The 57,671-nt window shown below is 70.2% G+C and carries 45 protein-coding genes and 4 pseudogenes (1 of these 49 running past the window's edge); 19 read left to right on the top strand and 30 right to left on the bottom strand.

Annotation, left to right across the window (positions count from 1 at the left end; genetic code table 11):
• Window positions 1-439, bottom strand: partial view of a hypothetical protein gene (locus E1165_RS02345; protein WP_132387195.1) — the 5' portion only. It extends 593 nt beyond the left edge of the window; 439 of the gene's 1,032 nt are visible here — the first part of the coding sequence; it begins with the start codon at window positions 437-439; the stop codon falls past the left edge of the window.
• A gap of 282 nt (window positions 440-721) precedes the next feature.
• Here E1165_RS02345 and E1165_RS02340 point away from each other — a divergent pair, with 282 nt between their 5' ends.
• The 6 genes from E1165_RS02340 to E1165_RS02315 all read left to right on the top strand — a co-directional run bounded on the left by E1165_RS02340 (window position 722) and on the right by E1165_RS02315 (window position 8,997).
• Window positions 722-1,942 (top strand): sensor histidine kinase, encoded by a 1,221-nt coding sequence (locus tag E1165_RS02340; protein ID WP_132387193.1) that lies wholly within the window; start codon window positions 722-724, stop codon window positions 1,940-1,942.
• The gene (locus tag E1165_RS02335; protein ID WP_132387191.1) at window positions 1,939-2,604 is read left to right on the top strand and encodes a response regulator transcription factor; all 666 of its coding nucleotides are present in this window, start codon (window positions 1,939-1,941) and stop codon (window positions 2,602-2,604) included. The genes E1165_RS02340 and E1165_RS02335 overlap by 4 nt, the downstream gene beginning before the upstream one ends.
• A 147-nt stretch (window positions 2,605-2,751) precedes the next feature.
• Window positions 2,752-3,540: an ABC transporter ATP-binding protein gene (locus E1165_RS02330; RefSeq protein ID WP_132387189.1), complete on the top strand. Its 789-nt coding sequence runs from the start codon at window positions 2,752-2,754 to the stop codon at window positions 3,538-3,540.
• Window positions 3,537-6,020 (top strand): ABC transporter permease, encoded by a 2,484-nt coding sequence (locus E1165_RS02325; RefSeq protein ID WP_132387187.1) that lies wholly within the window; start codon window positions 3,537-3,539, stop codon window positions 6,018-6,020. Before E1165_RS02330 ends, E1165_RS02325 begins: the two co-directional genes overlap by 4 nt.
• Before the next feature lie 520 nt (window positions 6,021-6,540).
• Window positions 6,541-6,930: a RidA family protein gene (locus tag E1165_RS02320; protein WP_132387185.1), complete on the top strand. Its 390-nt coding sequence runs from the start codon at window positions 6,541-6,543 to the stop codon at window positions 6,928-6,930.
• Between the two features lie 345 nt (window positions 6,931-7,275).
• Window positions 7,276-8,997 (top strand): hypothetical protein, encoded by a 1,722-nt coding sequence (locus tag E1165_RS02315; RefSeq protein WP_132387183.1) that lies wholly within the window; start codon window positions 7,276-7,278, stop codon window positions 8,995-8,997.
• 165 nt (window positions 8,998-9,162) lie between these two features.
• Here the strand turns inward: E1165_RS02315 and E1165_RS02310 are convergent, their stop codons facing one another.
• Window positions 9,163-9,981, bottom strand: coding sequence for a transglutaminase domain-containing protein (locus E1165_RS02310; protein ID WP_132387181.1), 819 nt, complete (start codon window positions 9,979-9,981; stop codon window positions 9,163-9,165).
• Window positions 9,982-10,580: 599 nt separating this feature from the next.
• A complete protein-coding gene (locus E1165_RS02305; protein WP_243704554.1) occupies window positions 10,581-11,786 on the bottom strand; it encodes a lipase in 1,206 nt (401 codons plus the stop codon).
• Window positions 11,787-11,992: 206 nt separating this feature from the next.
• Here E1165_RS02305 and E1165_RS02300 point away from each other — a divergent pair.
• Window positions 11,993-12,562, top strand: a pseudogene (locus E1165_RS02300) (DedA family protein); the annotation flags it as partial.
• Between the two features lie 21 nt (window positions 12,563-12,583).
• On the opposite strand, the gene E1165_RS02295 reads toward E1165_RS02300, so the two are convergent.
• The 3 genes from E1165_RS02295 to E1165_RS02285 all read right to left on the bottom strand — a co-directional run bounded on the left by E1165_RS02295 (window position 12,584) and on the right by E1165_RS02285 (window position 15,580).
• The gene (locus tag E1165_RS02295) at window positions 12,584-13,246 is read right to left on the bottom strand and encodes a response regulator transcription factor (RefSeq protein WP_132387177.1); all 663 of its coding nucleotides are present in this window, start codon (window positions 13,244-13,246) and stop codon (window positions 12,584-12,586) included.
• Window positions 13,243-14,757, bottom strand: coding sequence for a histidine kinase (locus E1165_RS02290; protein ID WP_132387175.1), 1,515 nt, complete (start codon window positions 14,755-14,757; stop codon window positions 13,243-13,245). The genes E1165_RS02295 and E1165_RS02290 overlap by 4 nt, the downstream gene beginning before the upstream one ends.
• Window positions 14,758-14,896: 139 nt before the next feature.
• Complete coding sequence (locus E1165_RS02285; protein WP_207916477.1) at window positions 14,897-15,580, bottom strand: GNAT family N-acetyltransferase; 684 nt, start codon at window positions 15,578-15,580, stop codon at window positions 14,897-14,899.
• Between the two features lie 237 nt (window positions 15,581-15,817).
• Between E1165_RS02285 and E1165_RS02280 the strand changes: the two genes are divergently transcribed.
• Window positions 15,818-17,431, top strand: a complete 1,614-nt coding sequence (locus E1165_RS02280) for a DUF885 domain-containing protein (protein ID WP_132387173.1) — start codon at window positions 15,818-15,820, stop codon at window positions 17,429-17,431.
• Between the two features lie 476 nt (window positions 17,432-17,907).
• On the opposite strand, the gene E1165_RS02275 is transcribed toward E1165_RS02280, so the two are convergent.
• The 3 genes and pseudogenes from E1165_RS02275 to E1165_RS30455 all read right to left on the bottom strand — a co-directional run.
• Window positions 17,908-19,128 (bottom strand): MFS transporter, encoded by a 1,221-nt coding sequence (locus tag E1165_RS02275; protein WP_243704552.1) that lies wholly within the window; start codon window positions 19,126-19,128, stop codon window positions 17,908-17,910.
• 53 nt (window positions 19,129-19,181) lie between these two features.
• Window positions 19,182-19,757 carry a helix-turn-helix transcriptional regulator gene (locus E1165_RS02270; RefSeq protein WP_132387169.1) on the bottom strand — a complete coding sequence of 192 codons (576 nt, stop codon included), beginning with the start codon at window positions 19,755-19,757 and terminating at the stop codon, window positions 19,182-19,184.
• Window positions 19,758-19,932: 175 nt separating this feature from the next.
• Window positions 19,933-20,151 (bottom strand): annotated as a pseudogene (locus E1165_RS30455) (transposase); the annotation flags it as partial.
• 583 nt (window positions 20,152-20,734) lie between these two features.
• Between E1165_RS30455 and E1165_RS02260 the strand changes: the two are divergent.
• Window positions 20,735-21,081: pseudogene (locus E1165_RS02260) on the top strand (cyclic-phosphate processing receiver domain-containing protein).
• 110 nt (window positions 21,082-21,191) lie between these two features.
• Here the strand turns inward: E1165_RS02260 and E1165_RS02255 are convergent.
• Window positions 21,192-21,461, bottom strand: a complete 270-nt coding sequence (locus tag E1165_RS02255) for a hypothetical protein (RefSeq protein ID WP_243704551.1) — start codon at window positions 21,459-21,461, stop codon at window positions 21,192-21,194.
• Window positions 21,462-22,055: 594 nt separating this feature from the next.
• Here E1165_RS02255 and E1165_RS02250 point away from each other — a divergent pair.
• Complete coding sequence (locus E1165_RS02250; protein ID WP_132387167.1) at window positions 22,056-23,537, top strand: non-reducing end alpha-L-arabinofuranosidase family hydrolase; 1,482 nt, start codon at window positions 22,056-22,058, stop codon at window positions 23,535-23,537.
• Window positions 23,538-23,565: 28 nt separating this feature from the next.
• A complete protein-coding gene (locus E1165_RS28780; protein ID WP_165945120.1) occupies window positions 23,566-23,739 on the top strand; it encodes a hypothetical protein in 174 nt (57 codons plus the stop codon).
• A 680-nt stretch (window positions 23,740-24,419) separates the two neighbouring features.
• Here the strand turns inward: E1165_RS28780 and E1165_RS02240 are convergent.
• Window positions 24,420-26,159 carry an RICIN domain-containing protein gene (locus E1165_RS02240; protein ID WP_243704550.1) on the bottom strand — a complete coding sequence of 580 codons (1,740 nt, stop codon included), beginning with the start codon at window positions 26,157-26,159 and terminating at the stop codon, window positions 24,420-24,422.
• A 911-nt stretch (window positions 26,160-27,070) separates the two neighbouring features.
• Here E1165_RS02240 and E1165_RS30300 point away from each other — a divergent pair.
• Window positions 27,071-27,196 carry a hypothetical protein gene (locus E1165_RS30300; protein WP_256370630.1) on the top strand — a complete coding sequence of 42 codons (126 nt, stop codon included), beginning with the start codon at window positions 27,071-27,073 and terminating at the stop codon, window positions 27,194-27,196.
• A gap of 172 nt (window positions 27,197-27,368) precedes the next feature.
• Window positions 27,369-28,025, top strand: a complete 657-nt coding sequence (locus tag E1165_RS02230; RefSeq protein ID WP_132387161.1) for a flavodoxin family protein — start codon at window positions 27,369-27,371, stop codon at window positions 28,023-28,025.
• On the opposite strand, the gene E1165_RS02225 is transcribed toward E1165_RS02230, so the two are convergent.
• The 8 genes from E1165_RS02225 to E1165_RS02195 all read right to left on the bottom strand — a co-directional run bounded on the left by E1165_RS02225 (window position 27,968) and on the right by E1165_RS02195 (window position 34,346).
• On the bottom strand, window positions 27,968-28,504 hold the full coding sequence (locus E1165_RS02225; protein WP_132387159.1) for a hypothetical protein: 537 nt from the start codon (window positions 28,502-28,504) through the stop codon (window positions 27,968-27,970). The genes E1165_RS02230 and E1165_RS02225 overlap by 58 nt on opposite strands.
• On the bottom strand, window positions 28,494-28,886 hold the full coding sequence (locus E1165_RS02220) for a carboxymuconolactone decarboxylase family protein (protein ID WP_132387157.1): 393 nt from the start codon (window positions 28,884-28,886) through the stop codon (window positions 28,494-28,496). Before E1165_RS02220 ends, E1165_RS02225 begins: the two co-directional genes overlap by 11 nt.
• A 3-nt stretch (window positions 28,887-28,889) precedes the next feature.
• Entirely contained in the window at window positions 28,890-29,921 is a 1,032-nt protein-coding gene (locus E1165_RS02215; protein ID WP_132387155.1) for an MFS transporter, read from the bottom strand.
• Window positions 29,922-30,027: 106 nt separating this feature from the next.
• Window positions 30,028-30,540, bottom strand: coding sequence for an aromatic-ring-hydroxylating dioxygenase subunit beta (locus E1165_RS02210; protein WP_132387153.1), 513 nt, complete (start codon window positions 30,538-30,540; stop codon window positions 30,028-30,030).
• Window positions 30,537-31,856 (bottom strand): aromatic ring-hydroxylating dioxygenase subunit alpha, encoded by a 1,320-nt coding sequence (locus E1165_RS02205; protein ID WP_243704549.1) that lies wholly within the window; start codon window positions 31,854-31,856, stop codon window positions 30,537-30,539. The genes E1165_RS02210 and E1165_RS02205 overlap by 4 nt, the downstream gene beginning before the upstream one ends.
• Window positions 31,853-33,019 (bottom strand): glycosyltransferase, encoded by a 1,167-nt coding sequence (locus tag E1165_RS02200; RefSeq protein WP_132387149.1) that lies wholly within the window; start codon window positions 33,017-33,019, stop codon window positions 31,853-31,855. Before E1165_RS02200 ends, E1165_RS02205 begins: the two co-directional genes overlap by 4 nt.
• A gap of 961 nt (window positions 33,020-33,980) precedes the next feature.
• Entirely contained in the window at window positions 33,981-34,118 is a 138-nt protein-coding gene (locus E1165_RS28775; RefSeq protein ID WP_165945119.1) for a hypothetical protein, read from the bottom strand.
• Window positions 34,119-34,124: 6 nt separating this feature from the next.
• Window positions 34,125-34,346 carry a hypothetical protein gene (locus tag E1165_RS02195; RefSeq protein WP_132387147.1) on the bottom strand — a complete coding sequence of 74 codons (222 nt, stop codon included), beginning with the start codon at window positions 34,344-34,346 and terminating at the stop codon, window positions 34,125-34,127.
• A gap of 418 nt (window positions 34,347-34,764) precedes the next feature.
• Between E1165_RS02195 and E1165_RS02190 the strand changes: the two genes are divergently transcribed.
• Together E1165_RS02190 and E1165_RS02185 are read left to right on the top strand one after the other, a co-directional pair.
• Window positions 34,765-36,783 carry a beta-galactosidase gene (locus tag E1165_RS02190; protein WP_132387145.1) on the top strand — a complete coding sequence of 673 codons (2,019 nt, stop codon included), beginning with the start codon at window positions 34,765-34,767 and terminating at the stop codon, window positions 36,781-36,783.
• 123 nt (window positions 36,784-36,906) lie between these two features.
• Entirely contained in the window at window positions 36,907-37,461 is a 555-nt protein-coding gene (locus tag E1165_RS02185) for a hypothetical protein (RefSeq protein WP_132387143.1), read from the top strand.
• 426 nt (window positions 37,462-37,887) lie between these two features.
• Here E1165_RS02185 and E1165_RS02180 read toward each other — a convergent pair whose 3' ends face one another.
• Both E1165_RS02180 and E1165_RS02175 read right to left on the bottom strand, forming a co-directional pair.
• A complete protein-coding gene (locus tag E1165_RS02180) occupies window positions 37,888-39,102 on the bottom strand; it encodes an MFS transporter (RefSeq protein WP_132387141.1) in 1,215 nt (404 codons plus the stop codon).
• A 119-nt stretch (window positions 39,103-39,221) separates the two neighbouring features.
• Window positions 39,222-40,316, bottom strand: coding sequence for an alkene reductase (locus E1165_RS02175; RefSeq protein WP_132387139.1), 1,095 nt, complete (start codon window positions 40,314-40,316; stop codon window positions 39,222-39,224).
• A gap of 128 nt (window positions 40,317-40,444) precedes the next feature.
• Here E1165_RS02175 and E1165_RS02170 point away from each other — a divergent pair, with 128 nt between their 5' ends.
• On the top strand, window positions 40,445-43,111 hold the full coding sequence (locus E1165_RS02170; protein ID WP_132387137.1) for an AAA family ATPase: 2,667 nt from the start codon (window positions 40,445-40,447) through the stop codon (window positions 43,109-43,111).
• A gap of 90 nt (window positions 43,112-43,201) precedes the next feature.
• On the opposite strand, the gene E1165_RS30590 is transcribed toward E1165_RS02170, so the two are convergent.
• On the bottom strand, window positions 43,202-43,528 hold the full coding sequence (locus tag E1165_RS30590) for a helix-turn-helix domain-containing protein (protein ID WP_371687289.1): 327 nt from the start codon (window positions 43,526-43,528) through the stop codon (window positions 43,202-43,204).
• 205 nt (window positions 43,529-43,733) lie between these two features.
• Here E1165_RS30590 and E1165_RS02160 point away from each other — a divergent pair, with 205 nt between their 5' ends.
• On the top strand, window positions 43,734-44,339 hold the full coding sequence (locus tag E1165_RS02160; RefSeq protein ID WP_132387133.1) for a YdeI family protein: 606 nt from the start codon (window positions 43,734-43,736) through the stop codon (window positions 44,337-44,339).
• Window positions 44,340-44,923: 584 nt separating this feature from the next.
• A complete protein-coding gene (locus tag E1165_RS02155; RefSeq protein WP_132387131.1) occupies window positions 44,924-46,303 on the top strand; it encodes an NAD(P)/FAD-dependent oxidoreductase in 1,380 nt (459 codons plus the stop codon).
• Window positions 46,304-46,526: 223 nt separating this feature from the next.
• Here the strand turns inward: E1165_RS02155 and E1165_RS02150 are convergent, their stop codons facing one another.
• Entirely contained in the window at window positions 46,527-47,462 is a 936-nt protein-coding gene (locus E1165_RS02150; protein WP_132387129.1) for a sensor histidine kinase, read from the bottom strand.
• Window positions 47,463-47,466: 4 nt separating this feature from the next.
• Window positions 47,467-48,333: an MEDS domain-containing protein gene (locus E1165_RS02145; RefSeq protein WP_165945118.1), complete on the bottom strand. Its 867-nt coding sequence runs from the start codon at window positions 48,331-48,333 to the stop codon at window positions 47,467-47,469.
• A 147-nt stretch (window positions 48,334-48,480) separates the two neighbouring features.
• On the opposite strand from E1165_RS02145, the gene E1165_RS02140 reads away from it, so the two are divergent.
• A complete protein-coding gene (locus E1165_RS02140; protein WP_132387125.1) occupies window positions 48,481-48,915 on the top strand; it encodes a PAS domain-containing protein in 435 nt (144 codons plus the stop codon).
• A gap of 607 nt (window positions 48,916-49,522) precedes the next feature.
• Here the strand turns inward: E1165_RS02140 and E1165_RS02135 are convergent.
• The 6 genes and pseudogenes from E1165_RS02135 to E1165_RS02110 form a co-directional block, all read right to left on the bottom strand.
• Window positions 49,523-52,033, bottom strand: a complete 2,511-nt coding sequence (locus E1165_RS02135) for an ATP-binding protein (protein WP_132387123.1) — start codon at window positions 52,031-52,033, stop codon at window positions 49,523-49,525.
• Window positions 52,011-52,724 carry a hypothetical protein gene (locus E1165_RS02130; protein ID WP_132387121.1) on the bottom strand — a complete coding sequence of 238 codons (714 nt, stop codon included), beginning with the start codon at window positions 52,722-52,724 and terminating at the stop codon, window positions 52,011-52,013. The genes E1165_RS02135 and E1165_RS02130 overlap by 23 nt, the downstream gene beginning before the upstream one ends.
• The gene (locus tag E1165_RS02125; protein ID WP_165945117.1) at window positions 52,717-53,421 is read right to left on the bottom strand and encodes a 1-acyl-sn-glycerol-3-phosphate acyltransferase; all 705 of its coding nucleotides are present in this window, start codon (window positions 53,419-53,421) and stop codon (window positions 52,717-52,719) included. The genes E1165_RS02130 and E1165_RS02125 overlap by 8 nt, the downstream gene beginning before the upstream one ends.
• 25 nt (window positions 53,422-53,446) lie before the next feature.
• Window positions 53,447-54,064, bottom strand: a complete 618-nt coding sequence (locus E1165_RS02120) for a response regulator transcription factor (RefSeq protein WP_165945116.1) — start codon at window positions 54,062-54,064, stop codon at window positions 53,447-53,449.
• A gap of 195 nt (window positions 54,065-54,259) precedes the next feature.
• A pseudogene (locus tag E1165_RS02115) lies at window positions 54,260-55,098 on the bottom strand (MerR family DNA-binding transcriptional regulator).
• Window positions 55,099-55,266: 168 nt separating this feature from the next.
• Window positions 55,267-56,565, bottom strand: coding sequence for an RICIN domain-containing protein (locus E1165_RS02110; protein WP_132387115.1), 1,299 nt, complete (start codon window positions 56,563-56,565; stop codon window positions 55,267-55,269).
• Window positions 56,566-57,671 lie beyond the last annotated feature (1,106 nt).

Raw genomic sequence — 57,671 nt, 5'->3', positions numbered from 1 at the left:
CCGGCAGGCTCTTCGAGCCGATCGGCGTCCAGTGGATCGGCCAGTTCGCGCCGCCACCGGAGGTGGTGTAGTACGCCCTCAGCGTCCCGTTGCTGATTCCGGAACCGTACGGGCCATTGTTCCGCAGGTTCACGAAAATGTAGCTCGTCGACCCGACGACCGGGTTCGTGTGCGAGGCGCACTCGATCGCGGTGGGGCAGATCTTGATGTCCGGGCTGTTGAAGAACGACGAGTAGATGGCACCGTGCGGTTCGTACCCCGTGTCCGACGGGATGTCCTTGATGTAGACGTCGGTGCGGGCGTTCACGGTCATGCCGCCCTTGTCGATCGCCGCTGTGGCGGTGCCGCCAACGGAGAACGCCAGCGCGGCGGTCATCAGGGCGCCGAACAGCAGACGGGCCGTACGCCGCGGGCGTGGACGTGTCAGCGCGATTTCCATGCTGATTCCTTTCGACGGATGGTGGGTCGAATGGCGGAGAATTGTTCCGGTGACCCGGCTCGACCACTGTATGGCAGAGGCCGCCGTAAATGAAACAGCCGAGACTGTCGATTGCTCAAGGGGCGTCCGCATTTGCCGGGGAGGTAGCAATTCCCGGATGCGGCGGAACGTGAATATGAGAATCAGGCGCCGGGAGGTATCAAACGACGGTGGACGCGACTCCTGTACATCTGACCGCCGCCACGCCCGCGCGATCGCCGCCGCCCCGTACGCTGGGGGGCCGTGAGGCAGATCCTGTTCGGCCGGCCGCTGCGCAGCGTGGCCTTCGACGTGGCGGTCTCCGGCTTCGTGGTGCTGGTCGGCCTGTCCGGGGCACTCAAACCGCCCGGCGGCTGGTGGGCCACCGGCGTCGGTGCGGCGATGGCCGCGACTCTGCTGTTCCGGCGCACCCACCCCTCGGCGGTGACGGCGGTGGTCGCCGTGCTCGCCGGAGTCCAGGTGGCCGCCGGCTGGGGACCGTTGGCTTTCGACGTGGCCGTGCTGATCGCCCTGTACAGCGTGGTGAAGTACGCCGACCGGCTGCGCGACGGCATCGTCGCCGGTGTCGTCGCCGCCGTCGGAGTGGTGCTGGCCGCGCTCCAGGTCGAGAACGCCGTGGCCTGGTGGGCCTCGGCGATCTGGTTCGCGCTGGTCACCGGCGCGGTCTGGCTGATGGGGCTGAACGTGCGCACCCGCCGGCTCTACGTGTTCAGCCTGGAGGAACGCGCCGCGACCCTGGAACGGGAGCGGGAGGCCGAGTCCCGCGCGGCGGTGGCCGAGGAACGCACTCGCATCGCCCGTGAACTGCACGACGTGGTGGCGCACAGCATGGCCGTGATGATCGTGCAGGCCGACGGGGCCCGTTACCTGTTCGACCGGGATCCGCAGATCGCTCGGGAGGCGGTGCGGGTGGTCGCCGACACCGGCCGGCAGGCGCTGGAGGAGATGCGCCGACTGGTGGGGGTGCTGCGGGAGACGAGCGCCCCCGAACCGGCGGCCGGGCTGGACGGGGCGGGGCCCGCGGGGCTGTCGGCTGAGCCGGCGCACCGGCGGCCCGCGCTGGTGGAGCTGCCCGAGCTGCTGGACCGGTTCCGCGCCGCCGGGCTGCGCATCGACGCGACGGTCACCGGCGAGCCGCCGGCCCTGCCGCCGGGGCTGGAGCTGACCGTGTACCGGGTGGTGCAGGAGGCGCTGACGAACGCCCTCAAGCACGCCGGGGTCGGCGCGACCGTCGCGCTGAGTCTCGCCCACACCGCCGACGCCGTCGTGGTCCGGGCCGCCGACGACGGGCACGGCCGGCCGGTGGTCCGCCCCGCGCCGTCCAGCGGCCACGGCCTGATCGGCATGCGCGAGCGGGTGACGGTGTACGACGGCAGCCTCACCGTCGGCCCGAGGACGGCCGGGGGGTGGCAGGTCGAGGCGCGACTGCCGCTACCGTCACCGGCGACGGAGGTGATGGCATGACGGTCCGCGTGGTGATCGTGGACGACCAGGCGCTGGTGCGCGCGGGGTTCCGGATGGTGCTGGGCTCCCAGCCTGACCTGACCGTGGTCGGCGAGGCCATCGACGGTGCCGACGCGCTGCGGCTGCTCGACCGCGTCGAGGCCGACGTGGTGGTGATGGACATCCGGATGCCGACCATGGACGGGGTGGAGGCCACCCGGCGGATCTGCGCCGACCGGCCCGGCGGGCGGCCCCGGGTGCTGGTGCTCACCACATTCGACACCGAGGCCGACGCGTTCGCCGCCCTCCAGGCCGGCGCGAGCGGCTTCCTGCTGAAGAACGTGCCACCGGAGGAACTGCTCGCCGCGATCCGGGTGGTCGCCGAGGGTGACTCCGTGGTGGCCCCGTCGATCACCCGCCGGCTGCTCGACCGGTTCGCCGGCCAGCTCGGCCCCGGCCCAGCCGCCGACCCCCGGCTGGCACAGCTCACCGAGCGGGAGCGCGAGATCCTCCTGCTGGTGGCGCAGGGCCTGTCCAACGCGGAGATCGCCGCCCGGGTGCACGTCGCCGAGGCGACCGTGAAGACGCACGTCGGGCGGATCCTGGCCAAGCTGCGACTGCGCGACCGGGTGCAGGCCGTGGTCCTGGCGTACGAGAGCGGCCTGGTCACCCCCGGGGGCTGACGGCGGGTACGACCCGGGTCGTACGGCCAGGCGCCGCCGGGACACCTGCGGGAGCACGGGGACCGAGCGCGCGGGCGGACGCGGCGCGTCGACGCCGCCCATAGCGTCGAGGGCGTACCAGCCACCGCCTTCAGGGGGAGCACCGACGTGTCCGTACCACCTCCCGCGTTTCCCTCCGCCGGCGTCGCGGTCACCGCCCGCACCCTGCGCAAGGAGTACGGCGCCGGCCAGTCCCGCGTCGTCGCCCTCGACGGCGTCGACCTCGACTTCGCCGCCGGCCGGTTCACCGCCATCATGGGCCCGTCCGGCTCCGGCAAGTCCACTCTCATGCACTGCCTCGCCGGCCTGGACCGGCCCACCGCCGGCGCGGTGCGCATCGGCGACGCCGACGTCGGCGGGCTCGACGACCGGCGGCTCACCCTGCTGCGCCGCGACCGCGTCGGCTTCGTCTTCCAGAAGTTCAACCTGCTGCCCGCGCTGACGGCCGAGGAGAACATCGTGTTGCCCCTGGCCATCGCCGGGCGCCGGCCCGACCCGGGCTGGTTGCGGCAGGTGGTCGCCGCCGTCGGGCTGGCCGACCGGCTGCGGCACCGGCCCGCCGAGCTCTCCGGCGGCCAGCAGCAGCGGGTCGCCGTCGCCCGCGCCCTGATCACCAGACCGTGGGTGATCTTCGCCGACGAACCCACCGGCAATCTTGACTCCCGCTCGGGCGCGGAGGTGCTGCGGCTGCTGCGCGAGGCCGTCGACACCCTCGGACAGACCGTGGTGATGGTGACCCACGACCCGTTCGCCGCGAGCCACGCCGACCGGGTGGTCTTCCTCGTCGACGGCCGGCTGGTCCGCGAGTTGGCCGCGCCGACCGCCGAGGCCGTCCTCGACGCGCTCGCCCACCTCGACCCGGCCCCGGCCGGGGCGGGAACGGTGGTCCGGCGATGATCCGCCTGACCCTGCGTACCATGCGCGCCGACGCGCTGCGGCTACTGCTGTCCGCGTTGGCCGTGGTGCTCGGCGTCGCGTTCGTCGCCGGCACCCTGACCCTCACCGACGGGATGAAGCGCGGCGCGTACGACCGGGCCGGCGTCTTCGACCGGCACACCGACCTCGCCGTGTACGCCGGGCGGGGCCCGATTCCGCCCGCCCTTGTGGAGCGGGTGCGCGCGGTGGACGGGGTGAGCGCGGCGGCCGGGGAGCTGACCGGCACCGCCGGGGTCGTCGGCTCCGACGGCCGGCCCGTCCTCGGGTACGCCGTCCTCGCCGCGATCCCCACCGAGGCCACCCTACAGTCGTACGACGTGGTGGCCGGGCGGCTGCCGCAGCGCCCCGGCGAGGTAGTCCTGGACGCGCCGACCGTCGCCGAGGAGGGGTTCGTCCTCGGCGGGCCGGTGAACGTGGGTGGCAGCGGCGCGCAGGCCCGCCCGTACACCCTGGTCGGCACGGTCGACGTGGCTGGCACCTCCCGGGATGTCGGTGGGGCGTTCATCGGCCTGGCCGGGCCCGACGCCCTGGCCGTGTCGCAGCAGGAGGGCTACGGCCGGATCATGGTGGCCGCCGCGCCGGGCGTGCGGGCGGCGGAGCTGGCCAGGCGGGTGGCGGCCGTGGTCGGCGGCGACGTGACGGTGAAGGGGCGGCAGGCGATCCTCGACGCCGCCGTCGACGCGGCGGTCCGCGACCTGAGACAGTTCAACCTGCTCCTGCTCACCTTCGCGGCGGTGGCTGTGGTGGTGGCCGGGTTCGTCATCGCCAACACCTTCGCCATCGTGCTCGCCCAGCGCACCCGGCGCACGGCGCTGCTGCGGCTGGTCGGCGCGACCCGGGGGCAGGTGTTGCGGGCGACCCTGCTGGAGGCGGCGTTGACCGGGCTGGCCGCCTCGGCGCTCGGCGTGGCGGCCGGCGCCGGCCTCGCCGTCGGCCTGGACGCCCTGCTTTCCGCGTTCGACGTGCCGATGTCCGGCGGCGGGATCGCGGTCACCGCGCCGACCGTGCTGTTCTGCCTGCTGCTGGGCACCGCGCTCACCGTGGGCTCCGCGGCCGTGCCCGCCTGGCGGGGCACCGGGGTCGCGCCGGTGGCCGCGCTCGCCGACGCGGCGGTGCAGCCCACCCGCCGGGCCGGCCGGGTCCGGCTGGCCGTGGGCGGGCTGGTGCTCGCCGCCGGGGTGGCGGCGCTGGCGTCGGCCGGGGCCGTCGGTCAGGTGCCACTGGTCGCGGCCGGCGGGGTGCTGGCGTTCTTCGGCATCGTGCTGTTCGGGCCGGTGCTGGTGCCGGGGCTGGTGCGGATGCTCGGCGCGCCGGCGCGCCGGCTGTTCGGGGCGACCGCCGGCCTGGCCGTGGCCAACGCCGTGCGCAACCCGCGCCGGATCGCCTCGACCGCCACCGCCCTGGTCATCGGCATCGGCCTGGTGTCCGCGTTCGTGGTCGGAGCGGGCAGCGTCAAGGCCGGCATCGAGCGGGCCGTGGACAAGCGGATCGGCGTCGACTTCCTGGTCGTCGGCGTGGGCGGGCACCTGCCCCGGCCGCTCGTCGACGAGTTGGCCGCCCGCGGCGAGCTGGGCGTCGTGCACGAGCGGCGCAGCCGGATCAGCGACGGGATCGAACTGCGGGCCGCCCACCCGGCGCTGGTCGGGCGCACCCTGACCGCTGTGGACGCCGGCGACGCCGACCGGTTGGGGCCGGGCCGGGTGCTGGTGCACCGCGAGCTGGCCCGGGCGCGGGGTTGGGCGGTCGGCGACAGCGTCACCCTGGCAGGGCGGCCGTTCACGGTGGCCGCCGTCGTCGCCGACGACGGGCCCGCGCTGGTCGGCAGCACGGTCCCGGCCGGGCACGTGGTCGACGTGGCCGACGCCGACTTCGCCCGCCTCTTCCCGACCGAGCGCGGCTTCCTCGCCGAGGTCGACCCGGCCGCCGGGGTGCCCCTGCAGCGGGCCCGGGAGGCCGTCGAGTCGGTGGTGGCCCGGTACCCGACGGTGAACCTTATGGACCAGGCGGCGTACAAGAGCTCCCTCACCGGCACGGTCGACCTGCTGCTGGCGTTCGTCGTCGCCCTGCTCGGCCTGGCCGTGGTCATCGCTCTGGTCGGGGTCGCCAACACGCTCAGCCTGTCGGTGGTGGAGCGCACCCGGGAGAACGCCGTGCTGCGCGCGGTCGGGCTGACCCGGGGCCGGATGCGGGCGATGCTCGCCGTCGAGGCGGTGCTGGTGGCGCTGGTCGGCGCAGCGCTTGGGGTGGGTCTCGGCATCGGCGTCAGCGCGGCTGCGATGGCGGTGGTCGCCCGCCTCAGCGGCGAGTTCACGCTGGTGCTGCCGTGGGGGCGGCTCGGGTTGGTCCTCGTGGTCGCGGCGCTGGCCGCAATGGCCGCGTCCGTTCTGCCGGCCCGCCACGCCCTCGCCCGCCCGATCGTGGAATCCCTGGGAGCGGATTGAGAAGGACGGGCCCCTGTTGACGGTTCCGTTGGTGGAGACAGTTTGTCGGGGTGATCTGGGGCAGAGGCTTTGCCCGCACCGGCGGCGCCCACCCCGCGGTCGTGCCGTCGGCGGAGAGCTCGGGGACCAGTGGCGCCACGGCCGGAGCCCGGTTGATGGTCGCGACCGCCCCGGCGGGGAGGGGCGGCGCGCGCCGCCTGGCCGTGCGCGTCCCAGATCGCCTGGCGGAGGGCCTTGGCCGTGGTCAGCTCTGGTCGTCACGGGGGCCGTCATGACCGCGCTCAGCGGCGGCTGGGACGGCCATAAGCCTGGGTCGGCAGGTTTGTGGAGGGTCTCGAACACGCGTACCGGCCCTCCCCGCCCGTGTGGGCGAAGTCCAGGCAGACAGCGCCGATGTCGAACCAGAACCACCCTCCTTCGGGTCGAGCAACACCCGTCCGGCATCCCTCTCATGTAGCCACCATGACCAGTGTCCCAAGAGGCACGTTTTGACTGGTTCATCCAGCGAGGAAGGCAGCACATGGGTGTACGGCACATCAACCCGGAGGGACTGCACCGCAACGCGACCTTCAGCCAGGCCGTCGTGGTCGAAAAGCCGACGAAGACGATCTACATCGGCGGACAGGACGGCGTCGACGCGAACGGCAAGGTTGTCGGTTCCGCCGCCGGGGAGCAGGTTGGCAGGTGTTCCGCAACCTCGCGACCATTGTGGAGAGCGAGGGGGCGAGCCTGGCGAACATCGTGCACTGGACCATTCGCCGTGGTGGAATGTCACTCGTTCGACGAGGGTGTGGCCGCCTTCCGGCAGGTGTGGAACCCCGCCGACCCGCCGCCGGTCATCACGGTCCATGTCGTGGCCAGCTTGAATCCCGGTTTTGTCGTCGAGATCGACGCCGTCGCCGTCGTGTGACACGCCGGAGGTGTTTCTGGGATTGAGCGCCTGACCCGCTCGCGAACGCGTTGTACCCAAATGATGTGCAAACGCGCCGAATGGCGCTGCATCGGCGTCTTCCCAGAACTCCATGGCATCCGCGAGCAGGGCGGCATCGACCTTTCTTTATCTTTCCTCGGGCTCCTGGTAGAAGTGAAACATGCCCGCACGAGGTGCCACATCACTGTTGGATGCAAGCGAATCGCTACCTGCTGGCTCGCGGCTGTCGCACGGAGCCCGCCTCGCCGAGGTGGACGCCGCCTCGAGCCCCGAGATCGGCCCAAAACCGGCATCTGTCGCCGCCGACAGTGTGACCCCAGTCGGGTGAGCACACCCGCCGAGGTCGACCGCCTGCTCAGCGCCGCCGACGAGATCACCGCGCGGGCCGGTCTCGGCCCGGATACCCGGGCGGCCGTCGATCGGGCCGTTGCCGCCGCCCGTGGTCTCGGCGATCCGGGGCGTCTGCTGCATGCCCTCGGCCGCGCCACCCTCAACCTCGCGCTCGAACGGTTCGCCGACGGCGGCGACGTCACCGAGGTCCGGGAGCAGGCCGAGGAGGTCATCGCGCTCGCCGGCGATCTGCTCGACGATCCGGCCCGGTATGCCGACGCCGTGTTCCGCACCGCGCAGGCGGGCCAGATCCTGGCCGCCACCGGGCTCGCCGATCGCGGGCGCGATGTCGTCGAGCGGGTGTGGCGGGCGGTCGCGCCCCGGTCCGCCTACGCCCTCGACGCCCGCCGCGCTCGGGCCGCGGCACTGACTGCGCTGGTCACCATGCGACTCGAAGCGGACCCCACCGGCCTGGGACCGCTCGCCGCCGAGATGGTCGACCTGCAGCGCGGGCTCGCCCTCGACACCGGGGAGGCGGCCTCCGTGATCGACCTGACGGACGCCCTCGGGATCTTCGCGCGGGTAGCCGGGGTGCTGGGGCGGCCGGACCTGATGCGGGTGGCGCTGACCGAACAGTACTCGCTGGCGCAGATGTTCCAGGGCCCGCGAGCGCAGGAGCGACTGGAGCGGATCATGGCGTCGCTGGCGGAGCTGCACCGGGCCGCGCCGGAAATCCCGGTGGTGGTGCCAGGCTCGGGTGCATGGCGGATACGCGGCTCCTACCTGGATCTGCTGGCCGAGCCCGCGCCGGCCGGCGTGAACACCGGCGGGTTCGCGGCGCGGCTGGCGGCGGAGTCGCGGTTGGCCGGCCCGGCACCCGGCGGCCGCCCGCCCGCCGACCCGTCGGTGATCGCCGGCTGCGCCGCCCGGCTCGATCGCGGAATCACTCTGGCCGCTGCGGACCGGATCGCCGAGGCCGACCGCGTCCTCGCCGAGCTCGCCGACGAGCTGAGTCTGTACGACGGGGCGACGTCGGACCCGGTCCGGCAGGACGTCCGGCGCCTCTGGTCCGCAGCCCTCTACGAGCGGGCGATGCTCCGGCATCGGCTCGGCCACTCCGACGACGCCTGGGACCTCGCCTGGCTGTCCGTGGTCGTCGCCGTCCGGCGGCACGAGGGCCTGGTACGCGCGACCGCCATCGAACGGGAGGCGCTGGCCGACGCGGCCACCCACATGGTCGACGCCGCCTCGGTCGCCGACGCCGCCGGACGCCCCGAGGACCAGATCATGCTGCTGTCCGAGGCGGTCGACCGCTGCGCGGACGCGACCGACCCACGGCTGCGTCGAATCCTCGGCACGGCCCTGCACAACCTCGCCGCCGCGCTGCGCGAACGCCCGGAGGCCGCGATGCCCCTGGCCGAACGCGCCTGCGCCGTCCGTCATGAGCTGGCCGGACGGGACGACGAGCGCGCGGTCCGGGAGTACGCGAACACGCTGCTGCTCGCCGCTGACCTCGCCGTCGACCGGCAGGACTGGCAGGTCGCCGTCGATCGTCTCGCCGCAGCCGGGCCGCTGCTGGTCGCCCTGCGGACGTACCCGGAAGCGATGGCCGGACACGCAGGACAGCTCGCCGCCGAGGCCGCCGCCCGGGCACCGGAGCTGGTGGACCGGGCCCGCGCCAGCGGCTCCTGGCCCTATCGGACCCCGCAGGCGTAGCGCCTACACGTTCCGCACGAACCACCGCGGCGGGCTGGGCCAGGGTCTGCCGCCCCGGCCGAGCTCGCCCAACTGCTCGGTCAGCACGCCGGAGCCGCTCGACGTGCGGTCGCGCCGACGACCGGGGCCGTGGTGGCGGTGTCAGGGGGAAGCCGTCAACGGGTGTTACCGCAGGAGAGCGGTGGGCACCGTGAGGCCCTCCGAGGCGTAGAGGGTCGTGATGGCGTCGGGATCATCGGTGGCGCAGACTGCGGCGATCGTGTCGATGAGTTCGTCGTACTCGGGGCCGGTGTCGCCCTGGTAGGAGGCCGCCATCCGTCCCCACTCGTCCCACGGCAGCATCTCGACCTTGTTCAGCGCGGCGAGATCCCTGATCGCGTTTCCCCGGATCTCGGCCGGCCCCCAGTTCTCGGTGCCGTACACGCCGAAGGTCGCCGCATCGATGTGCCCCTGCCGGAAGGCCGCCCACGCCTCACCTCCGGTGAGGAACTCGTCGGCGGCGAGGTCTTCGGGTTTCCCAACGAGGGAGCCGCCCAGAATCTCGGCGTCGATCCGCACCCAGCGGCCGTCCCGGCGGTACTCGGTGATCCAGTGGTCTCTGCCCTGGCCAGGTTGGAAGTACGTGGCGAACCCGCAGCGGGCTCGGGCCGCTATCCCGCGGTAACGCAGCAAGGCACAGCTGAGCACGGCGAAGTGCCGGCACGTGCCGATGACCCGCCGCGCGGGGTCGCGTGTGACGGTCAGCGGGGCCGCGTCGAGGGCGAGCAGGGCACCGATCACACCGTTGGCGGGGCGGAGCTGGTTCTCGGCGAACCGGTCGTCGGGCACGCCCAGGCCCTTCGCGTCAGTCGGCTGGACGACGAGATCGTGAACAAGGCGGCAGATCTCCACGGCCTCGCGCGGGAGAGTCGCCAGCGCAGGCTCATGGATGGTGTCGATCGTCGTCAGTGGACCGGCCACCGCGAAATCGATCGTCCTTGCCATGTCGGGCATCGTAGGCGCCGCCACGAAGATCTGCTGTCCTGCTGACCAGCGACCGCCTCGCGAGCACCACCGGTCCTGGGGCCATGCCTGGCGACGAGGGACCGGTCCGATGACCAGCAGAACAGCTATCCACGGTTACTGGACCGGCCCGCACGACATCCGCATCTGCCGCCGAGTGACCGTCAGGTTCCGTGACGTACCCGCGGAATCGGGCGGCCGGAGTGTCGATGCCCGTGACGTTCTGATTGTTGCCGACAGTTCATCGATGCCGGGCGATGAATGCGAACTCGCGGCCCGGGTGCTCCGGTGCCTCGCGCCCGTCGCGGATGGGGTAGCCGCTGGTGGCCAGGCTCGATGCGACTTCGTCGTGGGTGCGAAAGCGCGGGGTCGAGTCCGACGTGACGACCTCGCCGTCGGCCGGGAACCGGTAGGTGCGTCGGAAGGAGGCGAACGGGAGGCTGACGTCGGTGACCGTGAGGTGGTGCTCGGTGGCGGAAGGTCACGCGCACGTGGACGGGTAGCCGGGGCCGCCGAACTTGAGCGGCGGCCCCGGCGGCAACAGGCCGTCGACAATCCTCTGGCAGAGGCTGTGACCGAGATCAGCGGATGAAGGTGATGTCCGGGTGTTTCGGTGATGGGCCGTCGAGCAGTGGCTGGGCTCGCTGGCGCAGGTGCTGGTCGAAGAACGCGGCGACGTAGGCGCGTTGTGAGGTGATGATCCGGCTCGGGTCAACGGTGCCGATCGAGCCGGCCACCACGCCTTCGCGCAGCGTGAACACCGCGTCGAGTTGGGGCAGCAGCGCCTGGTGGTCGGTGAAGCTGAAGTGCTCGCCGTCCGGGACGTACAGGTCGAGTTTCCAACCGGTCGAGTTTGCCCAGAACGTCCGCCACTCCACGGCTTCGAGGTGGGTGTGTGGCTTGCCGCCGCTGAGGCCGGCACCCAACAGCAAGAAGGGCCGGTCCAACCCGCGGGTGACCACGTCGCCGAAATCGCTGTTGCCGCTGCCGTACGCCATGCTGCCGTCCAGATCGGCTCCAACGTCCAGCCGCCGGTCGACGAGCATTGCCTCGGCTGCGGTGAAGCCTCCGCCGGAGTGCCCGAACATGCCGGCGCGGGACAGGTCGAGCGCCGCGCCGAGGCCACGTGGAAGCCGCCGCCTGCCCGCGTCGGGGTTACCACCAGCGGCGAGGACAGCGAGTTGGTCGAGGAGGAACCGGGTGTCCCGCACGCGGGTGCGGATCATCGTGCGACCCACCTCCGTGGGTGCCAGGTCGGGTAGGCGTTGGGTCTCCAGACGTCCACCGGGGAACTCCACACCGAGCGTCTCGTAGGTGTGGTCGACCGTCACCACCACGTATCCACGGCTGGCCAGTTCTTCGACGAGGATCGTTCCCTCGGCACGGAACCGTTCGGCGCCGGGTGAGTACACGACGACCGGAAAACCACTGTGGGTGGCGAGCGCCGGCGCGCCCTTGCGGGCATGGGTGGCCAGGCCCGCCCAGCTGACCTGCCCGGCGTCGATGCCGAGCGTCGCGGCGAGGTCCTCGTCGTACAGCTTCGCCGCGAGGGGCGGCAGGTATGGAGCCAGTGGTTCGCGGCCCGCCGGCCGGGCCGGGTACCACACGGTGGCCATGAGTTCGCGTGGCCGGCCGCTCACCCACGGGTCGGTCCGGTCACGGTCGACGAGGTGGAGTTCGGTGGCGCCGACCGGGTACGGGCCGGTGGGCGCGGGCAGGCTGAGTCGCAGTGGTGTGCTCGATGACGGCGTCGATGCCGGGGCGGTCTGTCCGATCGCCACCGGCATCGCTGACGCGATCGCGGCCGAGACCACAACCGCTGCGCCGCCCTGCAGCCACCGTCGGGAATGTGTGCGCATGCCGCAAGCCTCACCCGCATCGCCGCACGGCCGGATCTGGCGAACGTCATCGAGTCGGCCCTGAGGATTCTCAGGGCCGATGGGTATCTTTGGTGCACTGCGGACGGCCCGCCGAGCTTTGTAGCGTCCAGCGCATGATCGAAATCCTCGAGTCGGCGATCACCTCGCCATGGGTCTATCTCGCGTTGTTCGCCATCGCCGCGCTCGATGGATTCTTTCCGGTCGTGCCGGCGGAGACGATGGTGATCACCGCCGGGGTGTTCGCCGCCAACGGCGCACCCGACCTGGTCGCGGTCATCGTGGTGGCCGCGCTCGGCGCGTTCGTCGGCGACCACATCTCCTACCAGATCGGCCGCCGGGCTGGCGCGGGCATGGTGCACCGGCTCCGGCCGGGGGGTCGCCGCCGGGCCGCCTTCGACTGGGCGGCGAACGCCCTCGCCGTACGCGGTGGGCTGCTGCTCGTCGTTGCCCGTTACATTCCCGGTGGGCGGACCGCGGCGACGATGACCACCGGCGCGGTGGCGTACCCCCGACGGAGCTTCGCGCTGTTCGCCGCGCTCGCCGCCGGATCGTGGGGTCTGTACTCCGCGCTGGTCGGGTACCTCGGTGGAACCGCGTTCGAGCACGACAAGATCAAGGGCCTGCTCTTCGGGCTGGGGCTCGCGGCCGGCGTCACGGTGCTGGTGGAGGCCGGCCGGTGGCTGCACCGGGGCGGGATGTCGTACTCAGCTTCCGAAATCGTTGTCGACCAGGCCGGCCTCGTAGGCGACGATGGCCGCCTGCACCCGGTTTCTCACCTGCAGCCGGGACAGGATCGTGCTGACGTAGCTCTTCACGGTTCCCTCGACGAGAAAGAGCCGCCGCGAGATCTCTAGGTTGGAAAGGCCGGCACCGAGCAGCGCGAGCACCTCACGCTCGCGCTGGGTCAGGCCGGCCACCCGGGCACGGGCGGTGCCACGGGTCAACGATCCCGCGCTGACCTCGGTGAGGATCCGCCGCGCCACCTTCGGCGACAGGTACGCCGCACCGGCCGCGACCGCGCGGACGCCCGCGACCAGGTCCCGGGGATCGGCCGCCTTCAGCAGAAAACCACTGGCCCCTGCTGCGAGCGCCCGTGCCACGTAGTCCTCCTCGTCGAACGTGGTGAGCATGGCCACCGCCGTCTCCGGCACAACGCGGCGCAGCTCCTCCGCGGCGGCGAGCCCGTCCATCCCGGTCATCCGGATGTCCAGCAGTAAGACGTCGGGCCGGTGCCGGCGGGCCAACTCGATGGCCGTGCGACCGTCGCCGGCCTCGGCGACGACCTCAATCCCGTCGTCGGACGCCAGGATTGCCCGCGCTCCGGCGCGGATCATCGGCTCGTCATCGGCGATCAGCACCGTGATCATCGCACCGTCCCGGCGACCACCGTCTTGTCAACCAGCCGGCCGTCAACGAAACACAGCCGGTACACGTCGATCGGTCCAGCGAACAGGTCCCGCGTCACCCGGTAGTACTCGCACCGGGCGCCCGCCGGCACGGGTGGCTCCGGCACGTCGGGCCGCCCATCCACCTGCTGCGGCGGCAGTTGGGCGGCGATGTCCGGCCGCTGCTGGCCAACGCGCAGCGCGTCGTAGGCGGCAGGTGCGAGGAAGGAGTGCTTGACCTCGTACCCGCGTATACCGAACATCAACATCAGCACCACCGTCCCGATCGAGCCGGGCACGGCGACCGCGGCCGCCATGCCGCGACGGGCAGCCCTGCGCACCTGCGACAGGTGCCGCGTGGAGTCCGAGTCTTCGCTCTCGTCGGCGCCACGGCCGGTCGGGAGGCCGGCGTACGGCAGTTCCGCGACGACCTCGTAACCGCCGTCCCGGGCGCCGGCACGCAGTGCCCCACCGACCAGCCGAGCCCGCTCCCGCAGTCCCGGCAGGCCCTGCCCGCCGCCGACTGCGGCCGGCGGCGCACCGACACTCGGACGGCCATTGGTAACCGTGACGGTCAAGGCCGCTGCGCCGTACGTCAACCGCACCGTGACCGCCGCTCCGGGCGCATGCTTCACAGCGTTGGTCAGCGCCTCCCGCACCACCCGGTGCGCCGTCCGGTCCACAGCCGCCGGCACGGCGCCGGCCACGCCGGTGGTGACGAGCTCGACCCGCGCCCCGGACGCCCGCGAACGCGCGACGAGCTCCGCGACGGTTCCTCCCCGAGGCTCGACCGGTGCCGGGTTACTCTCGTCACGCAGCACGCCGACGATCTCCCGGAGTCGTTCGGTGGCCTCGACCGAAGCCGCCCGCAGCTCACCGAGCACGCTCCGGTACGGCTCGGCCAGGCCGCGATCCAGCTCCAGCGCGCCCGCGCGCATCGCGATCAGACTCAGCTCGTGACCGAGCGAGTCGTGCATGTCCCGGGCGATCCGCGTCCGCTCACGTAACCGGGCCTCCCGAGCCACCAGCGACCGCTCCCGCTCAAGCTGCTCGGCGCGCTGCCAGCCGGCCGCCGCCAGCAGCGCGCGCAGTTGGCGGTACCGCCCAGCCAACCACGGCAACACGCCGAAGAACAACAACGTCACCGCGACGTTGAGCCAGCCCCAGACCTCGTCCATCGCCGCCGCGATCGCCAACCCCGCCATCGCGACGACCGAGAAGACCGCCGCGGCCGGAACCGTGGCGCTCACCCGCCGGCCCGCCGACAGCCCCGCCACAGCGGACACCAGCACCGGCCACACCTCTGACTCGGACGGTTCCCAAAGCTGGACCAGATTCGCCGCGGCACCGACCAGGAGCGCCCAACCCGGCCACCGCCGGCCGGTGACGACCACGAGACCCGACCACGCCACGCCGGCCGCGACCTGGCTCCACCGCGGCGCCGAGTCCGCGACAACCGCCGCGACCAACGCCAACCACAGCAGGACATCCACCACAGCTGCCCGATGGCGAGGGGATGATCCAAACATCCGGCCAGCGTACGACGCCCCTGGCAGAATCAGCGCAACCGCGGCAGGATCAGTGCCGCCCTGCCGGCGCGACCCAACTGCGTCGGCCGAGGCCATGGGCGCGTCAGGACGGGTACGTGTTGCCGGGTGTCGTTGCGATCAGTACCTCGGCCACCGGCTGCCAGCCGAGCCTCGTGTACAGGCGTTGACCGTCTTCGCTGGCGATGAGAATGCCGTGTTCGGCGCCTTCTTCGATCGCGGTACGGGCTAGCGCGCTCATCATCGCGCTGGCTAGGCCCTTGCGGCGATGAGCCGGCATCGTTTCGATCCGGTCGGCTGTCGCAATCGTTCCGGTCAGCCCCATCGTCCCGCGTGCACCGACCTCTCCCGACTCGTGCTGTGCGGTGGCCGTGACCACGCTGTCGCCTTGCTGCGAGTCGATCCTGGTCACAAGCCGGTACGGAGGAGCGGGCACGTGCTGCGGGTGCCCGCGAAGATCGGCTGTCATCAGCAGCTCCGAGCGTTTGAGCAAGATCAGGCCGGCGGCCGTCAGAGCCGCGGCCGCCCCCGCCGGGTCAGTGGTGGGTACGGTCAGCCATGTGACGGTGTCCTCGCCAGCGACCAGCCCAGCCAGTCTGGTGAGCGACGCGTAGTCATCGCCCGCCTCGAACGCGACATACTCGACATCGCGGCCGGGTTGCATGCACCGCACCCGCAACCCGTCACCGACGTCTTCGGCGACGGGCAGCCCGCGAGCCACGCCCCGGCCGTGTTGCCAGCGAACAATGAGATCTCCCAGGTCGCTCACCCGTCCAGTAGATCACTCGCACGTGAACGGCCCGCCACGTCCCTGGGACACAGTGAGCCCTGAGATCAGGTGCGCGGATCGTCGCTCGGTCGACAGCGGGCGATGCATCGAGGTGTGTGCTACGCCCGGACCGGGAACAAACGGACCGGCCGACGGGCGGAAGTTGCCAGCTGCCTTGCATCTGCATCGGCGCAGGCCTATGCGCGCTAAGCGGGACAGGGCCTTAGCATCGCCTCCGTGATCGATGACTTCGCCAACCGGCTTCTGCGCGACGTGGCTCGCCTCGACCCTTGCGCGGCAGTGGCCGAGGTCGGCGAACAGGAGGTCGACGGGCTCACCGACTACAGTCCGGACGGCCACCAGGCCCGCGCCGATCTCGCCGCCCGCGCCCTGCGCGAGCTCGGGACCGCGTACGGGGTGCTGCCCGCGATGAGCCCGCTGCACGCTCACCTCGCCGAACGGCTGCGCGCCCGCATCGCGTTCCACGACGCCGGGGAGGACCTGCGCGAACTGCATGCGGCGGCCACCGGCCCGCTCCAGCTCGTCCGCCAGTCCGTCGAGGCCGCGGTCCCCGGCCGTGACGCCGAGGGCGCAGCCTACGAGGATGGGTGGGCCCGTGTCGGCGCGCGCCAGGCCGTGATCCCCGCGGCCCTGGACGGGTACGCCCGCAGCCTCCTGCTCGCCGCCGAGCGTGGTCACCTGCCGACGCGGCGACAAGTGGAGCTCGTGACGCGGCGCTGCCGTAATTGGGTCGACGACGACATCGCCCTGGCGGAGCGCTACGGCGATGGACGGCAGCGAGCGTCGTTGCAGGCAGCGGCGCAGAGCGCGCGAGAGGCGTACCAGAGACTGGCCGCGATGCTGACCGCAGACCTGGCACCGCGGGCGCGCGGTGAGGAGGCCTTCGGGCCGCATCGGTACGCACTATGGGTGCGGGCCTTCCTCGGTGTCGAGCCGGATCTGCGCGAACTCTACGACTGGGGCTGGAACGAGTTCACCGCGATCGAGGCGGAGTTGGTCGCGGAGGCGAAGGCCTTGGGCGGGAGCGTGCCCGAGGTGCTCGATCGGCTCGACAGGCCCGACGCGCCGGGCACCCTGCATGGCCGGGCCGCGTTCGGTGCTTGGCTGCAGGAGTTGTTGGAGGCTACCAGCGAGCAGTTGCACGGTGTGCACTTCGACATCCCTGCGCCACTGCGGCGTATCGAGTCCCGGGTGACCATGTCGGCCGGCACCGGCTACACCGGCCCGTCGCGGGATCTGACGCGGCCCGGCCGTGTCTGGTGGTTCCTTCCCGAGGACCAGGCGAGCTTCCCCACCTGGTTCGCCTACAGCACCGCGTACCACGAGGGTGTTCCCGGCCACCATCTCCAGATCGGCCACGAGGCCTGCCAGGGCGGTCTTGGGCAGCGGCTGAACCTGCTCGGCGGACTCTCCGGCTGCCAGGAGGGCTGGGCCCTGTACGCCGAGCGGTTCATGGACGAACTCGGGCGCTACGAGCAGCCGGGTGCACGCCTGGGATACCTGTTCATGCAGCTGCTGCGGGCGGCGCGGGTCGTGCTCGACATCGGCCTGCACCTACGGCTGCCGGTGCCGTCCGGTGGCGGCGCATCGTGGACGCCGGATGCCGCGCTGCAGCTGCTGCGGGACCGTTGTCATCAGGGGCCGTACGCATCCGTGGAGCTCGCGCGTTATCTGGGCAGGCCAGGGCAGGCGCTGACCTACAAGGTAGGTGAGCGGGTGTGGCTGGCAGGTCGCTCATCCTTTCGCGGCGACCGGCGAGCATTCCACCGTCGGGCGCTGGAACTTGGCTCGCTGGGACTGGGCCAGCTGAGCGAAGAGCTGACCGGATGAGCGTTGTCGACGGCGTGGCGGGTGATGGTTGGCCGGCGGTCGGCTCGGCGCCAGGCGAGGGCGGTGGCGCACCGTGTGTTGCCGGCGAGGGGGATGATCGCGACGTTGAGTCTGGCGTAGTGCTCGTCGGTGCTCTCGGAGACGAGTGCGGCTCTCCGCTCGGAGCCGACGAGTCCGAGGGTCTCCTCGATCGAGCCGGAGGGAAGAGTGGCGGCTGCGTCGTTGATGCCCACGCGCCGTCCGAACTCGGTCAACTCGACGCGGTCGGCGGTGCGACGCAGAAGCGGCTGACCGGCGTTGGCCCTGAGCCGACGGATTGCTAGGCACCGCAGCCAAACGTCAAGCCCTGCTGACAGCCTCGCGCAGTCACTCGACGCTCATGTCGCTACCCTGCCGTCCAAACAGCGACCGTCCACACCGCCACACCTTGGGTAGGCACCTCACGTACCTCGGCAGCGGTCGCCGCTGCACGCGGCCTACTCGGGCCGCTCCGGCAGATCCCGCTGATGCCTCATAGGACCGATCAGAAGGATCAGCCCAGCCAGCGCCAGTCCGGCGGTCATGATCCACATGGCTGGTCGGACGCCGAGCGTGGAGCCGAGCGTGCCGGCGATGAGCCCGCCGAGTGGAATCGCACCGAGGTTGAGGAACTGCATGCTCACCAGTACCCGACCGAGCAGGTGAGGGGGCGTGTACTGCTGCCGGAACACGCCCTTGATCACGTTGCCCGCCACCACACCGACGCCGATGACCAGACCTCCGGCGACTAGGAGCCCTAGCCGCGGTCCGGAATCGGTCAGCGGGATGAGCAGTCCGAATGGCAGCGCCCCGACGTTGCAGAGCAGCATTCCCCGGGCGGTGCCGAAGCGAAGGCTGATCCGGGTGGCGGCCGCCGCGCCGAGGACCCCGCCGCAACTGGTCGCGGCGAGCAGGCCGCCAACCATGCCGGCGCTGAGACCAACGTCGCGGACCAGGAACACGACCAGGATCGACTGGTAGCCGATCAAACCGATGTTGCTTACCGCGCCGAACGCGGTGAGCACACGCAGGTAAGGGTCGCGGGCCACGAACCGGATCCCCTCGGCGATCTCCCGAGACAGATTGGCCGCCACCGGTCGAGGTTGGCGCGGCTCACGGAAGCGGATAGCCCACAGGCAGAGCGCTGAGGCGGCGAAGCTCAGCGCGTCGAGCAACACCGCTGTCACCGCGCCAGCGAGCTGCGCCAGCAGGCCCGCGACACCCGGTCCCGCGATCTGCATCGCGGACTCGGTGCCGTGCAGCTTCGTGTTGCCCTCCGGCAGCGCTTGCTTGTCGAGCAGTGACGGCAGGTATGCCTGGCAGGCGGTCTGAAAGAAGACCGCGGCGGTGCCGGCAGCGAGCGCGACAGCGATGAGGTGCCCGATTGTCAGCATGTCGAGCCAGGCGGCTACCGGAACGCTGAAGAACAGCAGCATCGAGGCGGTGTCGCAGGCGACCATGACGGGCCGCCGTCGCAGCCGATCCACCCAGGCGCCTGCCGGTAGTCCGATGATCAGCCAGGGCAGCCAGCTGGCGGCGTACAGCATCGCTGCTTCGAACGCTGTGGCGTTCAGCGTGGCGACCGCGAGCAGCGGCATTGCCACGCTGGTCACGCTGCTGCCGAGCTGGCTGCTCGCCTGGCCGATCCACAGCAGACGGAAGTCTCGGTGCCAGAGCAAACCACCCCGTCCCCGGGCGCTGCCCGTCCGCTGCGGGATGGTGGCCGTGCCGGTTATGGCTGAGCTGGCACGGCATGGGCAAAGAAGAAGACAGGATCACGGCGCTGGCCGTCGTCGGGCACCTCCCGATCACCCCAGCGCGCGAGCACCTCGAGGATGTCCCGCTCAAACTCGGCCAACTCATCTGGAGTCAACCGAAGCCACCTGTCGGTGGAGAAAGGTGCCTCCCCCCATACCTCCCTCTCCGACTCGCGGTTCGCATGCCAAGCCCGAACCAAACCCACCTGCCGGTCAAGACCGAGGGAGACCGCAGCGCTCGCCACAGCCTGGCTCGCGGGATCATCATCGAAGTCGGCGTTGGACCAGCGCACACCGGGCGAGGCCAACCGCCACCAGCGCTCGCGCCGGTCGCGGGCCAATTCCGGCACCTCCACCACCAACTCGCACCCGGCAAGCACCTTCAGGTGATGGCTGATGTTGGCCACCGCTTGGTCGGTTCTCTCGGCGAGCGCACTCACCGTTGACGGGCCGTCCACCTTGAGCACGTCCATCAGGCGACGCCGCAACGGGTGTGCCAGCGCAGCCAGCACGGCGGAATCAGTGATCTTGCGAATCTGCGGTTGATCCATACGAGCAGACTTCCATGCACAAGAGCTCTTGTGCAATGCCAAACGCTTAATGAAGTTTGCTGATCCGCAGACCCGAACGAACCGGGCAGGTCACGCCCGAGGTGCCACGAGAGGAGCAGGGTCACGTCCTCGCGGGCTGGGGTGTAGATCGCCTGCGTGAGGCTCTGTTCGGTGCTCGGTGCGGTCTGCCGATCGTCCCGGGCTGCCGGGACGGCACTGCCCGGCGTAGTACCCGGTCTGAGCGCATGCGGGCGAGGACCTGCGGGGGCCAGGTCACGCAGGGGGAACGACGATCGGGGTGCGTCGTAGTCGGCGTCGGCCACGACCAGGATTTCCACGTCCCCGGCCGCCACTGCCGGGCTGCGATCAAACGCCCCACGATGGGTCGCGGCGATGCTCCGGCGGCCCAAGTGCTGCCGGTCGGCGCGGGAGTCGCTGGCCCCTTGTGGGCCAGGGCCCGTCGGGGCATGCACCGGTGGAACGTGCCGGGCCTCGCCACCAACCTGCCCGAAACGGTCGGGTGCGGGGCCGGTCAGGTGGGGATGCCATTCCCGTCGGTAAGTCGTGTCCTTTTACCTTCATGAACTCGGTGATCAGGGCCGGCACGGGTCGGGTGCCTGGGATGTCGGCATCCGGCGGATTGCTGCAGGCTGCCCCTACACGTAGAGGTGTGCGATTCTGGGCCATTGTGGACAGCAGGAAAGAACCACGCCGGGCCGGTCGGCGGGATTCGGGGACCGACATGGTGGCCGGTGTGATCGAGACCGACGGGACATGGCCCGCGTCAGCGGCAGGAAGGCTGCTCGGCATTTCCGATGTCGAGTCCAGCGATTCAGCGCGAAGGTCGCCCTGACGCCGTCAGGCCAGTAGCGGGTACCGACACGTGACCCTGCCGCAGTTCGCTGCCATACGCGGTCTGAATAGGAGTGGCGATTACGGAGGAATGGTTGAAGGATGGTGACGTGGTCACCGAAAAGCTGCCGGGAATCGTGCTGCTCGACGACCTGCGCTCGTTCGTTGATGGCCGGTTGGCGCAGGTGGCGGGCACCAGCAGGGTCGGCATCGACGCGCTGGAGCGACACAGCGATTGGACGAGCTGTGGCTGGATCACGACCTGGGCGGGGACGACACGATTGGGCCGGTCGTCGAGGTCTTGGGGCGGGCGGGCGTTTGAGGAGTGCCGGTTCGATAACGGCACTTTGTACGTTCATTCGGCGTACCTGCCGGCGCTGAAACTGCCATGCAGGCGTTGCGTCGATGGGGCTACAACGTGCGCCCAGCGGCTGGGTCACCGCAGGTCGACTACCTCGCCGTAACCGAGTAGCGGCCCCGGGTGGCCTGCCGGCGTGTCAGGCTCCGCTTGATGCGTGACGGATAGCTGTCACCTGTTCCGTGACACGTCCGGCTACGCGATTCTGGCCGTTCCTTCTCAGGCTAGTGGTGTTCAGTCCCAGAAGTTGAACAGCAGTTGGCCGATACGGTCGGCTTCCAGTAGTTGATCTGGTCGTGTTCGTGCGGGCTGAGGTCGCTCAGGTCGGCGTGTGACAGGGAGGTCTGCAGCTGCGCGGCGGTGAGGGCCTGGGTGTCGGTCAAGGTGGTGAGGGCGGCGGCGAGGTCGGGGTGGTCGACGCACGTCACCATGACGTCGCCGTTGACGTGGGGGCGGGCGAAGGCGATGAACGGCAGGGCGGTGTGCCGCAGCACCGCGATGTGGTCGTGGGCGTCGGCGATGTCGACCGTGTGGAGTTCGGCGTGACGCCGGCGGGAGTGACGCCGATGACGGTGGCGTCAATGGCGCGGGCGGCGTGGTGACAGACGGCGGTGAAGGCCCTGAGATCCGCTCGGGCGCAGACGGGATCTCAGCTTCTTCGATCGAGGCATCAAAAGGGCTTTCCACACTTTGGCCGCTCGTGGTGATGATTTCCGCAACCTGCCACAGCCGCGAGATCCGGGGTGTTGACTTGCCGCACGCTGATCGCTGAGGATGTGCCGCAACTCGTTGGACACTAACGTGTAACCGGCCGCACGGGCAGCCGGTCATCGCTCGTCTGGGCCTGATGCGGCAGCGCTGCGCGGTCCCGTCGAGCCGCATGTCGGGGTGCCGGGCGACCGGTGCCGCGGGGGAACTGCGCACCTAGCCTGGGTGCCGCATTGATGGTTGGCGCGCCGGGCGGTGCCTGGCCGTCAATGTTAGCGCTCACATAGGTAGACGTATATGCCTGCGCCAGTGGGTCGGCTCACCAACCACTCCCCGGCTCGCTGCGTGTCGGCGGTCCCGATGACGAAAGGACAGATGCTATGTCGGTTGGGTTTGCGCGCACCGTGAGGTGGCGTCGTCGGTGGCGGTCGGGGTTGGCCGCTGCGGCAGTCGTGGCCGTCGTGGGCGGGCTGCTCACGGTGGCTGCGACGCCGGCGTCGGCCGCCACGGTGGACACCACCGCCTGGTACGTGCTGGTGAATCGCAACAGTGGCAAGGCCCTCGACGTCAACGGCGCGTCCACGGCCGACGGCGCCCGGCTCATCCAGTGGAACCGCACCAACGCGAACAACCAGCAATTCCAGTTCGTGGACTCCGGCGGCGGCTACTACCGACTCAGGGCCCGGCACTCCGGCAAGGTTGCCGCCGTGTCCGGCTCCTCCACCGCCAACGGTGGGGCGATCGTGCAGTGGACCGACAGTAACGGCACCAACCAGCAGTTCCGGCTGGTCGACTCGGACGGCGGCTACGTCCGGCTGGTCAACCGGAACAGTGGCAAGGCCCTCGAGGTGGCGGGTCTGTCCACCGCTGACGGCGCCAACATCCAGCAGTGGGACGACTGGAACGGCGCTAACCAGCAGTGGCAGCTCGTCCGCGTCGACGGCGGCGCCTGCGCCCTACCCTCCACGTACCGCTGGACGTCGACGGGCCCGCTGGCGGAACCGGCGTCGGGGTGGGTCTCGCTCAAGGACTTCACCGCCGTCGTCCACAACGGCAAGAAGCTGGTTTACGGGACGACGCACGACACCCGGGTCAACGGGGCCTGGGAATCGACGATGTTCAGCCCCTTCACGAACTGGTCCGACATGGCGTCGGCCACCCAAAGCAAACTGCCTTTCAACGCCGTCGCGCCCACCCTTCTGTACCACGCCCCGAAGAACATTTGGGTGCTCGCGTACCAGTGGGGTTGGCCATACACCTTCTCCTACCGCACCTCGACCGACCCCACCAACCCCAACGGCTGGGGAGCGCATCAGGAGCTGTTCACGGGCACCCTCCCCACCGGGGCCCCCATCGACCAGACCCTCATCGCCGACGACAAGAACATGTACATGTTCTTCGCCGACGACCTCGGCAACATCTACCGGTCCAGCATGCCCCTCGGGAACTTCCCGGGCAGTTTCGGCTCGAGCTACACGAAGATCATGAGCGACACGCCGGAAAGGCTGTTCGAAGCGGTCGAGGTCTACAAGGTCCAGGGCCAGAACCAGTACCTCATGATTGTCGAGGCGCAGAGCTCGCAGGGTCGTTACTTCCGCTCGTTCACGGCCACCAGCCTCGACGGTACGTGGACACCGCAGGCCGACACCCTGACCAACCCCTTCGCCGGCAAGGCCAACAGTGGCGCCACCTGGACCAACGACATCAGCCACGGCGATCTGGTGCGCACCAACCCCGACCAGACCAAGACCATCGACCCGTGCAACCTACAGTTCCTCTACCAGGGGCGCGATCCCCGCTCCGACGGCATGGACTACGGCCTCCTGCCGTACCGGCCGGCCGTGCTGACACTACAGCGCTAGCTAGTGGCGTGACGCAGGTCCGGCTCGAGTGTTCCTGACGTTCTGGGGCAACGACGACGCCGAACCGGTTGAGCGTGTCACGGCTCGGGATCAGGATCGAGTGGAGTTCAAGGGCGGGCTCGGTGCGAGGCCGAGCCCGCCCAGCACGCAGATCTGGATCATCCCACCGCCCGAGGGACAGCTTTCTGCTGGCTGGAACTGAGCGAGCGACCCGACCAAACCAAGGCGCACCGGGCCCGGACCGTCGACAGACTTCCGCTCACCGTCGGCGAGATCACCTGGGACGACAACGTGCTCACCGGCTCGGTCAGGGGTTGGAAAGCTGACGGGTGTTTGTCAAAGCTGCCCGCTCCTACCGAACCGATGGCGCCTCGCAGACCGCACCGCGCGATCGGCGTCTCCCACCGGCTCGACTTTCCGCGATGTACCCGGCGTAGGGACTGGCACAGTTCCACCGTGGACTGTCAAGGACGACCGCCTGTGCACTGTCACGCGATCCCCGGGGGAGTGCGTAGGTTTCCGTGTTTGACCCGGGTGTGGTCCGTTGGGCAGGACGTTGGTCGTGTCCCGGAAAGGACCACGTCATGGCAGACAAGAAGGGCGCTGTTCGGCTTCCCGCGGCCGTCGGCGCTGCCGCAACCGCCTGGTCAGCCGGGCCCGGGCCGGGATCTGCGGCACCTGCTCCGTGAACGTGCGGCGCGGGCATCCGGTCTGGTCGCAGGTTGGCGTCCAGATCGGTGGTCGGTTGCGGGAGGGTGGTCGAGGGCACCTGCTCGCGTAGACGGTCTGGCAACCGTCGGTGGCCCGGGTGTCGCGGCCGCCAGGTCTGGCCACCCGGCGGAGGGTGGATCGCTGGGACTCGACGCGCGGCACCCGGGCGGCTCAGTTCCGCAGGCTCCATCTCTGGTTGCCCTGCCCGTTGCAGGACCAGAGGATGATCCTCGTGCCGTTGGCGGTGCCCGCACCGTACGCGTCCAGACACAGCCCGGACTGCGCCCCGGTGATACTGCCGTCGGCGTTGACGTTCCACTGCTGGTTCGTCCCGCCGTGACAGTCCCAGATGATCACCGCCGTGCCGTTGCTGGTGCCGGCGCCGTTGGCATCCAGGCACTTGTTGCCGTAGACGGTCAACTGCCTGCCAGTGGTGTGCGTCCAGCGCTGCTGGACACCCGTGCCGCAGTCGAACAGCTGGGCCTGGGTGCCGTTGGTGGTGCTGGCGTTGGGCACGTCCAGGCAGCGGCCGGACTGCGCGCCGACGATCTGCTGGCCTCCACCAGGCGGAGCCGTCGGTGTGGGAGTAGGGGTCGGCGGAGGGCCGCCCGAGGGAGGCGAGATGGTGATGGTGAACGTCTCATCCGCGTTGCGGTGCGGCAGGTTCACGGTCACGGCGTTGTTGGACAGCGTCATCACCGAGTCCTGCACGGTGACCGGCCCCGCTACCGCGCCGCCACCGTTGTACGGTATGCGACTGACCAGCACCCGCACCTGGTTGTTGGCGACGATTCCCTCGGTCGCGTCCAGCCGTTGCAGGTTCACCGCAATATTTCCCGTCGTGGTGCCACCACCGATCAGGACCTTCGCGACACCGGTGTCCTTGGTGGCGAACGCGTCGTAGTTCGAACTGGGTGTCACCGACGCGATCTGCCCGGTCTGTGAGGCGTAGAAGTTGTAGACCCACCATTCGCCCTTCGGCTGGTACTGGCCGGAGACGCGGGTCAGCAGGTTGGCCATGTCGTTGTGCAGGTTCCCCCCGCCGGCCCAGTTGGCCCGCAAGCCGTCCGCGCCGGCGCGTTCCAGGCGGGCGATGTACCAGGCACCGTCGCCCGGGTTCTGCTCGTTGGACGCGCCGTACTCGTTGATCTGGTACGGACGCGGATGCGCGATGCCCCGCGAGTTGAGCGTGTTGTTCGCTGTCGCCACGTTCGACACCGGGTCGCCGGGCAGGGAGTGCCAGCTGACGATATCCGGCACCACGTTGTTGGCCTTGACATAGTCAAGGTACTGCGTCCACCAGCCGGAGTTCGTCGGGACGCAGGCGCAGCTCGGTCCGACGATCAGGTGGGCCGGGAAGGCCGACCGGATGCGCTGGTAAGCACGTCGCCACATTTCGAAGTACTGCGCCTGTGAACGGTTCCAGAACAGGGTGATGTTTGGCTCGTTCCAGATGTCCCACTGCACCGGCGCGCCGGTGGCCCGTACGTCGTTGATGAGCCGGGTCAGGAACGCGTCGTAGTCGCTCCAGTCTCCGTTGTCGCCCGGAAACCGAGAGATGGGGTACCCGTCGGCGCCCCACAGGTCGTGCACGAGCAGCACGAACTCACCGTCCAGCGACCGGGTGCGCAGCAGCTGGGCGCGGGTGGAGTTCCACCGCCGGTCGTAACGGCCGTGCACCCAGCCGCCCGGGCTGTCCAGTTGTGCGCCGCCGGCCCGCATGTACCGGAACTTGACGTCCCGATAGAAGTTGTCCGGCGGGCCGGAGCCGTTCTCGGTCATGCCGTAAATCCAGCCAGAGGCACGGTAGGTCGGAACACCGGACGACACCGAGAAGTCGACGGCGAGGGACTCGTCCGCGGCCTGCGCGGCCGTCGACAGGGCAATGGTGGAGGCGGCGACGAGCGTCATGGCCGTGAGGTGGACGGTGAGACGCCGACCGCGTCCGCCGGAATTGGGCTTCATTGGCGACTCCTAAGACTCGGGGAGAGGCGGCGGTGTGACAAGTGGGTGGGCCCGCACAACCGTTTCGGGAACCGAACACGTCACCTACCGGCTTGGGGGCTGGTGCCTGCGCAGAGTGAGACCGGGGCGGGCAATCGAAACCGCTGGTCGCCGCCGAGCCCGTACCGGAACAGGCGGTGCGACACGCCGGTCCGGGACGGAATCACCGACGCTCATGTCGTACTCCTCACGAGTCGATTCGACCTCTGCGTATGCAGCTAGCAGCCCTGGACGAGGTGCGCCCGAGGCTTCTCAAGCGAAACGATTCGATGAAACACTAGGTCCCCCAGTGATGCATGTCAATGTCGCGGTTGGCGGTGGGCCTGGCGGCCGGGCTGCTCGGCCAACTTGTCGCCATGGAGCGCCCGGAGCGGTGCGCTCACTGATCCTCGTTGGCTCCCCGCTGCTGGCGGCGAGGGCCAAGGTGATATGGGACAGACTCGTGCCGTGGCTGGTTCTCTTCGGCGGGGTGCGGGGTTGTTTCGGCGTCACGGAGGGCTTGGGTGGTGGCCCGTCAGGCGAGTAGGAGCGAGGGCGATAACGATCCGCCGTCTGTCCATCCGGTCGGCCATCGCGCCGGCGGGAGGGTTGCGACCAGCCAGGGCAGGAACTGCACCACCGCCATGCCCGTCACCACGAGCGGGTCACGCGACACCCTTGCGCGTCCGCCGTCACCTACGCCGACCCCACCGGCCTGACCGCCGAGCAGGTGCCGGCGTCCGCGCGTACCCAGCCCGCCGGCCACATTCCGCGGGCTCGGCGGCAGCGGCTCGCCGGCCAGCTGGCTCTTCGAACCGACGGACTGGGACGGCCTGTCGATGGTGAACCGCCGGACCCATACCTCGGTGCGCGCCTGCCGGCCCACCTCTCCGCGTTCCCACGCATACCTGTACGACTACGACTACGCCGACAGCGGATCGGACTACTTCTCGTACCTCCACTGACAGCCTGGAGCGCGCCCACAGGTCCAAGACGGAAACCGACACACTCCCGATACCCGTTCCGGTGGTGCTCCATTGTGGGTAGGTTGGGGCTGCCTCAGTGTGTGATCGATCAGGGGGCTTCGTCAGGTGGCGGGTCTTGGGTGGTGCTCAGCGGACAGGGGAGGCCCTGCGGATGAAGATCGTTGCGTTGTCCTGTACGCAGAAGCGTCTCCCGTCGCTGACCGACGCGTTGCTCGAGGCGGCGATTGCCGGCGTCGTCCGGGAGGTCAGTGACGCGGAGATCCAGCGGATTCGGTTGATCGACCATCGCATCGCGATGTGCGAGGGCGAGGACACGTGTCTTGATCCCGAGGTGGGCCGGTGCACGCTCGACGACGACTTCGAGCATGTCGTCGATCTGGCCGAGGGTGCGCAGGCGATGCTGCTCGCCATGCCGGTGTACGCGGGGAACGTGCCCGCGGTGCTGAAGATCTTCCAGGAACGCTTGAAGAGCTTCATGAACGCCAGGCAACGCCCGTTCGGCAACCTGCTGGTGGGGACGATCGTGCACTCGCGCACGATGCTGACCGAGCCTGCGCTGGGATCGTTGTTCCCGTGGTACCTGCGCCTACGGAACAGGAACGTGGCGTCGGCGTGCTTCACCCAGAACGATCATCAGGATCTGACCCGCACCGCCGCGCTCGACCTGTGTGTGGCCGTGGGCCGGCAACTCGGCATGACGCTCGACGGCAGCCGGTCGCCGGCCAACGACCCCACGGCACTGCCGTTGGTTCAATCACCGGCTCGTTCGCGGTGCGGTGACCCGGCCGGGTCCTCTCCTGGAGCGTGAGGAGTTTCCGCGCGCCAGGTGCACCCGTCGCCTGCCTGTTCGCACGACACCGTGACGTCCGGTTCCACGTAGCGGGCGGCGATGGCGGTGTTGAGTTCCTGGCAGTACGGGCACGGTGACGAGAACGTCAGAACGACGCCGGCGCGGGCGGCCTGTTTGCGGTACCGGAGGATCCCACAGTCGGCGTTGCGCAGGACGGTGCCCGAGGGCTGGGGCTCACAGGTGACTGCCGAGTCGTACAGCAACAGCTGACGCTGCAGTCGGGTCATGAAGTGATCGGTGGCGGACACCCCGGCGGGTCGCTGCGCTTGCAGTAGCTCCGCGGTGATGCGGGAGTTTGCCTGGATCCACGCAGCCAGGCCTTCTTCGCCGTGCACTCCCAGGATGAACTCCTCTGCGGCCGCCTGGGCCTCGAAGAACCGCTGACGCCACAGGTCGACCTTCTCGGCCGGGTCGAGGGGAGACGGTTCACTGGTCATGGTCCGCGTCCCTCCCGGTGGTGCCGTCCAACTCGGCGAAGACCTCCTGGGCGACGCGCAGTCCGTTGTTGGCGACCGGCCAGCCACCGTAGTAGGCGAGCTGAATGATGACTTCGACGATCTTCTCTCGCGACATCCCGAGATGCAGGGCGGCACCGATGTGGCCGCGCAACTCCCAATCGGTCCGCGCCAGCGTGACCGCGGTCAGCGCGACCAGTTCGCGCTCCTCGACGCTCAGGTGCGGGCGGGTCCAGATCTCACCGAACAAGTGGTCGACGGTGATCTGCAGGAACTCGGGGTAGGAACCCGGGCGCGGTTCGCGGCCGAAGACCTGCTGGAACATGGCCTCACCCCGCTCATGCCGGGCAGACGGCTGATTCATCGATCAACTCCTTCGTGTTGGCCGAGCAGTTGTCAACGTCCACGCCGCCGCGAAGGCGACGACCAGCAGCACGGCGCCGCTGCCGAAGGCGGCCGGAACACTGACCCGCTCGGCGATGAGCCCGACGACGACCGGTCCGACTACGGCGCCGACATCGGCGCACATCGAGAAGACGGCGACGCCACTGCCGGCCCGTCCGGCGACGACGTCACCGATCAGCGCGGCCGGTGCGGCGTTGAGCAGGGCTGATCCCGCCGCGTACACGCTGAGCAGGACGACGAGCCAGGCGTACCTGTCCACGAACACCAAGGCTGTGATCGCCGCCGCAGCCACACCGGTGCCGGCGATCATGGCGGGCCGGCGGCCGGCCCGATCGACAACCCGGCCGGCCGGCATGATCAGCAGCGCCTGAACGGCGGCGGAGATCGTGAACGCCCACCCGACCCACGTCACGTCACGTCGCCACCCCACAACCACCGTGGGGACCAGTGCGCCGCGCAGCCCGAACAAGACCCATCCCTGCGCCAACGCTGCGAGGCAAGCCACCAAGTAGTGTCGATTCCGCAGCAGCACCGGTAGCCGGACCACCCCACGGCCCGGCTCTGCGCCGGCAGTTCGGCCGGTGCGGAGCACCGCCAGCGTCAGCACCGCGGCGGCCAGCAACAGCACGGCGTACGCCACGAACGGCGCGGACAGGGCGATGAGGGCGAGGAGCCCGCCCAGTGCTGGTCCGCAGATCCCGCCGAGCAGGAAGCCTGCTTCGAACACGGCGCTGGCCCGGCCCCGCTGGTCGGCTGGCGCGATCGCCAGGAGTGTCGCCAGTGCGGACACCGAGAACAGCACCGAGCCGACGCCGCCGAGGCTGCGGAACACGAGCAGCTGCCCGAAACGAACCCCGAGTCGGCCGCAGAACGGACTGGTGGCCAGCCGCATGAACGCGAACAGGGCGACGAGCACTCCGATCTGGGTGGGCCCGGCCCCGAACGTCGCCGTGTACACCGGGAGCACCGGGAGCACCAGCCCCAGACCCAGCATGACGCAGCCACCAACGACACTCAGGACGTAGACCTCGCGAGGGAGAGTCGGCTGGGCGGCGGCAACGGTTGGGACGCTGCCAGGGCCGGCCACCGTCACTGTCCGATCACAGGATGATGCTGAGCTTTCCGTGTTCGTACAACGTCTCGTGGTCGAGCACCACAACCCGTCTCCGGACCCGGAACGACTCGCCCTCGACGACGAGCTCGAACCGGCACTTTCCGACGTAGGCGTCAGAGCGCCCGTGTCCGAACCGGTACACGATGACATTCGCCGCCACGTCGAGGTGCGTGCCCCGATCGGTCAGGATCTCCACGTTGCTGATCATCCGATTCGTCCGCGACCGAGGGTTCTCGCACCACACCTCCCCGTTGAGGAGTTGTTCGATCCGCTGGCGTAGCCGGGCAGCGTCGTCGTCGATGAGCCCGAGCGCACCGGCCGTCTCGCCGCGGACGTCGGTGGCCGGCACCGAGTAGCGGATGTCGTCGGTCAGCATCTCGTCGTACCACTCGAGCAGGCGCCACTCGTCGAGCAGCCGCGCCTCGCGGAAAAGGAACTGGCTCACCCGGTGCCACAACCGCACCTGGGCCGTCTCGTCGACGGTCAGCTCGATGGTCATCGTGGTTCTGCCCCTTGCATCTCGGCCCGGTGAGCGACCTCGAGGTGACCGTCGTCGCCGCGCATCAGCCGGTCCCACTGCCGCCAGAACTCGCGGGCGGGAAGCTCGTCGGTCGTCTCCGGGACCTCCTTGTTCATACCGCGTGACAGATCCGAGTAGCGGACCGTGCGGTTGAGATAACCCCGCTGGCACGACTCGATGATCTCGATGTCGTCGGGAGTGGCGAAGCCGGCGGGGCCGAGGAACGTCAGGTAGTGACTCTTGCGGAGTTCCCGGATGTCCGGATCCTCGTCCTTGGGGGCCAGGGCGACCGAGGTGATGGCCATCTGGTCGGCGCCGATCGGGTCGATCTTGCGGATCGTGATCGCGATCGCGTCGATGATCATCAAGTTGGGAAAGATTAACAGCGCGCGATTGGTGCCGGTGATCCGTTCGGCGCGTTCGGCGCCGAACCGGTCGACGAACTTTGCGGCCGTCGCCTCGATCCGCGGCCGGACCTCGGCGCCGAACATCGGCGTCCAGTAGGCGAGCGGGCGGGCTGCCGCCGGTGGCAGCTCGTTGGCTCCGTGCCCCAGTCCGAGGGCGCGGCCGAAGCCGCCTCGTCGGCGTGGTGGCACCGACCCCAGCGACTCCATGTAGCTGACGTAACGCTTGTGCAGGGCCCGGAAGTGGTAGATGTCGACGCTGTTCTCCATCATGAGCTTCCAGTTGGCCCGAGCGCCGTGCAGTTGCGCACCCTGGATCACCTCCATCCCGACCTCGGACTGGTCGTCGATCAGATCGAGGTACTCCGTCGCGCCCGCCAGGTACTCGGTCAAGGTGCGCGGCTGCTCCGGATCGAAGGTGGCGAACACGAAACCGCGGTAGCTGTCACTACGGTGCTGCGCCAGGCCGAAGTCCGCCTTCCGGAAGCCTGGCCCGTACCCGTCCGGGATCGGGACCCCGACCAGTTCACCCTGGTTGGAGAATGTCCAGTCGTGATACGGGCACCGGAACGATCTGGTCTGCCCGGCTGGCTGCGAGCAGATCAGCGCCCCGCGGTGAGTGCAGCTGTTCGCGAACACCCGGATCACCCCGTCGGACCCGCGCGCCATGACCACCGGGCGCCCGCCGACGTCGCGTGCCACGTAGGAGCCCGGCCCGGGCACCTCCGATTCGTGGCCGACGTACAACCAGCAGCGATCGAAGATCCTGGTCATCTCCTGTGCGGCCAGGTCGTCGTCGGTGTAGGCGCGGCGATCCACCCGGAACGAGAGACGCTCAAGATCATCAACGACGATCAGGTCACCCACCGGCCGCTGCAGTTCGATCGTCACTGCTCCCCCTTTCGCTGTAGCGTCTCGACCGTGCTGATGACCAGCTCGGCCGTGCGCACGGCGGAATCGCCGCACTCCGGCTGCGCGGCGCGTAGCCGTGCCCGGTAGTCCCGGCCGGGATCGAGCAGGTCGGCGACAGCGTCAGCGACCGCCTGCTCGGTGACGTCGGCAGGCTCCAACGCCGTCCCGAAGCCCGCGCTACCCACGAAGTACGCCTGGACAGGCTGATCCACAGCCAGCGGGATCACCAGCATCGGTGTCGCCGCCCGGATCGACTCCGCCACGGAGTTGTACCCGCCATGGGTGATGAACACGTCGGCGCGCTCGAGCACCTCACGTTGCGGCAGATACGGGGCGGTCAACACTTCGTCGGGCAGCGCGAGCTCCTCGGCGAGATCTCCGACCGCAGCGATCACCTGTGCGCCGGTCGCCGCCGCCCCGGTGATCACCGTGCGCAGCAGGTTCGGCCGCCGGTAGAAGATCGTGCCGAAGGAGACGTACACCACCGGGCGGTCGGGGTCGATCCGATCCAGGCCCGAGAAGCTGACCTCGTCGCCGCGGGTCCCCGCCGCACCCGGCAACCCGACCAGCTGCACACCGTCGTCGGTGACCGCGTCGTCCCCGACGAGAGCGGGAATCGTCGGCATCAGATTGAGAATCGGCGAACGCGCCGAATGAGTCCGAGTCGACCACAACACCCCGTGCCTGGTCAGATAGCCGCCGACCTGTTCGTCGTACGGCCAGCGACCTCGTCGGTGCTCGCTCGGGCATACTCCGCCCAGGTTGGCCCAGATCATCCCGTACGGCACGCCGGACGCCTGTGCACCGACCATGGCCGACGCCGTGACCGGCAGCGAATCGACGAGCACGAAGTCCGGTGCCGTCACACGGAGCGCGTCAGCTGTCTGGTCTGCCACCGGCGACGACCGGAGCATTGGGCCGATCTTCGCCGGATCGCCGCTCCACGGTGCCATCTCGACCTGCCCGATCGCCTGGACCTGCGCCTTGCCCAAGACCTGGCGACGCTGCTCGTCGAGCGCGCCACCGTCCGCGGACAGCAGCAGCAGCGCAACCTCACTGCCGGCATTCTGGAGCGCATTGACCACCGGAACATACGGGTTCAGGTGACCATGCTGGGTCGTGGTGAGTAGGGCGACGCGCATAAATCTCCGATCCATCGAGAGAAGACGACCAGGCCGACTCAAGATCTGGCTTCGGACGCGGCACGGCAGCCACGACCACGAACCCCCTGGCTTCAGAAACGGGTCGAGACGGCGACGCGCGAACGGCAGAGCTCAGCTCCCGGACAGCGAGAACGCCCGGCAGGAGAAAGGGGCCGCCGACGTCCAGATACTGCTACGAGGCTCTACGCATTTCCCACCATCGCTGAGGGGACACATCGACCGAAGCTACTCGGAACAACCTCGAACAACCGGGTTCACCACCTGCCTCCAAGCAGTTTTGCAAAGCCTGCCGGGATGTGCAATCGATGTCAATGCCTCGCAGCTGTCAGCTACCACCACTCTGCTGGACGCCACTTCGACCGTGCTCCACCTCGGCCTCCACCGGCGCCGCGCCGGCTCGGCGTCGGAGGGACGCGGAGGGAAGGGGGGCCACCAGCCGGTCGCCGATGAATTCGATCTCGCCGGGGTCGAGCTCCCCAGGCCGCTCGCCGTATCGCTCTTTCTCCTCGGTGGGCGCCTCGTAGACCACGCGGGAGTTGTCCCCGGTCGTACTCGGCGTCCTCGCGGTGCAGGTCGCGGTCGTCGTCGGCGAGGGCGTGGAAGCCGTGGCGCCACACCCTGTCCAGGGCCGAGCCACCGAATGTTCGCGCGGGAGAAACCAACGGCCGGTGCCTCCCGTTTCGCGGGTATCTCCACGGTGTAGCAGGCTGGCCGCCACTGGCATCCGCGGGCCTGTGTCGGTGGGCTGCGGAATACGACGACATTGTCGACAGTGGGTCTGTCACGGTTTCTGACAGAATCGCGGAATGGCGCGCGGATCGGCCCTGAAGGTGCTACGCGAGCACGTTGCCCAGTGTCGCCGTTAAACCGCACCTTTTACATCCAGAGCGAGTTCGGCCCGCTTTGCGAGCATCTGGGCATGCCGCTGCCGAACGGTGGCTCAAAGCGCGAGCCAGGTCTCGCCGCTCTCACCAATACCGACCTTCCCATGGTGGCCGAGCGTCGCGCTGGAACCTTCGTAGCAGTCGAAGGTTTCGTAGCGGACAATCTGGCCATCGCGGTCGGTGAGGAAGACCACGTGTGCTCAGGCGGGCGCCGCCCGCGTCGTGGCAGCACGCCAGTCCAGGTGGCGCGGACAGCGACGGTGTCCACGGTGGGCGATGGTTTCGTGGATGACGAGGTTCTGCTCGGCCAGTAGTGCCTTGCCGGCGCGGAATGCGGCGAGGATCTGCTCGCGATCGCGGTCGGCGCGCCCGCGGGGTGGGTTCACCACCCGCACCCGATGCACCGTTGGCGCGGTCGTCACGCGGGGGAGCATGTCATCGGGGCCGTGCGAACGGCGGCCGATGACGACCCGGGACGCCGAGGTGTGCGCATACGCCCGACAAGCGCCGGAGGTCAGGACTGATCAGGCAGATCGGATGCGGTTGACCGGCGGACTTTGTGGACCGGGGGGCACGTCATCAGCGCTCATCCGCGCGACAGCGGCAGGCGCTGCTTGCCTAGGAGCTTGAGCAGCGGCACCCGGTCGGCCAGCGTGACGGCCTCGTCGACCTCGTGCGTGCCGAGCAGCACCGTGGGCCGGTGCCCGAGCGTACAGCTCGCGCGGCAGGTCGTGCATGCGAAGTCCGGTCGCCGACAGGATGAGGCTATGGTGGGACGCGGTATTCGGCGCCATGAATGCCGAAGGGCGGGACCAGGGAGCCGAAGGGCAGGACCAGGGAATGGTAGAGGCGCGACAGGCGTCGGCACGGGGGTCCTGGCCCACCACCGGGCTTTCCTTCGGCGGCGACTACAACCCAGAGCAGTGGCCGGAGGACGTATGGGTCGAGGACATGGCGCTGATGCGCGAGGCCCAGGTCAACCTGGTCACGCTCGGAGTCTTCGCGTGGTGCCGGTGCGAGCCGAGGGATGGGCAGTTCGACTTCGGCTGGCTCGACCGGATGCTCGACCTGTTGCACGCCAACGGTATCCGGGTTGACCTGGCCACGCCGACCGCCGCCGTGCCGATGTGGTTGCACCGGCTGCACCCCGAGATCCTGCCGTGGGACGAACTCGGGCATCCGCTCGCGCCGGGCGGCCGGCTGGGCTGGTGCCCGTCGTCTCCGGTCTACCGTGAGTACTCACTGCGGATCGTGGAGGAACTGGCCCGACATGTCGCCGGTCATCCGGCGGTCGCCATGTGGCACGTCGGCAACGAACTCGGCGGCGGCAACGCCCGGTGCTACTGCCCGGTGTCGGCCGACGCCTTCCGGCACTGGGTGGCCGATCGCTACGGCACGATCGAGAACGTCAACCGGGTCTGGGGAATGACGTTCTGGGGCAACAGCTACTCCTCCTTCGAGGAGATCGTCACCCCCGGCGGACGCACCGCACACAACCCCGGCCACCTGTTGGACTTCGAGCGGTTCTCCTCCGAGGCGCTGCTCGGCCAGTACCGTGCCGAGGCGGCGGTGCTGCGGCGACTCACTCCCGGACTACCGGTCACCACCAACTTCATGGTCGGTTTCGGACCGGACGTCGTGGACTACGCCCGCTGGGCGCCGGAGATGGACATCGTCGCCAACGACCATTACACGTACGGCCCCGACCCCCTGCGACACCAGGACATCGCCTTCAGCGGCGACCGGATGCGGGGCATCAGCGACGGCGGTCCATGGATGCTGATGGAACATGCCACGTCTGCGGCGAGTTGGCATCCGATCAACCTGGCCAAGCGGCCGGGGGAGTTGATCCGGCATGCGATGGCACACCTCGCGCGGGGCTCCGACAGCGTGCTGTACTTCCAGTGGCGGGCGTCGAAGTCCGGCACGGAGCAGTTCCACTCGGCGATGGTGCCGCACGCCGGTTCGGACTCGCAGGTGTTCCGTGACATCACCCGCCTCGGCGAGCATCTGCGGCGGCTGGCCGAGATCAGGGGCACCACGGTGTCGGGGGTTCGGGTCGCGCTGCTGCACGACAACGAGGCAGGATGGGCGTTGCGCAGCGGGCTCAAACCGGTACGGGACCATTCGTACGCGGCAACGGCACGCGCCATCCACAGCGCGCTGTTCGACCGGGCGGTCACCGTTGACGTGTTGCCGGCCTGGGCGGACCTGACCGGGTACGCGTTGGTCGTCGTCCCCGGGCTGTTCCTGGTCGCCGACGCCGACGCCCAGCGGATCGCCGGGTACGCCGAGGCCGGCGGGACGGTGCTGGTCACCTGGTTCTCCGGGATCGTCGACGAGCACAACACGGTACGCACCGGCGGCTATCCTGGCGCGTTCCGGGACCTGCTCGGCGTCCGCGGTGAGGAGTTCCAGCCGTTGCCGGAGGGTGCGACGGTCGGCCTCGACACCGGCTGGCGGGCCGGGCGCTGGACGGAGCTGCTGCGCGTCACCGGCGCCGAGGTGGTGGCGCGGTACGCCGACGGCGATCTGGCCGGCGTGCCCGCGGTGACCCGGCGCACGACGTCGGGCGGTGGCGCCGGCTGGTATCTGGCGACCGACCTTGACGAGCGCGGCCTAACCGAGCTGGTCGGCCGGCTGCTCGACGAGACCGGGGTCGGTCCGGTCACCGTCGTCGCTCCCGGGATCGAGGCGGTCCGTCGTTCGTCCGGCACCCGCTCGTACCTGTTCCTGCTCAACCACGGCGACACCGAGGGGCACGCGAGTGCTACCGGAATGGACCTGCTGACCGGTACCAGGCACGACGGCCAGGTAGCGTTGCCGGCCGGTGGCGTCGCGGTGATCCGCGAGGACTGACCCGGCCCGGGCCGCCGCGCGGACCGTGCAGAGCTGACGCCGGGAAGGGCTTGACCCGTCGACGTCGATCGCGCATGGTCGATAGGCATCGAGGAACCCGAATGCCTCGCCACGGGAGGACTGATGAAGGCCTTCGTCACCACCGCCTCGGCTGCGGCCCTGCTGCTCCTGGTTACGGGCAGCCTGCCCTACGGCCGGCCGAAGGCCGACGCGCCCTGCGTGGGGCAGATTCACGCAAACCCGGGGTTCGAGCGCGGCGTCACCGGCTGGGCCGCCGGCCCCCGCATCGTCGTGCTCGGCGACGCGACCCGACCCGCGCACACCGGAAGCGCGTACGCCGCCTTCGCCGGGCTGGACGTGACGCGGACCGACCTGCTGCGCACCACCGTCACGGTGCCGGCCGACTGTGACCTGACGGTCCGCTTCTGGGTCCGGACCACCACCACGGAGACCAGCCGCGGCGATTACCTGAACGTCGGGCTGGCGGTCACCGGGATACCCCCGAAGACGAGGTTCTCGCTGGCCTTCGACGGCGGGTCGCAGTGGCGGCAGTACGCGATGTCGACCGGGACGGCGGCGACCGAGCGCACCGCGACGGTCAGCTTCATCGCCAGCGAGACTGCCGGCAACGGCGTCACGGCCTTCGACGTGGACGACGCGACCTTCACGTTGAGCTGACCATGGAGGGGACCGCCAGGGACGTCCCTCGCGGCCCTGGTGACTGTCCTCGCGCAACGCGAACCCGCCGCAGCGGCGTGTGGCGTCGGAAGGGGTCCTGTCGTCGTTGGGCCAGTCGCTGCGCCTCGACAAGGAGCCTGCTGGGCGCGGGTGTGGCAGGCGGAGTTGGGCCGGCGGGACCTGGTTCGCCGGTCGGAGCCGCGGGACCGGGCGTCGACGCCGTCCGTGACGATGTGTGGGACCACGCCGCGGTGAAGTCGAGAAACCGCCGGGTCGCGGCGTCCTCGGTCGCTGCCGTGTGAACCGGCTGCCCAGGCCTGGCCGCGCCGGACCTCGTGAGGTCGTCGACTACGACATCCCCAAGGCGTCGGCAGGCACGTCCGCTCGTCCAGTCGGACGAGCCGCAGCGACTCGAGGTCTTGTTCCTCAGGCAAGGAGCAGTGCGGCGATCGCCGGCCCGAGGGCGGCACCGAGCAGATAGGCCAGGTTGAACTGACCCATCGCGGCGGCTCGTGAGTCCTCCGGCACGGCCGTCCCGGCGCGTGCGGCGAGTGCTCCCTGGCCGGAGGCCGCAGCGACCGAGGTGAGGGCCTGAGCGCCGAGCAGCGCGAACGGTGCGGCGGTCAGGCTGGCCAGCACGATTCCCGCCCCGGCCAACAGGGGAAAGAGCACGACGAGAAACTCGAACGGTGTCCTTGCCGTCACCGCGATCACGACGTAGGACGCGATCCCGCCGAACAACAGCGGCCAGGTGATGGCCAGGCCGACCTGCTGGCCCGTCCAGCCGGCCCGCTCGGCCAGCAACGGCGGCAGAGCGTACATCGTTCCGAAGTTGACCACCGCCAGCAGGAACGCCGTCCCCGCCGCCAGCAGGAACACCGGCGACCGAACCACCGCCGCCGGCACAAACCCGTCCGGCCGGTGCTGCAGCCACCGGGCGCACGCCAAACCGGCGGCCACCGTGGCGGGAGTGGCGACCTGCCAGGCATGCGGCACGAACACCAGGGCCGTCACCAGCGCGGTCAGCAGCGCCGCGCCGGGCAGGTCGAACCGGGGGGCGGACAGCACCGTGACGGGTCGGCGGCGCAGCACGGAGGGCACGGCGAGCAGGCTGAGCACGGGTAGCACCAGCGCGGCACGCCACCCCAGCAGCCCCGTGACCACGTCGCCCACCAGGGGCGCGACGGAGCCGACCGTCGCCAGCGATGCCGTGACCAGTCCCATCGTACGAGCCGAGCGGGCGAGACTCATTGCGATGGTGGTGAGCCCGGCCGCACCGAGCCCCTGGAGGGCGCCGCCGGTCACGAGGACCGGCAGCACCGGTGCGACCAGGGTCAGGATTCCGCCGAGCAGCACTAGTGCGGCGCAGGCGGCCAGGGCCGTGCGGCTGCCGCGGCGGCTCTGTAGGCTGGCCATCAGCGGGGTGCCGACCGCGACGGCCCAGCCGAACGCGGTGACGATCCACGTCACCGCCGCGGGCGTGAGGCCGAGGTCGCGGGCGACGTCGGCGAGGACCAGGGCGGGCCCGGCGATGCCGAAGGACAGCGGCCCGGCCAGCACCGCCAGCCATGCCGCAGGCACCCGGCCGCCCTGCTCGCGCGTCCGGGCGACATGCTCCTTAGCGGAACGCACCGTGCTCATCCGCCCGCCGGCACCGGCCGGGTCGGAACCCGCGCCTCGCGCGAGCGCCCTGTCCCGGGCAGATCCGGCTCCCGCGAAGACGTCCGGGCGGCTGGCGGGGTGGGAGGCGCAATCTCGGGTCATCGGGGCACTCGTTCCGTCAGGGCCGGGTAGTCGGTGTAGCCCCGGTGGTCGCCGCCGTAGAAGGTGGCGGGGTCGGCCTCGGCGTACGGGCCGCCCGCCGCGATCCGGGCGGGCAGGTCGGGATTGGCCAGCCACAGCCGCCCGTAGGCGATCGCGTCCGCGAGTCCGGAGCGCACCGCGTCGACACCCTCCTCGGGGCTCGCCGCCGCGTCGTCGCCCCTGGGGTGCGGGTTGAGGATCAGCGTGCCGGGCCACGCGGCGCGCACCAGTTTGGTGATGGCGCGGGTGTCGTTCTCCGAGACGTGCAGGTACGCCAGGCCCAGTGGGGCGAGTGCGCGGGCCAGTTCGGTGTAGAGGGTCTCGGAGTCGCCTTCGTCCATGCCGTTGTAGGTGATGCCCGGCGAGATTCGCAGCCCGGTGCGCGCGGCGCCGATCGCATCACCGACTGCCTGGGCTACCTCCACGGCGAACCTGATGCGCCTGGCCACCGACCCCCCGTAGGCGTCGGCGCGGCGGTTCGTGTTGTCCGACAGGAACTGGTGGATCAGGTATCCGCTGGCGCCGTGCAGCTCGACTCCGTCGAACCCGGCGTCCATAGCGTATCGGGCCGCCGTCACGAAGTCCTCGACGGCGCGGGCGATGTCCAGCATGGTCATCTCGCGTGGTGTGGGGTGGTCCAGCAGCCCGTCGGGGGTGTACAGCCGTTCGCCAGAGGGGATCGGCGACGGCGCCATCGGCAGCTCACCACCGGGGTAGAGGATGGGATGACCGATTCGTCCGGAGTGCATGAGCTGGACGAAGACCCGGCCGCCGCGCCGATGCACCTCGTCGGTGACCCGCCGCCAGGCCGCCGCCTGTTCGGGCGTGTGCAGACCGGGAGTGTCGATGTAACCCTGGCCGAGCACGCACGGTTGTGTTCCTTCGGTGACAATCAGACCCGCGCCGGCGCGCTGGCCGTAGTACTCGGCCGTCAGATCATGGACCAGACCGCCGCGGGCTCGACTGCGGGTCATCGGTGCCATGACGAGACGGTTGGGCAGGGTCAGCTCGCCCACAGTCACGGGGTGGAGGAGCTCGTCGTTCACGTCCATCTCCCTAGCAGGTACGGGTGTTGTGCTGGCCCGACGCTACGGACAGGGGGTTACGGGGCGAATCGGTAGAGTTTCCGTATTCGCGTACGGAGGGTGGGCCGTACGTACCTACAGACAGGGGAGCGCAGGTGCTGTACGGCAGGGCGGGCGAGCAGGCGGCGATCAGAGACCTGGTCGACGCGGCGCGCACCGGCCGGAGCGGCAGCCTCGTCGTGCGCGGTGAGCCAGGGATCGGCAAGTCGGCGCTGCTGGCGTGGGCCGGCGAGTACGCCGACGGCGCCGGTCTTACGACGCTGCGGGTCACCGGCGTCGAGGTGGAGGCCGACCTGGCGTTCGCCGGGCTGGTCCAGTTGGTCTGGCCGGTACGGGACCGGCTCAACGCGTTGCCCGGGCCGCAGGCCCAGACGCTGCGCGCGTTGCTTGGCGCCCAAGGTGAGGGCGGAGGCGACAGGTTCCTGTCGGGGTTGGCCGTGCTGACGCTGATGGCGGAGGTGGCCGAGGACGGTCCTCTGTTGTGCCTGGTGGACGATGCGCAGTGGCTGGACCGGGCGAGCGCCGACGCGCTGCTGTTCGCCGCACGCCGGCTGGCGGCCGAAGGGGTGGCGATGCTGTTCGCCACGCGGGAGGAGGGCTTCCCCCCGGCAGGCCTGCCGGAACTGCGGCCGTCACGGCTGCCGCCTGAGGACGCCGTGCGGTTGCTGGAGGGTCGGGGGCTCACGCCCGCTCTGCGTGAGCAGGTGATCCAGGAGTCGGCGGGCAACCCGCTCGCACTGATCGAGTTCGCCGCGGCGCGGCGCAACTACCACACCATTGCCGGGCCCATGCCGGTGACCGACCAGGTGCTCGCGTCCTTCCGGTCGCGGATCGGGCGGCTGCCGGAAAGGACACGCCTGATGATGCTGGCGGTCGCCGCCGAGGCGCGCGGCCACCTGCCGACGCTGCTGGGCGCCGCCACCGCGCTGGGTGTGGGCCTGGAGGACCTGACGGAGGCCGAGAAGGCTGGGCTCGTCCAAGTCACCGCGAACGTCATCACCTTCCGGCATCCCCTGATCAGCACCGCCGCCTACCAGGGGGCGCCGCTCGCGCGACGGATCGCCGTGCACCGAGCGCTCGCGGACTCGGCGGCCGACGAGGACTGCCGCGCCCGCCATCTCGCCGTCGCCACCACCTCCGTCGACGAAGGCGTCGCCGCGGAGATCGTCCGTGCCGCCGAACGCGCCCGAGCCCGCACCGCGTACGCCGCTGCCGCCAGCCTGTACGAGCAGGCCGCGAACCTCACCCCCGGCCTGTCGGACCGGGCGGCCCGGCTGGGCGAGGCGGCCTCACTCGCGCTCTCCGCCGGGCACGCCGCGCAGGCGGCACAACTGGCCGACCAGGCCGAGCAACTGGTGGACGATCCCGAATCGCTGGCCAGACTGGCGCGTGTGCGCGCCACCGTGGAGTTCGAGTTGGGCGAGCGCCGGCTCGCGGCCCGAATGCTGGTCGAACGATCCGCACACGCCGACGAGGACGCGGCCCTGACCATGCTGCGCACCAGTGCCGGGTACGCGTGGTTCAGCGGTGACCGGGACGCCATCCGGGACGCGGCCGCACGGCTACGCGCGTTGGGTCGGCCCGACCCGATGGTGCTGGGGATGGCGCATCTCGTGGACGAGGACTACGCGCGAGGGCTGCCGTTGCTGACGGAGCTCATGACGAGCGCTTCCCGTTCCGTGCGCGACAGGCTCCACGGGACGACAGCGCCGCCCGTGGATATCACCATGACCTGGGCCACCTTCTGCGCCATGATCCTCGGTGACGACGCGAAGGCCCGCGAACTGGCCGAGGCCCAGGCATTGCGCTGCCGCCGTCACGGGCTCGTGGGTTCGCTGCCGCAGGTGCTGCAGGACCTGGCCGGTGTGCAGATACTGGCCGGACGGCACCGGGATGCCGAGGCATCCGTGGCCGAGGCCATACGGATCGCTCGTGACACGGGCCTGCTGCAACGGGTGTCGCAGCTGAACTCGGTCCTGGCCGGAGTCGCCGCCATCGAGGGTGACGAGGAGCGCTGCGTACGCCTCGCGGGCGGCGAACCCGACACCGCCGGCATGAGCGGCCTTATCTCACTCAGCCTGCTCGATGTGGGGCTGGGTCGATACGAGAGGGCGCTGAACCGGTTGGAGGCGGCCACACGGGGGCCGCTGCGGCACGCCTCCGCCCTGATCGCCGCAGGCGCCGACCAAGCCGAGGCTGCCGTACGGATGGGCGAGCCGGCCCGGGCCGAGGAGGCGCTGCGCCGACTGGAGGCGTGGGCTCAGGCCGGTCAGCAGCCGTGGGCACAGGCGCTCGCCGCTCGCGTCCGCGCTCTACTGTCCGACGACGAGGACGACTACCTGCGCGCCCTCAGCGCGCACGAGAACGCGGGTCGGCCTTTCGAACAGGCGCGCACCCAACTGCTCTACGGGGAGTGGCTGCGGCGCGCCCGACGACGCAGCGACGCTCGGGCATCCCTGCGCGCCGCCCTGAAGACATTCGAACATCTCAATGCCACACCCTGGCTGCAGCGGGTGCGCACCGAGCTCAAGGCGACCGGGGAGACGCTCGCCCCGGCTGAGCCGACCGCCGCCAACCCACTGGACCGGCTCACCTCACAGGAGCACCAGGTGATTCGGCTGGCTGCCGACGGCAGCACCAGCCGGGAGATCGCCGCCCAGCTCTTCCTCAGCCCGCGGACCGTCGAGCACCACCTCTACCGCGCCTTCCGCAAGCTTGGCATCCGCTCCCGCCGGGAACTGCCCCGCCTTGACCTGACCTGAACGGCTATAGCGGCGATGCGACGACGGCGGCGCGGTGCGCCAAGAGGACTGTGAATGGCTCCTCTGCCAAGCCTGGGCGTGCGCGATGCCTTACCTGCTCTTCGGTGACCACGGCATCGACACCTCGGCGCTGCGGTTGACCACCATGGGTGGCGCGGCCGGTACGGGGACGGGCTGCCGCGTCCCTGGCGCAGTTTCGGGTACGTCGTCGCGGGCGCCCGCCCGGTTCTCCTCGAAGGTGCGCAGCACTCCCGGATGCCCCGCGTCGCGGCGCTTCAGAGCCGCGCCGAGCAGTGCGGCTTTGGACGGCCACCAGCGGTAGGTGGCCTTCTTCACGCCGGCGCGCTCGGCGACGCCCTCGATCGTGAGTCGCCCGTACCCCGTTCGGCGAGTGGGGGGCAGGGTTGCGTCGAGGATCTCCGCGATTCGCCGTGGTCCGCTTCCGTGGGTCGTGCCGGGCAGCCCACGCCAGAATGCGACACAACGTTGCGCGTTGATGGGCGTTCTGAGCGTCTAGGTCCTGCCCCGAGTCGCCGGGCTGCCGGCACGCCGGCAGCCCGGCGACTCGGGTTGGCTGACAGGCAGAGGCCGCGGCCACGTCGCATCGGTTAGCCTGCCCGTCATGGCGAGCGTCGAACTGGATGAGTTGATCGTCGCGGACGCCGACGCGCTGCGCGTGTGGTTGTCGGCCAACCACGCCACGTCGCCCGGTGTCTGGCTGGCCCTGACCAGGAAGGGTGGCACAGTCACCACCTTGACCTGGCAGCAGGCGGTCGACGAGGCCCTGTGTTTCGGCTGGATCGACGGGCAGGCGCGTAAACGGGATCAGGAGAGCTCCTGGATCCGGTTCACTCCTCGTAGACCCCGTAGTTCCTGGTCACAACGCAACGTCGCCCACGTGGCCCGGCTGGAGGCGCAGGGGCGAATGCTGCCCCCAGGCCGCGCCGCGGTGGAAGCCGCGAAGGCGGACGGGCGGTGGGCGGCGGCCTACGCCCCGTCGTCGGAAGCCGAGGTACCGGCCGACCTCCTTGCCGCCATCGCCGCCGACCCCGCCGCCCAGGCCATGTTCGACGTACTCACCAAGACCAACCGGTTCGCCCTCATCCACCGCGTCAATGCCGTCAAACGGGCGCAGACCCGCGAGCGGAAGATCGGCGAGTTCGTCGCCATGCTGGCCCGCCACGAGACGATCTACCCGCAGAAGGCCAAGCCTCCGAACTCGCCGTAATCCGCGTCTTCATGATCAAGCAGCACTGATCTGTCGCCGTGAGACAGGGCCGTTCGTTGACGGGCCCACTCAGTCCGCGGCGCGATCAGTGAGTGGGTGGCGACGTTGGTGTCGGTCAGGAAACGCGGGGGAGGGGAACGTTCAGGTTGTACGGGTCCATAACGGGGCGGCACGATCTCGTCGATCCGGGCTGAGCGCGGAACCGCCGGCGTTCCTCCGGACGGTGACGTTCCGGGGAACGTACGGGGCCGCAGACGGGCCGTCGCTCCGCCGGTCGTCGCCTTCCACTCCTTCCGTGGTGCCTGACCGGTTGGCTCGCCCCGTCATCCTTTCGGTGAGCCGAGAGCCGGCAAACAATGACAGGTAGACGACTGAGATATCGCTCACGACACCAATCGACAGAGCTGACAGATACGCCTTGAACAGGGATTGTGGCGACCGGAAGTCGGTCGCTCCGCAGATCGGGAAGTGGCGGAGCCGCCGACGGGAGCTCAACTGTCAGCTAGCCGTCCACCAATTCGCTTTGCCCATGGCCACGCCTTGTCGCTCACTGTAGACATCCATTCAGTGAAACGGAGTCAGTCGTGGCCACCACCAATCAGACCGGGCAGGCGATCATCCTCGGCGGCAGCATCGGCGGCCTGCTCGCCGCGCGGGTGCTGAGCGAGTCGTACGCGAAGGTGACCGTCTTCGACCGGGACGAGCTGCCGGCGGAGGCCGTCGACCGCAAGGCTGTGCCGCAGAGCGGGCACTCGCACGGGCTGCTAGCCCGGGGCCGTCAGATCCTGGAGGAGTTCTTCCCCGGCCTGACCGTCGACCTGACCACCCAGGGGGCGGTTGCCATCGACGTCCAGCGGGACTGCATCTGGGTCAACGACGGGCACCGGATTCCCCGGGCCGCCTCTGGACTGGAGGGGCTCTGCGTCAGCCGGCGCGCCCTGGAGGCGTACGTCCGGGACCGGGTCCGGGCACTGCCCAACGTGGAGATCCGGGACAGGTGCGAGGCGTTGGGGCTGCTCGCCGACGGCGGCGCGATCGTCGGCGCGCGGGTCCTGCCCCGGGGCGGCCGGGAGGAACGCCACGACGCCGACCTGGTGGTGGACGCGACCGGCCGGGGCAACCGCGGCCCCACCTGGCTCGCCGAGCTCGGCTACCAGCCGCCCGTCGAGGACCGGGTGGATCCGCGCACGGTGTACGTCTCCCGCGACTACCGCCGCACGGCGGGCGAGGCCGACTTCGCCGCCTTCATCAGCAGCCCCTCGCCGGACGCCCCGCACGGTGGGGTGGCCATCTCGGCGGAGGGCGACCGGTGGATGGTCACACTGCTCGGCGTCGGCCCGGACCAGGCCCCGCCCACCGACCCCGAGGGCTACCTCGCCTTCACCGCGCGGCTGCCCGCCCCGGAGCTGCACGCGTTGCTGAGCCGGGCGGAGCCGCTCGGCCCGCCCAAGCGGATGCGGCTGCCCACCAGCGTGCGCCGCCGCTACGAGCACCTCACCCGCCTGCCGGAGGGCTTCATCGCCGTCGCCGACGCGCTGTGCAGCTTCAACCCGGCGTACGGGCAGGGCATGACGGTGGCCGCGGCGGAGGCGGTGGTGCTGCGCGACTGCCTCCGGCAGGGCCGGCGCGAACTGCCCCGCCGCTTCTTCGCCGGCGCCGCGAAGGTGGTCGACGTGCCGTGGGACATGGCCGTCGGCGCCGATCTGCGCCACCCGACGGTCGTCGGGCCCCGCAGCCGCCGGACCCGCTTTCTCAATGGGTACGTCACCCGGCTGCACGTCGCCGCGGCACGGCACCCGGTCGTGGGGCGGCGCTTCCTGAGCGTCGCCAACCTGATGACGCCACCGCCGGGGCTCTTCGCGCCGGGGATCGTCGCCCGGGTGCTCTGGTCCGGCCGGCGTACCACGCCGCACCCCGTCCACGTAGAGCCCGCCGCGCGGGTCAAGGAGCTGGCTACCCGCTGAGTCGGGGCACCGCGGGTGGGCGGCCGGAGGACAGCCGCCCACCCGCATGGGCTATGCCGTCTGGTGAGAACGCTTAGAGCACGCGGTCACGGTTGGGCGTCGCCTTCCGGCCACCGCCTCAGGCGGTGTGGCAGCCGTGGTGGATGCACCACCACGGTCCCGAACGTCGCATCGGCGCAGCATGATCGGAGACCGGTCCCTGCCGTTGCGTACCGTCGTCCATTCAGCGGTGCAGGTAGGCGCGGATGGTGGTGCCGGCCGAGGTCGTGTAGACCCGGACGAGATCGCACAGCTGGTTGACCAGCAGCAGGCCTCGGCCGCCGCCGAGCGCGTCGGCCGGCACGGGGATGCGTCCCGCGAGGGGATCGCTGAGGCACCCCTTGTCCGCGAGCTGGCAGACCACCTGGTCATCGTCGGCCCAGAGCGCGAGTTTCCCGGTTCCGCCGCCGTGCCGGACGGTGTTGGTCGTCAGCTCGTTCACGGCCAGGACCAGGTCGGCGATCCGCTCTGCTGGCAGACCGGCCCGCTCGGCGTACTCGGCCGCCATACGCCGCACGGCCGGTAGGGCGAACACGTCGATCGTGAGAGTGGCGGCATGCGGTGGCGGGTCGGGCAGCGGCAGGTTGAAGGCCGCGGCGACCACGGCGGGCTCGTCGTAGTGGACGCTGTCGAAGCCACCGTCGGCGTCGACCATGACGGGGTGGGTCTTGTAGGCGTCCTCGATCCACGCCGGGTCGAGCAACCGGGTGTTGTAGGGGCACAGGATCGTGGCCGGCCGGCCGGCGAACGCGGCGTTGATCAGCGCCTCGTGCTGGGCGCATGCCGGATATTCGGTGGCGCTGCGACCCGCCCAGATCGGCTCACCGATCAACCGCACCCGCCGCCCCGGGTGGGCGTTGGCGAAGGCCAGCAGAACGGTGGGGATGATCCGGCCCGGATTGCGGCCGGCCACCATCATGTCGCGCAGCAGGACCCGCTCGGCGTCCGCGCCGAGAGCATCCCGGATCAGTGCAAGGTTGCCGGCGGGCACGGCCACCGCGACCGGTTCCCCGACGGCCAGGCCCTCGCGGATGAATGGCACGGTACCGGCCAGGTATTCGTCGTCGTCGCGGTACAGCAGCGCCGGATGGGTGAACGGTTCCGCGGTCGTCGTACTCATGCGATCAGCTCCGTCCCGGCGGCGCGGTCAAGCGTACCGCCGGCAGCCTGGTGACTCCCAGGCAGTCCAGGACCCTTGCCACCGGGCCGTGGCATCCGAACAGGTGCACGCCGGCAGGCGCGCGTAGCGCGAGCCGCGTCAGCAGCGCGGCGGTCGCCGCATCGGCGAACCGCAGGTCCGCCAGATCGATGTGGATGGGCGCGGCCGGGTCGGGTTGCTGGTCCACCAGCGCCTCGACCGCCGCGGCCACCGCTTGGCCGCTGCTGAGGTCCGCCTCACCGATGAGCCGCAGCCCGTACGGATCGCCGGTACGGCGGATACGCAGCAGCGGGGCCCAGCCAGTCCCCACCGCCGTCGCGCATGTCGCGGGGTGCGCGTACGAGATCCGCTGCAGCAGGTCACCGTCGAAGGCACGCCGGTCGTAGACGCAGACACCGAGCGCCCTTCCATCCATGTAGAGGTGGTTGACCTGCGCCTCGTAGCCCGCCAACTGGTCGACACCGGGCGGACCGCTCAGCGCCCAAGCCATGTCACCGACCAGGCGCAATCCCGGATAGCCGTCAAGCGTCGCCCGCTCGACGTAACCCAGCAGCGATGCCATGAGACGGGCCGGCTCAAATCGGCCCGCCGGCAGGTACGCCTCCCGAGCCGACAACACCTGCACCTGCCCGGCCCGACCCTCGCGGCCGGGGAGGACGTCGCGGGCCTCCAGACCGGCCAGCACCTGCACCGGCGGCACCAACTCCGTGAACACCATCACCCGGTCGCCGGCGGCAAGGCCGGCCGCGACGGTTTGCGCGATCACCTCGAGCCCGCCATCGACACCGTCGACGAGGGCGCAGACGTGATCACCGAGTTGGAGCCGCTCCACCGTCCGCACCCTCGCCTAGATCACCTCGCGTGTCGTCGTTCCCATTGTGCACGCTACGACGCCAACATCGTGCGTTCACACCATCCCGCCGCAGGCTGCCGACACTCTTCGGGCGGCCGGGCGTTGTGGGCCGCCCGAAGGTCGACGGTGTCCGGACGCGGCGGGCGCCGGCACGATCCGGCCGCGGTCGACTTCCGGGCGCTGTTCGAGTCCGCGCCCGGGCTGTGCCTGGTGCTCGATCCGGGGATGCGGATCGCGGCCGCCAGCGACGCCTACCTGCGCGCCACCACGACGGTGCACGACGAGATTCTTGGTCGGGGCATCTTCGAGGTCTTCCCAGTCAACCCTGACGACCCGGCCGCGACCGGGGTGGCGAGCCTGCGCGCTTCGCCGCAGCGGGTGCTACAGGGACGCAAGACGGACACGATGGTCGGTGCAGAAGTACGACATCGAGTGTCCCGCCGTCGCCGGTGGTGGTTCGCCGAGCGGTACTGGTGCCCGCGCGAAACCAGCCACCCGCGACGAACGCCGGCCTGTACTGCCCTGGCGCGAACAGCAATTGCCCCAGCAGCAACACGGTGAGCACACGCCATACCGCTGACTCGAGCGCTGCTCAATCGAGCTGCGCGGCCAGGCCGTCCAGGATGGTCTCGCGTCCGCGCCGGAGCGGCGCATCCTGGCCCGCCAGGCGGCTTCCGCGGCCGCGCCGACCGCGGTGCCGAGCACGTACTGACACACCCAGCAGCCTGGCTGGTGCCTCGCTGCGCACCTCGGAGCACCCACCTTCGACACAGTCGACCTGCCGCAACCCACCCTTTCGCCGACCAGCCCCGCTCCGGGTCTGACAAGGAGGTCGCACAGAAGCGGAGTGAAGTACGCGGAACGTTCTACCGGGTCCAATACCCGCAATCTCGATCTGCCGTCCCGGCCGACCGCTTTGCCATCCTGAGAGACACCAGTCGATGAAGGGGTGGGATGTGAACCTCGTTTCCCGGGCAATTGTCGAAACAATGAGGACGGTGCGGGAGGGCAGTGAGAGCACGGGCCGGACGCTGCGGATGTGCGTCCTGTTCGTGGTCTTCGTCGGCGGCGGGTTCGCCGCCACCGCGTGGCTGCTGCACGTCCTCGCCATCTGACCGGCGACCCGATGGCCGGGGCGCGGGACAATACGCTCGCCCCGGCCACCGGATCAGGGCATTCCGGAGGGCCGCCAACGAAGCCGGATCCGGGTGCCGTTGCCCCGCTCGCAGCGGATCTCCGCCAGCCCACCGACCGTTGCCAACCGATCGTTGATCAGCGCTCCGCTCGCCTGCATTTGAGCCGGCGAGCCGAGGCCATGGTCACGGACACTGATCTCGAAACCGTCGTCGGCGTTACTGGCCCGCACCACCGCGTGCGCCACCGCGGCGTGCCCAGCGACCCCGCGCAGTGCCTCCGCCACCGCCGCGACGATCGCCTCCCTCACCTCGGGTGGCGGGTCGGAGGTCAGCTGAGAGGTCACCAGCTCGACCCGCAGGCCGTGGCTTCGGAAGGTACCGGCCAGCCGGCTCAGTTCCGCGGCGAGCCGAAACCTCGGGCCGCCGCCGCGCTCCTGGTCGATGACCTCACGCAACCGGTTGACCTGGTCCAGCGCCGTACCGCGGATGTCCATCAGATCCTCGTGCGTGACGGGTTGGCAGGTCCTCGCGGTGATCGCGGTCAGCGACCGGGCCACCTCGGCGTAGAGATCGCGTAGTGCCCAGGTGCGTTCGATCGCGAGGCCGGTCTTGATGCCCTCGTCGACGGCCCGTTGGGCGCCGCGTCGGGCGAGCCGGGTCAACAGCCAGGCGATCACGACGGTGGCGGCCAACCACCCCTGCCGGGCCACCAGTTGTGGCCACAACCCCGGGCTGAGCGCGGTCTGGTTGGCCGCGGCCATGGCGAGTTGAAGCGGGATTCCACCTACGACGACGGCGAGTCCGGTGCGGACTCCACGTAGCCCGGTCCAGAACGCGACCGCGCCGAGCATGTACCCCCACAGCACCTCATGCCCGGGCGCGAGCAAGGTTCCGGCCGGCAGCAGGAATGCCGACCAGATGTTGAGCCCCGCGGTCAGGCCGACGTCGACGACGAGGAGGGCACGCGACCGGAACAGCCTGCCGAACCGCCCCATCAGGAGCACAATGAGCAGCGCGAGGTCGAACGCGAAGACGCCGACGATCGCGGCGAAGAACAGCCAGGCGCGCCGAGGGTCCAGGTTCGCGAACAGGGTACCGACCTGGAGCGGGCTGAGCGCCACCCGGTACGCGAGAGCCGCGACGATGAACCAGGCCAACGCCTGGTTCGTCAGCGCGTCCACGCTGGTCGACGTCGTGGGACCGAGGGTGATGGCCGCGTGGGGTGCGATACCGAAACGACGGGCCCGGCTCGCCGCCCCGAAGTCGACCGCCAGCCGCACCCGGGTTCCACGGTCGGGCTCGGACCAGATCGACGCCCTGCCCCCGATCTCCGCCATCCGTCTGTAGACCGACTCGGAGATGCCGACGCCCGAGCGGTGCGCCTCCGGGTCGAAGCCCCGACCGTAGTCGCGGATCACCACCTCGTACCCCCGGCCCGTGGTCGCCGCACGCACGATCGCGCGGTCGGTCCGGGCGTGCTTGCGGACGTTCGTCAGCGCCTCCTGAACCGCCGCCAGCAGTCCGGCCGTGACAGCCGGGGGCGGGTCGGCGGCAAGCTCGTCGGCGAGCAGGTCCACCCGGAGATTCCCCTCGCCGAACCGCCGCACGAGACCCTGGAGCCCGTCGACGAGCCCCGTACGGTCCCGGTCGTCGGCGCGGATAGCGCGATCGAGGCCCGCGAGTTGCTCGGCGGCGAGCCGGTGGATGTGTCGGGCCCGCTCGCCGGCCGGCAGGTCGACGGCGACCGCTCGTTGCGCGATCTGCGCCAGGGTCTGTAGCACCGTGTCGTGCATCGTCCGGAGGGCGCGGATGCGCTCCAACGCGCGACCCGCCCGGCGGCCCTCGGTATTGCCCAGCCCGGCACCCTGTCTGCCGAGCCGCAGCACGATGAGCGGCAACGGCACCGCGGACAGGAGCCAACCGAACCGGGACAGGAGATGGCCCCACCCTGCTCCGGAGAGGCTCGCCCCATTGAGGCCCACCATGCCCAGCAGGAGGATCCCGCCGGCCGCGGCCAGCCACAGTCCGGCCCGGACGCCCTTGAGGGCGGTCCAGCCGGCCACCGTGCCCATCGCGTAGATCCAGTAGACGTCCTTGTAGGGGTGGAGAAGTTCGCCCTGCGGCAGGACGGCGGCCCCCCACAGGTTGACCCCGGCGGCCAGGGCGAGGTCGACGACCGCGAAGGCCCGACCGGCCAGGAACGGCCGAATCCGCTGCCGGAGCACCCCGACCGTGAGGAACACGTTCCACACCATCAGGCCGACCACGACCGGGCCGTACCGGTCGGCCGTCGGACCGATCGTCGACAGCCCACCGATCAGCACGAGCGGCGTTGCCACGATCCGATGCACGAAGCAGGCGACCACCACCCAGTCGGCACTACGCACCGCGAACCGCTGGTGGAGTTCGTCACCTGCGGGGTCCCGCAGGCCGATCCTCTCCAGGTGTGCGGGCAGATGCTTGCGGAGGAGGTTCGCGGCGGCGTTCCACAACCCCCGAGCGATCCGGACGAGACGAAGGTCAGCCAGGTGTGCGGACGTCATTGTGCCCCCCTGAGGTGGTCGCGGTCTGGGTCGAGCGCGATGCCTCGGCCAGCGAGGAGATCACCTCCTGGGAGGCGAGGTAGGCCAACAGCCGGTGCGGGCCGCCCACGACGAGCCGGATCCGGCGGTCCTCGATCCGGGTCCCGTCGCCGAAACGCCGGCGTAGAGCCCACCGTGCGATCGGATCCCGAGCGTCGAAGAAGTTGATCCACCGGGCGAGGGATCGGGGCCACGCGTACCTGCCGAACGCGGTGAAGGCGGTCACGCGGCCACGCACGAGGTGCGGCATCGCCAGCGGCGAGCCGAGCGTCAGGAAGTGGGTGACGTGGTGCCGCGGCAGCAGGCACAGGGCGTCGTACGCGGCGACCGAGCCCAACGAGTGCGCGATCAGGATCCGGGTGTCCCGGGTGATCGCGCCGGCCACCGCCTCGGTCGCCCGAACGCGCCGCGACGCGTCGGTGACGAAGTGGTACGCCTGTCGGAGGACCTGGTACGGCAACGCCTGCGCCCAGCGTGCTTGCGACGGCGCGGTGAACACGTCGGCCACGCGCACCCCGGCGAAGTCACCCGGCGGAATCGTGGTTGACCCGGCCCCGCGCAGACCCACGTTGATCGTACGCAGCGCCGTTTCGTCGTCGCCAGGGCCGCGACCGCTTCGGCCGCACCCGTGCACCAGGAGGTACCTAGCCATGACGGCTCCCGTCGGCTCGTTGGCCGGCGGGCTGCCGGTCGGCCGCCGCCGGCGGCGTCTCGGCCCGATGGACAACCTGCGACAGCACCGCACGCAGGCGGGTCATCACCAGGGCGAGGTCAGCTCCCGCGTCCACGTCGAACCGGGCGGCCGCGACCCGCACCGTAGGTCGGGATGCTCGGCGCACCCTGACCCTCGGCCGGCGGACACCCAGTGGCCACACCTCGTCCGTGTTCGCGATACCGATGGCGACGATCGGGGTGCCGAACTCGGAGGCGAGCCGTCCCACGCCGGTGCGTAGCTCGCCGACGCCCTCCGTGCGGTCCGTGGCGCTGGGGATCCGACCTTCGGGTGCGAGCGCGACGCTTCCGCCCTCGGCCAACGTTCGCGACGCGGCGCGCATGGCCTCGCGGGCGGTGTCCCGGCTCGCCGGAATCGCTCCCATCGACTTCAGGAGCAATCCGACTCCGGGCACCGCGAAGTAGCCCGCCTTGACCAGCATCCGGGGCGTGACTCGCCAGCGCCCGAAGAGGGTGAGGCCCACCAGGATGTCGACGACGCTCCGATGGTTCGCGACGATGAGGACCCCCCTGCCACGCCTGTTCCGGACATCCACGTCCGGCAGTTCGACGTTCGCCAGGAGGCGCAGCAGTACCGACGCGAGAAGGCAGCACAGCCTGAAGAATCCCGTACGCATGACGACTCTCCTCATCGTGGCGCGGCTACCGGCGGCGTCGGCGCGGCAGGATCCCCTTTTCGAAGGCCAGCCGGGTGAGGTCCGCCTTGTTTCGGTAGCCGGACTTGTTGCGGATGTTCTCCAGGTGGCCGTTGACCGTGCTCTCCGAAATGAAGAGCTGGCGAGCGATGTCCGCGGCTCGTTCGCCGTCGGCGAGCAGCGCCAACACCTCGATCTCCCGATCGGTCAACCGGCTCCTGTCGCGCAACAGATATCCGGCGACCGTAGGCGAGATATGGGTTCCGCCACCGGCGACGGTACGCACTGCCCGTACGATCTCGTCGGGCTCGGACTCCTTGGTGAGATAGCCGTGCGCACCAGCGCCGATGGCCTCGATGACCGGTACCTCCTGGCTCACCATCGAGACGACCAGAACCCTGAGCCTTGCGGCCACCACCTCGCGTACGGCATCCGCGCCCTCCAGCCCGCCCCCGCGGAGGCCGAGGTCGAGGACCACGACGTCCAGGTCGGACGCCCGCTGTGCCGTGAATTCCTCGACAGACCGCGCCGCCGTTACCAACTGGAAGTCGGCCTGCGTGCCGACAATCGCCTTGAGGCCGATCTGGTAACCCGGGTCGTCCTCGACAATGCCAATTGTGATCATCTGGCCATCCTCCATCCTGCCGGACGACCGCTATTTCATCCCGGGCACGACGTGGACCGCCAGGGTAGAAAAACCCGTTTCCGTGGGCGACGCCAGTGGCATCGTGGTCGGCAACGGCTGGATCAACGCCCAGAGACGTGCGGGTGCTCCCTGCGCAGGATGCTGTGGCGCAGGCAGCACCCAGGACTGTGGGGTCTACACCACGCGGATATCGGCGATGACGCAGGCGATGTTGTCCGGCGCCCCTTCGTCCTGAGCCAGACCGATCAGGTGCTGCACGGTGTGCTCCGGATCGGTTGCTGCACTCAGCGCCGACTGCAGGGCGGCCCGGTCGACGACGGCGGACAACCCGTCGGAGCACAGCAGGTACCGGTCACCGGGCAGGGCGGTGCGTAGCGCAAGGTCGGCCTCTACCTGGTGCCCGCCGCCGAGGGCGCGCACCAGCAAAGCGCGCTCGGGATGCGCTGCAGCCTGGTCCCGGTCGAGCTTGCCTTGATCCACCTGGGTCTGCACCCAGGTATGGTCCTGGGTGAGCAGGAACAGTTCACCGCCGCGCAGCAGGTATGCCCGAGTGTCACCGATGTGCACCAGGGCTAGTGGGGAGCCGCTGCGCAGCAGCGCGGTCAGCGTGGTGACCGGCTGGTGATCGTCGCTCGCCAGCCCACGCACGGTGCGGTCGGCGTCGGTGACCGCACCGGCCAGCATCGTCAGCAGGTCGGCGGCCGGTACGTCGGCAAGTTCCAACGGCTTGAGGGCGTCGACGGCAGCCGCGCTGGCTGCTGCGCCGCCGGGTCCCCGCATGCCGTCGGCGACGGCCAGCAAGCGATCGCTGGCGTACGCGGTGTCCTCGTTGCTGTCGCGTACGGTGCCGGTGTCGCAGCCGGCGGCGTAGCGGACGGCAAGATTGAGATTCGATATCCGGACTCGGGATCGACCACGGCCGGCTGCAGGAGCCCGACCTGGTCGTACAGGCGCAACGCTTTCGGCGTCAGGCTCGCCGCCTTGGCGAACGCCCCGATGGTCAGCAGCCCCACGTCGACATCCTCCTCGTGCCGGTCACAGCGACCGGCACGCACCAGGCTGGGGCTTACCGTAGGCCAAGGTCAAGAACGGGCCGCGTCGGGCGGGGCCTTAGCCTTGACGGCCTTCGCGATCCGCGCGGCGGCCTGGGCGGCCACGCTCGGCCGCCCCCACCGGTGTGGTCAGACGAGTTGGCGTGCGAAGCGTTGGTTGGTGCTGCCGTTGTATGTCCACTGGGCGATGCGGGCTCCGTCTGCGGTTGAGCGTTCCCATACGTCCATGGCCAGGCCGCTGGCGCGGTTGATCAGGCTCACCGTGCCGTCGCTTTGGTTCTGGACCCGCCACTGCTGGCTCGTGGCGTTGCTTTCGGGCTGCTGGGTGATGGCGGCGCCGGTGGAGTTGCCCATGGACTGGAGGGCCAGGCCGCTGTGCCGCGCCTTGATCCGGTAGTAGCCGTCGCCGGTGTCGACGAACTCGAATTGCTGGTTTGTCGCGCCGGTGGCCGCCCACTGGATGAGTGTGGCCCCGGCCGTGGTCGATCGCGCGTCGATGTCGGCCAGCTTGCCGCTGTGCTGGGCAACCAGGCGGTAGTGGCCCGGGCCGCCGGGTGAACCGCCCAGGTCGGCTCCCCATCTGGTGTTGGAGCCGGCCGCGTCGGAGGGGAGGCGGTCGCGTGCGGAGGTGTCGCCGTACATGGTCCATCGAGCCCAGTCGACGGCGGTGTTGGGGAACCGGTTGTCGCTCCAGAAGCTGGTGTGGCTTCCCCCGACGAAGGTGAGGAACGCCTTGGGCGCGGGCATCTCCGAGTACGCCTGCCGGGCCGAGGAGTATTGCGTGGTCGTGTCCCGGTCGCCGTGGATGAACAGGACTTTGGCTCGGACGGAGCTGGCGGGGGTGCCCATGTCCACGCACGACTGGGGGTTGGCGGAGATGATCCGGCTGTCTGGCCAGGAGGTCAGCAGGCCGTGGGTGGTCATGCCACCCAGGGAGTGTCCCGACACGCCGACGCCGATGCTCGTGTCGATGTGCCCGGCGAGTGGTCCGCTCGAGTCGAGGGCGAGGGTCTGGGTGATGACTTCCGAGACGTCGCGGGAGGTGTTGCCGTTGTTGACGTCGTTGAAGTTGTGTTGGAAGTGCGGGGCGGGGACGACGAAGCCCGCCGCGACCAGCGGCCGGATGAAGAACAGGGAGTTCTGCGGGCTGCTGCCGTAGCCGTGAGTGAAGTTGTAGACGGGGAAGACCCCGTTGGCGACGGGGGCGTTGGTGACGGGACTGCCGCCGGGAGTGCCGGTGGCCGGGTAGTACACGTAGGTGGTCAGCCGCCGGCTCCCGCGCGTCCAGTCGTACCGGCGCACGCCCACGGCGAACGGCGTGGTCGGCGCGGGGGCCGCGAACGCTTGCCCGGCACCGAGAAGAGAGGTGCCCGCGCCCACCGCTGCGACTGCGCCCAAACTCAGGAAGGTGCGTCGTTGCATCGACATGCTGACTCCTTGTTCGAGGGGTTTACGAGTGGCTGTCAGGGCTGCCGCTCCCGGCCGCCCAAGGGGTGGATCAGTCGGCTGCGGGGTCAGGACGCGGCCGAGGTGGGGTCATCCGGCTCCACTGCCGTCGGCCCGGAAGCCCGCACACGCCCCGGGACTGGTGCGGTCGCAGCAGCGAGCGGCGAGACGCGACGCCTCCACCGGGAAGGATTCCGCGACATGCGTCTGCACTCCTAGCGTTGGTTTGTGTAGTACATGCAGGTGACCTGCGGACTTCCGCGCGGTAGCGGTGCCCGCGAGCGGTCGTGTTCAGCGACGTCGGTGAGTCTTCACAAGAGGGGCGGGCATGCGACGGGCGCGCCGCGGCATCAACCGCGCCAGTTCCGCCGCCTGGGCCACACCACATGCGAGCTGCAAACGCGACGAATTGCCGTCTTCGTCGCGCAGCCCGGCACCGGCGTCGGGTCGCCGTGCCTGCTCCTCAGCCGGCTCCCGCAGGCCGAGACGTGTCACATAGTCTATCCACGACAAGCAAAGTGTCAAACGACGATTGTCAATGGGTTCATCTGGTGGTGCCGGGACCGCGGGAGAGCCCTTCCGGCGTCGACCCCGAGCCAGAACGCCTGGCCAAGCAGGCAGGTCGGCAGCTCAGGGCCCGGCGATGGCCGAGGTCGGAAGCTGGCCGTCGGCAACGCGCTCGGCCGGTCGACCGGGAGCCCACCTGTATGACAACCACGGTGGGACGGTGCGGGCCCTCGCCGCTCCGGACGCTGGCCGTTGGATCCTCGCCCTGGAGCATCTGCCGGATCGCCGCGGTTGCCCTGGTCGTCCTGCGCGTCCAGGCGCCGGCGCGCCACCTGACGGACACCTTCACCGAACGTCACCGGCCGTTACCCGGTGAGCCCTCACTGTCCTGCGGGATCTGGGGTTAAAGCGTTTGTGGGGATCGGTTGGGCTGCAGGGCATCGTCCTCACGCCCGACCAGGCGCCAGGCGCGGTGTTCGGGGTGGATGGCGAGTCATTGACAGTGATGGATCGCTGTGGTTACTTGTCCTGACACGGTAAACGTTTTACCCACCGATCGGCCCCTGTCTCTTATACACATC

The sequence above is a fragment of the Micromonospora sp. KC723 genome (genome assembly GCF_004348595.1).
GTDB lineage: Bacteria > Actinomycetota > Actinomycetes > Mycobacteriales > Micromonosporaceae > Micromonospora.
Note: the sequence above shows the minus strand (reverse complement) of the source record. Positions and strands in the feature narration are given on the sequence as shown.

What these genes read in the sequence shown, in the direction of transcription:
- E1165_RS02185 (WP_132387143.1), top strand. Translation starts at nt 36,907, where the DNA reads ATGAAGGCCTTCGTCACCACCGCCTCGGCTGCGGCCCTGCTGCTCCTG.
- E1165_RS02180 (WP_132387141.1), bottom strand. Translation starts at nt 39,102, where the DNA reads ATGAGCACGGTGCGTTCCGCTAAGGAGCATGTCGCCCGGACGCGCGAG.
- E1165_RS02175 (WP_132387139.1), bottom strand. Translation starts at nt 40,316, where the DNA reads ATGGACGTGAACGACGAGCTCCTCCACCCCGTGACTGTGGGCGAGCTG.
- E1165_RS02225 (WP_132387159.1), bottom strand. Translation starts at nt 28,504, where the DNA reads ATGACCAGTGAACCGTCTCCCCTCGACCCGGCCGAGAAGGTCGACCTG.
- E1165_RS02250 (WP_132387167.1), top strand. Translation starts at nt 22,056, where the DNA reads ATGTCGGTTGGGTTTGCGCGCACCGTGAGGTGGCGTCGTCGGTGGCGG.
- E1165_RS02190 (WP_132387145.1), top strand. Translation starts at nt 34,765, where the DNA reads ATGGTAGAGGCGCGACAGGCGTCGGCACGGGGGTCCTGGCCCACCACC.
- E1165_RS02160 (WP_132387133.1), top strand. Translation starts at nt 43,734, where the DNA reads ATGGCGAGCGTCGAACTGGATGAGTTGATCGTCGCGGACGCCGACGCG.
- E1165_RS02125 (WP_165945117.1), bottom strand. Translation starts at nt 53,421, where the DNA reads ATGCGTACGGGATTCTTCAGGCTGTGCTGCCTTCTCGCGTCGGTACTG.
- E1165_RS02110 (WP_132387115.1), bottom strand. Translation starts at nt 56,565, where the DNA reads ATGTCGATGCAACGACGCACCTTCCTGAGTTTGGGCGCAGTCGCAGCG.
- E1165_RS02215 (WP_132387155.1), bottom strand. Translation starts at nt 29,921, where the DNA reads ATGCTGGGTCTGGGGCTGGTGCTCCCGGTGCTCCCGGTGTACACGGCG.
- E1165_RS02240 (WP_243704550.1), bottom strand. Translation starts at nt 26,159, where the DNA reads ATGACGCTCGTCGCCGCCTCCACCATTGCCCTGTCGACGGCCGCGCAG.
- E1165_RS02200 (WP_132387149.1), bottom strand. Translation starts at nt 33,019, where the DNA reads ATGCGCGTCGCCCTACTCACCACGACCCAGCATGGTCACCTGAACCCG.
- E1165_RS02210 (WP_132387153.1), bottom strand. Translation starts at nt 30,540, where the DNA reads ATGACCATCGAGCTGACCGTCGACGAGACGGCCCAGGTGCGGTTGTGG.
- E1165_RS02320 (WP_132387185.1), top strand. Translation starts at nt 6,541, where the DNA reads ATGGGTGTACGGCACATCAACCCGGAGGGACTGCACCGCAACGCGACC.
- E1165_RS02130 (WP_132387121.1), bottom strand. Translation starts at nt 52,724, where the DNA reads ATGGCTAGGTACCTCCTGGTGCACGGGTGCGGCCGAAGCGGTCGCGGC.
- E1165_RS02120 (WP_165945116.1), bottom strand. Translation starts at nt 54,064, where the DNA reads ATGATCACAATTGGCATTGTCGAGGACGACCCGGGTTACCAGATCGGC.
- E1165_RS02270 (WP_132387169.1), bottom strand. Translation starts at nt 19,757, where the DNA reads ATGGATCAACCGCAGATTCGCAAGATCACTGATTCCGCCGTGCTGGCT.
- E1165_RS02220 (WP_132387157.1), bottom strand. Translation starts at nt 28,886, where the DNA reads ATGAATCAGCCGTCTGCCCGGCATGAGCGGGGTGAGGCCATGTTCCAG.
- E1165_RS02150 (WP_132387129.1), bottom strand. Translation starts at nt 47,462, where the DNA reads ATGAGTACGACGACCGCGGAACCGTTCACCCATCCGGCGCTGCTGTAC.
- E1165_RS02335 (WP_132387191.1), top strand. Translation starts at nt 1,939, where the DNA reads ATGACGGTCCGCGTGGTGATCGTGGACGACCAGGCGCTGGTGCGCGCG.
- E1165_RS02230 (WP_132387161.1), top strand. Translation starts at nt 27,369, where the DNA reads ATGAAGATCGTTGCGTTGTCCTGTACGCAGAAGCGTCTCCCGTCGCTG.
- E1165_RS02135 (WP_132387123.1), bottom strand. Translation starts at nt 52,033, where the DNA reads ATGACGTCCGCACACCTGGCTGACCTTCGTCTCGTCCGGATCGCTCGG.
- E1165_RS02310 (WP_132387181.1), bottom strand. Translation starts at nt 9,981, where the DNA reads ATGGCAAGGACGATCGATTTCGCGGTGGCCGGTCCACTGACGACGATC.
- E1165_RS02325 (WP_132387187.1), top strand. Translation starts at nt 3,537, where the DNA reads ATGATCCGCCTGACCCTGCGTACCATGCGCGCCGACGCGCTGCGGCTA.
- E1165_RS02305 (WP_243704554.1), bottom strand. Translation starts at nt 11,786, where the DNA reads ATGCCGGTGGCGATCGGACAGACCGCCCCGGCATCGACGCCGTCATCG.
- E1165_RS02295 (WP_132387177.1), bottom strand. Translation starts at nt 13,246, where the DNA reads ATGATCACGGTGCTGATCGCCGATGACGAGCCGATGATCCGCGCCGGA.
- E1165_RS30300 (WP_256370630.1), top strand. Translation starts at nt 27,071, where the DNA reads ATGGTGAACCGCCGGACCCATACCTCGGTGCGCGCCTGCCGGCCCACC.